Origin of the sequence: Arthrobacter caoxuetaonis (genome assembly GCF_023921125.1) — a bacterium.
GTDB lineage: Bacteria > Actinomycetota > Actinomycetes > Actinomycetales > Micrococcaceae > Arthrobacter_B > Arthrobacter_B caoxuetaonis.
On sequence record NZ_CP099466.1, the window covers coordinates 509,679 to 567,349 of the forward strand.

The following is a 57,671-nucleotide window of genomic DNA, read 5'->3' on the forward strand; positions in this document are numbered from 1 at the left end:
TTTGACATCCACGGCGGCGGCCTGGACCTGCGCTTCCCGCACCACGAAAACGAGATGGCCCAGTCCCAGGCGGCAGGCGACGGTTTCGCGAATTTCTGGATGCACAACGGCATGGTCACCTTCGAGGGTGAAAAGATGTCCAAGTCCATTGGAAACACGATCAGCCCGGCGCAGATGCTCGCCGAGGCCTCCCCGCGCGTCGTGCGCTATTACCTCGGCCAGGCCCATTACCGCTCCGTGCTGGACTACCGGCCCACTTCGCTCCAGGAAGCTGCGGCGGCCGTGGAACGGATCGACGGGTTTATCGCCAAGGCAGAAGCCAAGGTCGGGGAAGTGCGCGGCAGTGCAGCAGACCTGCCGGAAGCCTTCGGAACGGCAATGGATGATGACCTGAACGTCCCCCAGGCACTCGCCGTCCTGCATGACACTGTCCGTGCCGGCAACACGGCGCTGGCAGCGGCGGACCTCGAAACCGCCCGCACTTCCCTGGCACAGGTCCGTGCGATGACCGGTGTACTCGGCCTGGACGCCGTCCAGGCACCGGCCGCCGCATCCGGGCCTGAGCACTCGGCCCTGGACAGCCTGATCCAGGACCTCCTGCGTGAGCGCGGCGACGCGCGGGCAGCCAAGGACTGGGCACGCGCCGACGCGATCCGGGACTCCCTTGCGGCTGCCGGGATTGTGGTGGAAGACACCGCCGACGGCGCCCTTTGGTCACTGGAACAGGGGTAGGCGTTAGCTCTCGGCTAACACCCACGGGGTCCGGCACACGGGATTGGACGGCCTGCGTAGACTAGAAGTAGTGCTTTCTTCTACTTAAGGTGTATTACCCATGGCCAACCACGGACGACCCGGCGCGATTCGCAAAGCCAAAAAGGGCCCTTCCCAGGGCACCGGCGGCCTCGGACGCAAGGCCCTCGAAGGCAAGGGACCGACGCCCAAGGCTGAAGACCGCCCCTACCACAAGGCATACAAGAGCAAGCAGCTGGCTGAACGCTCCGCCGCCAAGCACGGCGGACAGCGCACCGGCGGCCGCAACGCGCCCGCGCGCGGAAAGGTCGCCGAGGAAGTGGTCACCGGGCGCAACTCGGTGGTTGAGGCGCTGCGTGCCGGCATCCCGGCCAAGGCCCTGCACGTGGCCGTGCGGATCGACATGGACGACCGCGTCCGCGAATCCCTGAAGATGGCATCCGAGCGCGGCCTGCCCGTCATGGAAACGCACAAGCCGGAACTGGACCGGATGACCAATGAGGCCGTGCACCAGGGCCTCGTCCTCCAGATCCCGCCGTACGAGTACGCGGACCCCACGGACCTTGCCGAAGAGACCATCCAGGCCTGGAAGAAGGGCCACATCAAAAACGCGCCGCTCTTCGTGGCGCTGGACGGCATCACCGATCCCCGGAACCTCGGAGCGATCATCCGTTCCGCATCGGCCTTCAGCGCCCACGGCGTGATCGTTCCCGAACGCCGTTCCGTCGGCGTCACGGCCTCTGCCTGGAAGACCAGCGCAGGAGCTGCCGTCCGTGTGCCGGTTGCCCGCGCCAGCAACCTGAACAACACACTCAAGACGTTCAAAAAGATGGGCATCTTTGTCCTGGGCCTGGACGGCGACGGCGACGTTTCCCTCCCCAACCTGGCGCTGGCCAAGGAGCCGGTCTGCATCGTGGTCGGCTCTGAGGGCAAGGGCCTGTCCCGGCTGGTCAGGGAGAACTGCGACCAGATCGTTTCCATCCCGATCGACTCCGCCATGGAATCCCTGAACGCCTCCATGGCAGTCGGGATCACCCTTTACGAAGTTTCACGGCAGCGCTCCGCCTAAGCCCTGCGGAGCGACGGAGAGGCAACATGGCACACGTCGTCACTGGGGGTAAACAGATTCCCTCGGAACGGGTTTCCAAGGCATTCCCCCTGGGAGTCCATGAAGGCGTTGCCGGCGTCCCGGACGTTCCGGGTGCCGTCAACGTCTCGGTGTACGCACCGGGCTTGGAGTCTGTGGACATCTGGTACGAGACGGTGCCGGGGGGATGGGTGTCCCGGCGGCTGGACAGCAAGTCTGCCGGGATCCACCACGGCCGGGCGGAAGGATTCACCCCCGGGATCCGCTACGGGTTCTGGGGCGGTGGAGAACCCCTCCCTGCCGCGCCCGGTGAGTTCCAGCTGCTGCTGGACCCGTACGGGCGGGGCATCGACACGAAGCAGGACGCCGAGGGCCGTCCGCTGTACTTTTCCGTAGCCACGAAGTCCGGCTTCGACTGGGACGGCGACGGACAGCTGCACACGCCGTGGCGGGACAGCGTGATCTATGAGGCGCACGTCCGCGGCCAGACGATGCTCAACCCGGCGTTGCCGGAGGAACTGCGCGGCACCTACGCGGGCATGGGGCATCCCGCCACGATCCAATACCTGCTGGACCTCGGAATCACAGCCGTCGAGCTGCTGCCCGTGCACTTCCACATCGACGAGCTGCACCTGCGGGAGCTGGGCCTGACGAATTACTGGGGCTACAACACCCTGGGCTACTTCGCCCCGCACACCGGCTATGCCACTGCGATCGCGCAGGCCGCCGGGCCGCAGGCTGTCCAAGACGAGTTCAAGGCCATGGTGAAGGCCCTGCACGCAGCGGGCCTGGAAGTCATCCTTGACGTCGTCTACAACCACACTGCAGAGGGCGGTCCGAACGAGCCCGCCCTCTGCTGGCGCGGACTCGGCGAGAAGGTCTATTACCGCCACGATGCCGAGGGCCGCTACCTGGATACCACCGGCTGCGGCAACACCCTGGATTTCAGTGAACCGCGGGTCGTCCAGATGACGCTCGACTCGCTGCGTCACTGGGTCCGCGAATACCACGTGGACGGATTCCGCTTCGACTTGGCGCCCACGATGGCCCGGGATGAGGAAAACAGGTTTGACCGCCGGCATCCCCTGCTGGTGGCACTCGCTGCCGATCCCGTGATGCAGGACATCAAGCTCATCGCCGAACCCTGGGACCTGGGTCCGGACGGCTGGCAAACCGGGAACTTCCCGCCCGGGTGGGCCGACTGGAACGACCATTTCCGCGACACCGTCCGGGATTTCTGGCTGGAGGACCAGGCGGCGCTGGCCGCCGGGAAACCCGCCGGATCGCTGGCACGCCTCGGTGGTGCCCTTTCCGGCTCCGCCGACCTCTTCGCCCGTTCGGACCGGACCCCGCTCTCCTCGGTCAACCTCGTCACGGCCCATGACGGTTTCACCATGGCCGACCTCACTGCCTACGACCACAAGCACAACTACGCCAACGGCGAGGATAACCGGGACGGATCGAACCACAACCGCAGCTGGAACCACGGCTGCGAAGGTCCGGTTGACGACCCGCAGATCCAGGAACACCGGGCGCAGACAGCCCGAAACCTCATGGCTACCCTGCTCTTTTCCCTCGGTGTTCCCATGATCACGGCCGGCGACGAGGTAGGCCGCTCCCAGCACGGGAACAACAACACCTATTGCCAGGACAACGAGACCGCGTGGTTCCCCTGGGACCACGGCAACGACGCCCGCCGAATGTTCGAGGCCACGGCGCGGCTGCTGCGGCTGCGCCGGGAATTCCTGGCCCGGCAGCCCTATGCCTTCCCCGACGACGCCCGGGCTGCGCAGCTGCTCTGGTTCAGCGCAGACGGGGAGCCGATGTCCGACGCCGGCTGGCACGACCCATCCTGCCGGGTGCTGCAGCTGCTGCTTGGATCGGAGCGGGGTGAACGCGTCGGACTCGTGGTCATCAACGGACAGACGGAACCCGTCGACGTCGTCCTGCCGGACATGGAAACGCTGCGTGCCAGCGGAGTTGCGGCTGCCAACCAGGGACAGTTCTACGACCTGCTGCTCGCCACTTCGGATCCGGAAGGGCGCCGCAGGGGCGCCCGCCTGTCCGGCGGCGAGAAGGACCGCGTCGCTGCCAATTCCATCAGCGTCTACCGTCTCTGAGGCTCCGCCAGTCCGGTCAGGCGTTCGCGACCAGGCCCAGCTCCGCCTTGGAGGCCAGGCCGGAGTGTTCCGGCAGGACGCGCACGGTGTAGCCGAACGAACCCGCCACCTCGATGTGCAGTGTTCCCGAATAGAGGTACCGGCCCGAGCCGAGATCCTCGGCGACCTGCAGGTCGAGGAATTGGTGATCGCTCAGTTTGTCCGTGCTGGAGACCTTGCCGTAGGCGGCCTCCACCACCACATCCGAGGGCTTGAGCGAGCCCAGGCTGACGTAGGCCTGAATGGTGAGGCTGTCACCGATCTGCGGTGCGTCGGAGATGCCGATCGAATCCACGTGCTCCACGGAAACGCCTGACCAGCCGTCCCGGACCTTCAGGATCCACGCCGCGAGTTCCTTTGCAGCCTGGTACTGGTTCGCTGCGGCTGTGCGGCCGGAGTCGCTGGCCGGCCGGTACAGCCGGTTCACGTAGTCCTTCAGCATCCTCGAGGCAGACACCTGCGGCCCGAGTTCAGCCAGCGTGTGCTTGACCATTTCCAGCCACTCGCGCGGCAGGGAGTCCGCCGGCGCGTCCGACGGCCCGGCAGCACCGGCGTCGCCCGGAGGCTCCTGCCCGTAGAACAGGGGAGCGACGGTGTTTTCCAAGAGGTCGTACAGGGCCGAAGCCTCGATGTCGTCCCTCTGGTCCGCGGTGTAGAGCTCGCGGGTGTGCGTCCCTTCCCGCGGGTTGGCCGAGGGGATCGCCCACCCGTTGTCGCCGTCGTACATCTCGTCCCACCAGCCGTCCATGATGGACACGTTCAGGCCGCCGTTAATGGCGGACTTCATGCCGGACGTCCCGGATGCTTCGAGCGGACGGATCGGATTGTTCAGCCAGACGTCGCAGCCAGGGAACAGTGTCCGCGCCATGGCGATGTCGTAGTTCGGCAGGAAGACGATCCTGTGGCGCAGCTCCGGGTCGTCGGTGAACTGCACCAGGTCCTGGATCATCCGCTTTCCCTGCTCGTCCGCCGGGTGCGATTTACCGGCAACGACAATTTGAACGGGATGGGTCGGGTGCAGGAGCAGGGCCTTGAGCCGGGCAGGATCGCGCAGCATCAGGGTGAGGCGCTTGTAGGTGGGGACCCGGCGTGCAAACCCGATGGTAAGGATGTCCGGATCGAGCACCTCGTCGGTCCAGCCCAGCTGGGCGTCGGCGGCGCCGCGCTTGAGCCACGCTGCGCGGACACGGCCGCGGACGTCCTCGATCAAATTGCTGCGCAACCGGCGCCGCAGGTCCCAGAGTTCCTGGTCGGGAACTTCATAGGCGCGTGCCCAGTCCCGGTCATGGACGGAAGCGATGCCAAACTGCTGCTTGGCCAGTTCGGTGAGCTGCGGATCAACCCAGGTGGGCACATGCACGCCGTTCGTCACCGAGGTGATGGGAACCTCCGAGACATCGAAGCCGGGCCACAGGCCGGAGAACATCTGGCGGGAGACTTCGCCGTGGAGTTTCGCTACGCCGTTGGCCCGCTGCGCCAGGCGCAGTCCCATAACGGCCATGTTGAACTTGCCGGAATCTCCGCCCTCGTAGTCCTCTGCCCCCAATGCGAGCACTTTGTCCGTAGGAACGGACTGGGCGAGGCCGGCGCTGAGGAAGTGCCGCACCTCCGCCTGGTCAAAGCGGTCAATGCCGGCGGGAACGGGGGTGTGGGTCGTGAAGACTGTCGATGCACGGGTGACAGTAAGGGCTTCTTCCCAGCCCATCCCGGTATCCATCAGCTCCCGGATGCGCTCGACGCCGAGGAAACCGGCATGGCCTTCATTGGTGTGGTAAACCTCCGGAGACGGCGCCCCCGTCAGACGTTCGAAGACCCGGAGCGCTTTGACCCCGCCCATGCCAAGCAGGAGCTCCTGCTGGAGGCGGTGGTCCCCGCCGCCTCCGTAGAGGCGGTCGGTGATCCCGCGGGCGGCGTCGTCGTTGCCGCGGACGTCCGCGTCCAGCAGCAGCAGGGGGACGCGTCCGACGTCGGCGCGCCAGATCTGCGCCATGAGGTGCCGGCCGTTGGGCAGCGGCAAGTTGATCCGGGAAGGTGTGCCGTCTTCTTCACGCAGAAGTGTCAGCGGCAGCCCGTTGGGGTCCAGGACCGGGTAGGTTTCCTGCTGCCATCCGTCCCGGGACAGGGACTGCTTGAAGTACCCGGCCTGATACAGCAGGCCGACGCCGACCAGAGGTACGCCAAGGTCTGAGGCAGCCTTGAGGTGGTCTCCCGCGAGGATGCCGAGACCGCCGGAGTACTGGGGAAGGACAGCGCTGATGCCGTACTCGGGCGAGAAGTAAGCGATAGACCGGGGAGCGTCTTCGCCCAGCGACTGGTACCAGCGCGGGGCGCTCAGATAGTGCTCGAGTCCCTCGTCCAGGGTCCGGATGCGTTCAACCAGTTCCGGATCGGCAGCGATGCGCTCCAGGGTCTGGCGGCTGGCCGCTCCCAGGGCACGGATCGGGTCGTGGCCGCTGGCTTCCCAGTTCTGCGGGTCCAGGTCATGGAAGAGCTCCAGCGTGGGTTGATGCCAGCTCCAGCGGAGGTTCTTGGCCAACCTTGCCAGCGGAGCAATGCTCTCGGGGAGGACAGTACGGACGGTAAACCTTCGGATTGCCTTCACCCACGTTACGCTAGCGCAGATCAGCTCAAACGTGCTCTGTGTCACGTAAAAGCAGTGCGGATTAACCCCGGATTTCCGCCTGCGCCCCTCACCTGCGGGGATTCACGTGACCCCGCTCTGACCTGTGCCGATGGGGGCAAAAGGTATGTGCCCTTAGCAATCTGTCCTGATTGTCGCTAACGTCTAGTCTGTGACCACTTCCAGCGCGTTGCCATCTGATGTCCAGCCCGCCAAGGAACTCCGGTTTGGCCGGATTCCGATCCTCAATGTGTCTCCCGTAGTCGGCTGCGGCCGATTTCCGGCGAAGGCGGTCCCGGGGGAGGACCTCGTGATCGGGGCGACTGTCTTCCGCGAAGGCCACGATCTGGTCGGGGCGACTGCCGTACTGTATGACGCTGCGGGCGTCGAGGTGCAGCGGCACCGGATGCACCCTGTGGGACAAGGGCTTGACCGGTGGGAAGGCCAGTTGCGCCCGGAGGCCGTGGGCAGTTTCTCCTTCGCCGTTGAAGGCTGGGCAGATCTCTACGGCACCTGGCACCACAATGCCGAGGTGAAAATCGATGCCGGTGTCGACGTCGAACTGATGCTGGCTGAAGGCGCCGCACTTTTCGATGCCGCAGCTGACGGGCGGCCCGAAGAGGATGCCCGGATACTGCGCGAAACCGCCGGGACCATGCGCGACACAGCCCAGAACCCGGGCGTCCGGCTGGAGGCTGCCGGCCGGAGCGAACTGACACAGGTGCTGGACCGCGAACCGATTCGTGACCTGGTGACCTCGTCAGACAGGTTCCCGATCAACGTTGAGCGGGAGCGTGCAGGCCGGGGCGCCTGGTACGAATTCTTCCCCCGTTCAGAAGGTGCTTCCTTCGACCCCGCGACCCAATCCTGGACATCCGGAACGTTCCGGACCGCTGCCCACAGCCTGGACCGCGTGGCAGCCATGGGATTCGATGTCATCTACCTGCCCCCGATCCATCCGATCGGCACGACGCACCGCAAGGGTCCGAACAACACCCTGGTAGCAGGAGAGCATGACCCCGGTTCGCCGTGGGCCATCGGCGCACCGGAAGGCGGCCATGATGCGATCCACCCTGACCTGGGCACTTTCGAGGACTTTGACTACTTCGTTGACGCTGCCGGGCGCCGGGGACTGGACGTAGCGATTGACCTGGCGCTGCAGGCCTCGCCGGACCATCCGTGGGTGAAGGAACACCCGGAGTGGTTCACCACCCGCATCGACGGGACGATCGCCTACGCGGAAAACCCGCCGAAGAAGTACCAGGACATCTATCCGCTGAACTTCGACAACGACTACGAAGGCCTGTCCCGTGAAATCCTGCGGATCGTGCGGATGTGGATCAGCCACGGCGTCAAGATCTTTCGGGTGGACAACCCGCACACCAAACCGCTGCGGTTCTGGGAATGGCTGATTGCCACCGTCAACGAGGAAGATCCGGACGTCGTCTTCCTGGCGGAGGCCTTCACCCGCCCGCCCATGATGCACGCACTGGGGATGGCCGGTTTCCAGCAGTCCTACACGTACTTCACCTGGCGGAATACAAGGGCCGAGATCGAGGAATACTTCCACGAAATCTCGCGGAAAACCGCCGCGTTCTTCCGTCCGAACTTCTTCGTGAACACCCCGGACATCCTGACGGAGTTCCTCCAGTACGGCGGCCCGCCCGCGTTCAAGATCCGTGCGGTGCTGGCCTCCACGGCCAGCCCGCTCTGGGGGATGTATGCAGGGTTTGAGCTGTACGAGCACGTTGCCCGGCCCGGTGCCGAGGAGTACCTGGACAACGAGAAATTCGAGTTCAAGCAGCGCGACTTCGCCCTGGCCGAGGCACAGGACCGCAGCCTTGCCCCGTACATCACCCGGCTCAACCAGATCCGCCGTGCGCACCCCTCGCTTGGCGACCTCCAGAACCTGACCGTGCACTCCAGCACGGACGAAGCCACGGTGGTCTACTCCAAGCACAAACAGGAACGGCTATCCGACCCGAGAAGTAAGGACACACTGATCATCGTTGTGAACACCGATCCGCACAGTGCACGGGAGTGCACCGTAACGCTGGATCTTGACGCCCTGCACCTGGACCCGGAGGACTTCAACGAGGACGGGACTTTCTGGGTTGACGACCTGATCAGCGGACAGAGCTGGCGCTGGGGACAGTACAACTATGTGCGGCTTGACGCGCATTACGAACCCGCGCACATCCTTTCGGTTCGGAGGGCAAAGTAGTGGTAAATCCATTCCAGCTGCATGCACCCGGCCTTACCAATGACCCGAACTGGTACCGCAAGGCGGTTTTCTACGAAGTCCTGGTACGCGGCTTCCGTGATTCGAACGGAGACGGCAACGGCGACTTCACCGGATTGATCTCCCAGCTGGACTACCTCCAGTGGCTCGGCGTCGATTGCCTCTGGCTGCCCCCGTTCTTCAAGTCTCCGCTGCGCGACGGCGGATACGACATCTCCGACTACTACGACGTGCTGAGCGAGTTCGGCACCATCAGCGACTTCAAGCGGCTGGTTGCCGAAGCCCATGCCCGCGGCCTGCGCGTCATCATCGACCTTCCGCTGAACCACACCTCGGACAAGCACCCCTGGTTCGAAGAATCCCGCAATGACCCGGAAGGCCCCTACGGCGACTTCTACGTGTGGTCCGACACCGATCAGAAATACGAAGATGCCCGCATCATTTTCGTGGACACAGAGGAATCGAACTGGGCCTTTGACCCGGTACGCCGCCAGTTCTACTGGCACCGGTTCTTCAGCCACCAGCCGGACCTGAACTTCGAGAACCCCAAAGTCGTGGAGGCGGTGTTCGACGTCGTCCGTTTCTGGCTGGACCAGGGAATCGACGGCTTCCGTGCGGACGCCATCCCCTATCTCTTTGAGGAGGACGGCACCAACTGCGAGAACCTGCCGGCAACGCACCGGTTCCTCAAGGATCTGCGCACCATGGTGGACGAAAACTATCCCGGCCGGGTCATCGTGGCTGAAGCCAACCAGATGCCGCATGAGGTCGTGGAGTACTTCGGCGACGAGACCGGCCCGGAATGCCACATGTGCTTCCATTTCCCGATCATGCCCCGCCTGTTCTACGCGCTGCGGGACCAGAAGGCCGCACCGATCGTGCAGACCATGGAAGAAACCCCGGAAATCCCCCAGGGCGGCCAGTGGGGAACATTCCTGCGCAACCACGACGAGCTGACGCTCGAAATGGTGACCAATGAGGAACGCCAGGCCATGCTGGGCTGGTACGCGCCGGACTCCCGGATGCGGGCCAACATTGGTATTCGACGCCGGCTGGCGCCGCTGCTGGACAACTCGCGCTCCGAGATCGAACTCATCCATGCGCTGCTGCTCTCGCTTCCGGGCAGCCCGTTCCTTTATTACGGGGACGAGATCGGGATGGGTGACAACATCTGGCTCGAGGACCGGGATTCTTCCCGTACCCCCATGCAGTGGAACCCCGACCGCAATGCGGGATTCTCCACAGCAGACCCTGGCAAGGTCTACCTGCCGGTGGTGCAGTCGCTGGTGTACCACTACAACCACGTGAACGTTGAAGCACAGCTCGCCAGCTCGTCGTCGCTGCTGCACTGGATGCGCCAGATGATCATGGTCCGGCGGGTGCATCCTTCGTTCGGCCTGGGGTCCTACCGGAACGTGCCGACCGACAGTGAAGCTGTCCTGGCGTTCCTCCGCGAACTGCCGGAGGACAATCCCGAGGGCGAAGCAGGGGAGACGATGTTCTGCATCTTCAACCTCTCCCAGCACCCGGTGGCGGCAACGGTCCAGCTCCCGGAGTTCGCAAACAGGGGCCTGCGGGATGCTTTCGGCGGCACCCCCTTCCCGGCGTTCGGTGAGGACGGTGTGCTCACCCTCACGCTCGGGAGCCATGACTTCTTCTGGCTCCGGCTGCGCTCTGCGAAGTCCAACACCAGCTCCCCGCAGACCGAAGCTCTTCCGCTCATCGTCGCCTCGGAGGCCGCACCTAAATGACAGAGACCATTCCGACCCTGCCCGAACTTCTCACTGCCTGGCTGCCCCGGCAGCGATGGTTCCCGGCCAAGGGGCGGGATGTGACCCTCAAACGCGTCGGCGGCATCGAATTGGAGGATCCAGAGGGACTCGTTGAACTCCACGTGCACTTCGTCGCCGTTGAATCCGGACGGCGGGTCGACGTCATCAGTGTTCCCATCACCATGAGGAGCGAGCCGGAACCCGAACTGGAAACTGCGCTGCTCGGCCCGGTTGAACAAGCCGGCGCCGGACGGCAGTGGCTCTATGACGGGACAGCGGACCCGGTTTTCGTGACGGCCTGGCTCGAGACGATGCGGTCGCAGGCAAGTTCCCTGGACGGGCGCACCCACGGCTACGCAATGGGCGGCTTCGCCGACTGGGACGCGTTCACCGAACCGCTGTCCATCCAGGTGCTCAAGGGGGAGCAGTCCAACACCTCGGTCATCGCCTCGACGCCGCAGGCTCCGGTCATCGTGAAGTTCTACCGGGTGCTGGCAGCCGGTGAGAGCCCCGACGTCCTCGTCAGCGCCAAACTCACCGAAGGCGGTTCGCACGATGTCCCGGCAACCCTGGGATGGCTCACCGGAAGCTGGCTGGACGTGTACGACGCCGAAACTGCTGCCTGGACCACCGGAGACGTGAGCGTACTGCGGGAATTCATCCCCAACAGCGAAGACGCGTGGCGGACGGCGTCCTCCGCGGCTGTGGCGGGACGGGATTTTACGGCCGAGGCTGAAGAACTTGGCGCCGTCACCGGCCGGATCCACTCACAGCTCGACGCCGCGTTCGGAGCAAGGAAGCCGACGCCGGCAGAACGGGCGGAGTTCCTTGCTTCCCTGATCCGCAGGATCCGCTGGGAATGGGAAGAAGCAGGAAGCTACGTCGGGCCCTACGGCGCCACCGTGGAGCGCCTGCTGGAGAGCCTGGAGCACTTGGAAACACTTCCCAATCTCCAGCGCATCCATGCCGATTACCACCTGGGCCAGGTGCTGTATTCGGCAGAGCGCGGCTGGACGGTGCTGGACTTTGAAGGCGAGCCGCTGCGCCCGGCCGCCGAGCGAAGCGTCCCGGACGTTGCCCTGCGCGACGTCGTCGGAATGCTCCGGTCCATTGACTACGCCGCCGCGGTGGCCGTGATCGGAAGCACCGGTTCCGGCCCCGAAGAAGCGAGCGGCAATTCCGGCCGCCGCGCCAAAGCCGGCCGGTGGGCGCAGGCGGCCTCCGAAGCTTTCCTCCGCGGCTACGAGAAAGAGACAGGAACAGCGGTCCACAAGTCGGATCCGCTTTTCCTCGCCCTGTGGTTGGACAAAGCCCTGTACGAAGTTGTCTACGAGATCCGCAACCGCCCGGCATGGATTGAGGTGCCGGCCACCGCAGCCCGCAACGTGCTGGAAGAACTCCAGCTGGAGCAGGATCCGACGAAAGGCCAGGAAGAGAGCCCCGTGAACACGACACACAACCCTGAACCCGAGAAGCCTGCTGCCGGGGAACCCGCTCTTCCAGCGGCTCCTGCGGAGCCGGCCCTTCCGGCGGCTCCTGTGGAGCCGGCCCTTCCGGCTGTGCCCGACAACGCAGCCGGCACGGCGCTCGCCCACGGACCGGGAGGTGCAGAAGCGGAACTTCCCGCCGTCCCTGATACCGCAGCAGCCGGGAACGATGCGGGTGCCAAAGCGCCGCTGCCCGTCTCGGAGGACGTGCTGGCGGCGGTCTCACACGGAAGCTATTACCAGCCCCATGCGGTGCTCGGTGCCCACCTTGACGACCGCGGCACGGTAACCATCCGCACGCTGCGGCCGCTGGCCCGGGAAGTCACGGCCGTGACGCCGGACCGCCGTGTGCCGCTGCACCACGAGTACAACGGGATCTGGGCGGGAACCCTGCCAGCACCCGCCCCCGGCCAGGTTCCCGATTACCGGGTGGAGGTCAGCTATGAAGGACTGCCCGCCACCACGGTGGATGATCCGTACCGTTTCCTGCCCAGCCTCGGCGAAATGGACCTGCACCTCATCGGCGAAGGCCGGCATGAGAAGCTCTGGACGGTCCTCGGAGCCAACCCGCATCATTACAGCTCGGTTCTGGGTGAAGTCCACGGCGTCAGTTTCGCTGTCTGGGCTCCGAATGCGCAGGCAGTCCGGGTGGAGGGTGACTTCAACGGCTGGGACGGGCGGATCCACGCGATGCGTTCACTGGGCAGCACGGGAGTCTGGGAGATCTTTATCCCGGACGTGGAACCGGGTTCGCGCTACAAGTACGAGATTCTGGGCAGGGACGGGGTCTGGCGCGAGAAGGCCGATCCCATGGCCAAGGGGACCGAAGCCCCTCCGCTGACCGGATCCCGGGTTGTTGAATCCACCTACCGTTTCGAAGACCAGGCCTGGATGGAGGCCCGCGCCCAGCGGGATCCGCATAATTCCCCCATGAGCGTCTACGAAGTCCACCTGGGCTCCTGGCGCCTGGGACTGGACTACCGTGAGCTGGCGACCCAGCTGGCGGAGTATGTGAGCTGGCAGGGATTCACCCATGTCGAGTTCATGCCGGTGGCCGAACACCCCTTCGGCGGTTCCTGGGGTTACCAGATCACCAGCTACTTCGCACCGACGTCCCGCTTCGGGCACCCGGACGATTTCCGCTACCTGGTCGATACGCTGCACCAGGCGGGCATCGGCGTCATCCTCGACTGGGTTCCGGGTCATTTCCCCAAGGATTCGTGGGCCCTGGCGAACTTTGACGGACAGCCGCTCTACGAACACCCTGACCCGATGCGCGGTGAACAGCCGGACTGGGGCACGCTCATCTTCGACTACGGCCGCAACGAAGTACGGAACTTCCTCGTGGCCAACGCGATTTACTGGCTTGAGGAATTCCACATCGACGGGCTGCGGGTCGACGCCGTCGCCTCCATGCTTTACCTCGACTACTCGCGTCCGGCAGACCAGTGGCGTCCCAATGCGTTTGGCGGCCGCGAAAACCTGGAAGCCATTTCGTTCCTTCAGGAAGTCAATGCCACCGCCTACCGCCGGGTGCCCGGAATCGTCATGGTCGCAGAAGAGTCGACGGCGTTCCCGGGTGTCACCGCACCGACAAGCACCGGCGGACTCGGCTTCGGCCTGAAATGGAACATGGGGTGGATGAACGACACCCTGGAGTACATGTCGGAAGACCCGATCAACCGCATGTACCACCACGCCAAGCTCACGTTCTCCCTGGTCTACGCCTTCACCGAGAATTTCCTGCTGCCCATCAGCCACGACGAAGTCGTGCATGGCAAGGGTTCGCTGCTTCGCAAGATGCCGGGGGACCGGTGGCAGCAGCTCGCCAACGTCCGCGCCTACCTGGCGTTCCAATGGGCCCACCCGGGCAAGCAGCTCATCTTCATGGGGACTGAGTTCGGCCAGGAAGCCGAATGGTCTGAACAGTACGGACTGGACTGGTACCTGACCGAAACGCCGCAGCACCGCGGGGTGCAGCTGCTGGTCAAGGAGCTGAACGGGATCTACCAGCGGACGCCTGCGCTGTACGACCGGGATAACGAGCCGGCCGGGTTCCAGTGGATCAACGAGAACGACGGCGCACGGAACGTCCTCTCCTTCATCCGTTGGGACCATCAGGGCAACCCGCTGGTCTGCATAGCGAACTTCTCCGGAAACCCGCATGAAGGCTTCCGTGTGGGCCTGCCCTGGGCAGGCGACTGGGTGGAGCGGCTCAATACGGATGCCTCCGACTTCGGCGGCTCGGGCGTCGGGAACATGGGGACGGTTACTGCAACTGAGGGTGCCTACGAAGGGCAGCCCGCTTCGGCGGAACTCCGGCTGCCGCCGCTGGGCGTCCTCTACCTGACGCCCCGCGCATAGCGGGTCTCGCAGGGGTCGAACAGCCCCAGCCGTTGGCGGGTTCGGGTGTAGATCCGAGCCCGCCAAAATCGTGCTATAGTTGATATCCGCGCAGAACGAGAGATCGGGAAGCGCGCCGCAGGGCCGAGAAGCCGGTTTGACACCGACAGGCCAGCGGTACTAAGATAGAAAAGTTGCTCCGGAGCGACGGAGAGCACAAGATTCCACGGAATATCAGCTCTCCCGGTGCCGGAAGTACCTGTTGTTTGAGAACTCAATAGTGTGCCAAGTTTATTGATACCAATTATTTTGATTGGTTGAACTGGCTGTTCGGCCCACCCCGTGGGCTGGAGCAGCTTTTTTAGCTGGTTTCGAATTTAGTGCATGACTGTGCAGCCAATTTTCCTTGGCTCCGGTTGTGTGTCTGTAACACATTTACGGAGAGTTTGATCCTGGCTCAGGATGAACGCTGGCGGCGTGCTTAACACATGCAAGTCGAACGATGACTTCTGTGCTTGCACAGAATGATTAGTGGCGAACGGGTGAGTAACACGTGAGTAACCTGCCCTTAACTTCGGGATAAGCCTGGGAAACCGGGTCTAATACCGGATACGACCATCTGGCGCATGCCATGGTGGTGGAAAGCTTTATGCGGTTTTGGATGGACTCGCGGCCTATCAGCTTGTTGGTTGGGGTAATGGCCCACCAAGGCGACGACGGGTAGCCGGCCTGAGAGGGTGACCGGCCACACTGGGACTGAGACACGGCCCAGACTCCTACGGGAGGCAGCAGTGGGGAATATTGCACAATGGGCGGAAGCCTGATGCAGCGACGCCGCGTGAGGGATGACGGCCTTCGGGTTGTAAACCTCTTTCAGCAGGGAAGAAGCGAAAGTGACGGTACCTGCAGAAGAAGCGCCGGCTAACTACGTGCCAGCAGCCGCGGTAATACGTAGGGCGCAAGCGTTATCCGGAATTATTGGGCGTAAAGAGCTCGTAGGCGGTTTGTCGCGTCTGCTGTGAAAGCCCGGGCTCAACCCCGGGTCTGCAGTGGGTACGGGCAGACTAGAGTGATGTAGGGGAGACTGGAATTCCTGGTGTAGCGGTGAAATGCGCAGATATCAGGAGGAACACCGATGGCGAAGGCAGGTCTCTGGGCATTAACTGACGCTGAGGAGCGAAAGCATGGGGAGCGAACAGGATTAGATACCCTGGTAGTCCATGCCGTAAACGTTGGGCACTAGGTGTGGGGGACATTCCACGTTTTCCGCGCCGTAGCTAACGCATTAAGTGCCCCGCCTGGGGAGTACGGCCGCAAGGCTAAAACTCAAAGGAATTGACGGGGGCCCGCACAAGCGGCGGAGCATGCGGATTAATTCGATGCAACGCGAAGAACCTTACCAAGGCTTGACATGAACCGGAAAGGCCTGGAAACAGGTCCCCCACTTGTGGTCGGTTTACAGGTGGTGCATGGTTGTCGTCAGCTCGTGTCGTGAGATGTTGGGTTAAGTCCCGCAACGAGCGCAACCCTCGTTCTATGTTGCCAGCGCGTTATGGCGGGGACTCATAGGAGACTGCCGGGGTCAACTCGGAGGAAGGTGGGGACGACGTCAAATCATCATGCCCCTTATGTCTTGGGCTTCACGCATGCTACAATGGCCGGTACAAAGGGTTGCGATACTGTGAGGTGGAGCTAATCCCAAAAAGCCGGTCTCAGTTCGGATTGAGGTCTGCAACTCGACCTCATGAAGTTGGAGTCGCTAGTAATCGCAGATCAGCAACGCTGCGGTGAATACGTTCCCGGGCCTTGTACACACCGCCCGTCAAGTCACGAAAGTTGGTAACACCCGAAGCCGGTGGCCTAACCCCTTGTGGGAGGGAGCCGTCGAAGGTGGGACCGGCGATTGGGACTAAGTCGTAACAAGGTAGCCGTACCGGAAGGTGCGGCTGGATCACCTCCTTTCTAAGGAGCACCTCAAAGTGGCAGGTCCTTCCACAGTGTTGGATGTGTGCTTTGCAGGAGATGCCCATGTCGGAGACATATGTTCTCCGGTGGGTGCTCAAGGGTGGAATATCAATAAATAGGTTCTTCCGGGTTCTGTCCGGCTGGTGAGTACGCCTCCTTCTGGGGGTTGGAAAGCATGGCCGGTCGGGTTGCCCGGTGGGTATCGTTTGGCACACTGTTGGGTCCTGAGGCAACAGGATCTGTTGTTTCTGGTTTTCCTGCGCATGCCGGATGCCGGGCTGTGGGTTTCCCCTTGCGGGGTGCCTGGTCTGGTGGATGGGTGTGACGGGGTTGTTGTTTGAGAACTACATAGTGGACGCGAGCATCTTAAAAATTATTAAGTGCAATTTCAGAAAAACCTGGTGACCGGTCTTGTACTGGTAACCGTGGTTTTCTCGATAGCGATATTAATTATTGATCTTTGTGGTCAAGTTTTTAAGGGCACACGGTGGATGCCTTGGCATCAGGAGCCGAAGAAGGACGTAGGAATCTGCGATAAGCCTGGGGAGTTGATAACCGAGCGTTGATCCCAGGATGTCCGAATGGGGAAACCCCGCCCGGCGCGCGAGTGACCGGGTGACCCGCATCTGAACACATAGGGTGCGTGGAGGGAACGCGGGGAAGTGAAACATCTCAGTACCCGCAGGAAGAGAAAACAACAGTGATTCCGTTAGTAGTGGCGAGCGAACGCGGAAGAGGCTAAACCAGTGGTGTGTGATAGCCGGCGGGCGTTGCATCACTGGGGTTGCGGGACTTTCCGTATCAGTTCTGCCGGACTGGTGAAGTGAGTGCAGGTGCATAGGTGAACTGGTTTGAAAGCCAGGCCGTAGAGGGTGTTAGCCCCGTAACCGGAATGTATGCTGCCGCTTGGAGAGGATCCCAAGTAGCACGGGGCCCGAGAAATCCCGTGCGAATCTGCCAGGACCACCTGGTAAGCCTAAATACTCCCTGATGACCGATAGCGGACAAGTACCGTGAGGGAAAGGTGAAAAGTACCCCGGGAGGGGAGTGAAATAGTACCTGAAACCGTGTGCCTACAAACCGTTGGAGCAGCCTTGTTGCTGTGACAGCGTGCCTTTTGAAGAATGAGCCTGCGAGTTAGTGTTACGTCGCGAGGTTAACCCGTGTGGGGAAGCCGTAGCGAAAGCGAGTCTGAATAGGGCGAGTGAGTGGCGTGATCTAGACCCGAAGCGGAGTGATCTACCCATGGCCAGGTTGAAGCGACGGTAAGACGTCGTGGAGGACCGAACCCACTTCAGTTGAAAATGGAGGGGATGAGCTGTGGGTAGGGGTGAAAGGCCAATCAAACTCCGTGATAGCTGGTTCTCCCCGAAATGCATTTAGGTGCAGCGTTGCGTGTTTCTTGCCGGAGGTAGAGCTACTGGATGGCCGATGGGCCCTACAAGGTTACTGACGTCAGCCAAACTCCGAATGCCGGTAAGTGAGAGCGCAGCAGTGAGACTGTGGGGGATAAGCTTCATAGTCGAGAGGGAAACAGCCCAGACCACCAACTAAGGCCCCTAAGCGTGTGCTAAGTGGGAAAGGATGTGGAGTTGCCCAGACAACCAGGAGGTTGGCTTAGAAGCAGCCACCCTTGAAAGAGTGCGTAATAGCTCACTGGTCAAGTGATTCCGCGCCGACAATGTAGCGGGGCTCAAGTACACCGCCGAAGTTGTGGATTTCAGATTATTGGTAAGCCTTCGTGGTTCAGCCGTCTGGAGTGGTAGGGGAGCGTCGTGTGGGCAGTGAAGCTGCGGTGTAAACCAGTGGTGGAGCCTACACGAGTGAGAATGCAGGCATGAGTAGCGAAAGACGGGTGAGAAACCCGTCCGCCGAATGATCAAGGGTTCCAGGGTCAAGCTAATCTGCCCTGGGTAAGTCGGGACCTAAGGCGAGGCCGACAGGCGTAGTCGATGGACAACGGGTTGATATTCCCGTACCGGCGAAAAACCGCCCATACCAAGCGGGGGATACTAACCGCCCGAAACCTGCCCGTGCACCCTTGTGGTGTTCCGGGTTTTGGTGGAGCGCGGGACCGTAACCTGGGAGGTAAGCGTATTAACAGGTGTGACGCAGGAAGGTAGCCGGGCCGGGCGATGGTTGTCCTGGTCTAAGGATGTAGGGTCAGTGATTGGCAAATCCGTCACTGTGTCTTTGATGACGCACCTGAGATCTGATGGGACCCCCGTATGGGGGAATCCGGTGATCCTATGCTGCCTAGAAAAGCATCGGCGCGAGGTTTTAGCCGCCCGTACCCCAAACCGACACAGGTGATCAGGTAGAGAATACTAAGGCGATCGAGAGAATTATGGTTAAGGAACTCGGCAAAATGCCCCCGTAACTTCGGGAGAAGGGGGGCCTGCCCCGTGATGGAAACTTGCTTTCCGGAGCGGGTGTGGGCCGCAGAGACCAGGGGGAAGCGACTGTTTACTAAAAACACAGGTCCGTGCGAAGTCGCAAGACGATGTATACGGACTGACTCCTGCCCGGTGCTGGAAGGTTAAGAGGACCGGTTAGCCCTTACGGGCGAAGCTGGGAATTTAAGCCCCAGTAAACGGCGGTGGTAACTATAACCATCCTAAGGTAGCGAAATTCCTTGTCGGGTAAGTTCCGACCTGCACGAATGGAGTAACGACTTCCCCGCTGTCTCAACCATAAACTCGGCGAAATTGCAGTACGAGTAAAGATGCTCGTTACGCGCAGCAGGACGGAAAGACCCCGAGACCTTTACTATAGTTTGGTATTGGTGTTCGGTGTGGCTTGTGTAGGATAGGTGGGAGACTGTGAGACCCGGACGCCAGTTCGGGTGGAGTCATCGTTGAAATACCACTCTGGTCATACTGGATATCTAACTTCGGCCCGTAATCCGGGTCAGGGACAGTGCCTGATGGGTAGTTTAACTGGGGCGGTTGCCTCCTAAAGAGTAACGGAGGCGCCCAAAGGTTCCCTCAGCCTGGTTGGCAATCAGGTGTCGAGTGTAAGTGCACAAGGGAGCTTGACTGTGAGAGAGACATCTCAAGCAGGGACGAAAGTCGGGACTAGTGATCCGGCGGTACATTGTGGAATGGCCGTCGCTCAACGGATAAAAGGTACCTCGGGGATAACAGGCTGATCTTGCCCAAGAGTCCATATCGACGGCATGGTTTGGCACCTCGATGTCGGCTCGTCGCATCCTGGGGCTGGAGTAGGTCCCAAGGGTTGGGCTGTTCGCCCATTAAAGCGGTACGCGAGCTGGGTTTAGAACGTCGTGAGACAGTTCGGTCCCTATCCGCTGCGCGCGCAGGAAATTTGAGAAGGGCTGTCCTTAGTACGAGAGGACCGGGACGGACGAACCTCTGGTGTGTCAGTTGTACTGCCAAGTGCATCGCTGATTAGCTACGTTCGGATGGGATAACCGCTGAAAGCATCTAAGCGGGAAGCCTGCTTCGAGATGAGATTTCCATACACCTTGTGTGTGAGAGGCCCCCAGCCAGACCACTGGGTTGATAGGCCGGATGTGGAAGCGGGGACTAAAGACCCGTGAAGCTGACCGGTACTAATAGGCCGATAACTTACACCACACCAACACCTGGGGAAACACGACTTCAAACGGTTTCCCAACGTACAGGGTGTTGTGATCATGCTGCTTGCGTCCACTATGTGGTTCCCAACCAACAACCCGCCAGGGTTGTTCTGGTTGCAGGAACTAATTGAATACACGGTTATCGTGTAATCCACTGATTTACCCGCCATACCACCGGACTCGGTCCGGGTGGGTGTGTGCCGGGTTGGTAGGGTTACGGCGGTCATTGCGCGGGGGAAACGCCCGGTCCCATTCCGAACCCGGAAGCTAAGACCCGCAGCGCCGATGGTACTGCACCTGGGAGGGTGTGGGAGAGTAGGTCACCGCCGGACAACCATTAGAACCCCTGTCGGGGGTTCCGGGCTACGGGCCCCGCACTAGGTGCGGGGCCCGACCTGTTTAACCCGACCGGATTGAACCCGCCGAAACCCGGGGTCGCCGGCTACCGAGCGTGCCGGCCTGGCCGGAGGGCCGGGTTCCGGGGTGCCGGAGCGCTGGCTGACGGCTGGAGGCTGGACCGCCGGATGAGCGGGGCGGTTGAACGGCTGTTCCGGGTTCCGGGTCAGCCGTACCGGGCGGGTGCCTTGGTTCTCTGTGGCTGCTTGTACCGGAAGGGGCTTCTTGTACCGGAAGGCCTGTACGCCGGGGTGCGCAAAATCATGCGGCATGGCGGGATCGGCCGCACAGCGTGCTGCACAGTTCCCCGTGTGCCCCGAGACCTCGCTTCACCGAAGACCCGCGTGAGCATGAGTGGCGGGGACCACGCTGCGTGCGACCGGGCGCGCCGCTTGCGGCCGGTGCACAAAATCACCCGGACGGGGTATGCCGGGCGTTGCCGCACGGCGTGCTGCACAGCTCTCAGCGCTAACGTCTCGCGGCTATGACCGGGCGTTGGTTGCACGGCGTGCTGCACAGAATCAACAGAGTCCACCCCTTTTGCAAAACCGGCAGGCAAGGCCAAGGTCCCCGGTGCTGCATAATTTCCCACTCCCCGTCGCTCCCGTGGCTGGAATGAACTCGTGGGTAACACCAGTAACTGCAGCTGGGAAACCCGGAGCCCGAACACCAGCGCGGCACCATTCCCGCCAGAAGCACCGCGGCATCGTGCCGTGTTGCCGCGGCGTGCGTGGCTCAGACTCTGAGCATCTTGCAGGGGCTGCCCCCAGGGTAAACGCTTCCTCCCGGGGTAAAGGCACTGCACTGTGGGTAAAATCGCTGCGTTCCGGGGCAAAATCACTGCGCACCGGGGCAAACGCTGCATCATGGGTAAACGCTGCACTCTGAGCACGGAAACACTGCGCTCGGGGATTTCACTGCGCCCTGTGGCACGGTCTCACTGCGTTTCGGGACAAACCGATCGTCTTGGGAAAAACCGGGTACGGCGCCGTGCAGCAGATTCCCACAACACACGAATTAGGCCCAAACGCAGCAAAACCGATCGACCCGGGGTCCGCAAACCGGCCAGACGCAGCCCGGCACCGTGAACGGCTCATGCGCCACAAACCTCAGACCCCTTCGCCTCGAAGACGGAGCTGCTAAGCCAACCGACTCGCTCGCGCCCCCTGGGGTCTACCCGCAGTGCAGGCTTGTCGCCGGGTGAATGGCTGAGAGCATCTGGGCTGGGACGCTGGCTGGTCGCCTGCACCTGGGCGGCTGGGACGCGCCTGCGCCTCCGGTTATGCGTCCCACGATTGGTTGCACGAGTCCTGCTGACGCCGTAGGCCCAGGGATCCGCTGCTGGCGGCACTAGATCCCGCGTACTCGAAGGTATCGCAGGCAATCCCCTGGTTCTGCAGGCAGTCAGTTTCGGAACCTAAAGAGTGCGATACGTAACCGGATTGTGGCTAAAACGCGTAGTTCTTCTCTGTCGCAAAGGGGTATCTGCCCGTAGTCTCGCGCTTCCGCAGGGAGCGGACCTTACCCGATAGAGCCGCAGGACTCTGTTGCGGCAGCAAACTTACAGAGGAGCCGATGTCCATGAAGCATTCTTCGTCACTCGCGCGTGTCAGGGGACATTCCAGACAGACCAAATACAGACGTGGCCTTCATAGGAAGGGGTCGCTGCTTGCAGTGTTGACTGCCGGAATGGTCCTGGCAGCACCGCTAAGCGCGGTGGCGCTTGAGCCGTTGCCGGCAGTTGTAGTCACCGGATTCGGCCCGGGGCAGGAGGTTCAGGGGCTCCACCCCGGCGAGGCCGCTGTTCCAAACCCCCTTGATGAGTACCCAGCCGAGAATCCCGCAGACTACGTCAACATGGACACCTATGCCGGCATCGTCCAGACCGCCAGCGTTGACGACCCGGAGCAGGTTGCTCTGATGTACTGCATCAACGTGTACCTGGACACGGAGGTTGGCCTCGACTACGTACTGGACACATGGGCGGAATCGAACGTTCCGAATATCGGGTACGTGACCTATGTCCTGAACAACTACTATCCCAATACCGGGCTGCCCGCCGGACTGGACGAGGACCAGCAGGCCGCAGCCGTGCAGGCAGCTATTTGGTACTTTACGGACGGCTTCGTGCTGGATACATCGGAGGAAGAAATCCGATCTGCTGCTGCAGCAATCGTGTTGGATGCACAAACCAATGGCCCAGCCGTAACGCCAGGCGTTCCGGGAATCGAGATTACGCCGGAGACGGCTTCGGCGTTCCTCGGCTCAAGGGCTGGTCCTTTCACGGTGAACGGACAGAACGTGGGCCCCATTACCGTAACCGCCCCGGAGGGAAGCTCCCTTCACACTGATGCTGTTGGCGGGCAGGAGATTGCAAGCGGCTCCGCCGTGGAACCGGGCACGGACCTTTGGGTCCAGAACAACACCGGGGTCGCTGCGGATGGCTCGTTGTCTGCGGCAGCCAGCGTGACACTGGAGACGGGCAGCGTGTATTTGGGAGCGGGGAACCCAGCCGACGCGCAACCGCTGATCCTGGCGTCCACGTCACAGGCAAACGCCACAGACTTTGCAACCTTCGTCCATACCGAGGTGGATCCTGGCACGCTGGTTGTCTCCAAGGCCATCACCGGCGCGGGCGCAGGCAACCAGAGCGACATCATCGTTAGCGTGGACTGTGGTGCCGAGCTGAACGAATCCTTCATCATCGCCGCTGGAACTCCGGCGGGTACGTATGTTCAGACCTTTGAAGAGATCGCCGACGGGACATCCTGCACGGTCAGCGAGGTGAGCTCGGGCTCCAACGAGATTGTCAATGTGGTTGCCGGTGAATCTGCGACGGTGGACATCGTGACGGGGCAAACCTCTGTGGCTGAACTAGTTAACGATGTGCAGTTCATCTATGGACAGCTTTCGGTAGTCAAGCACTTCGCAGGCGACGGCGCCGGGTTCCAGGACCAGGTTGTACTGTCCGTGGTCTGCGACGGCGAGGTGGCAGATTCCATCGTTATTCCCGCAGGCAACACCGATATAGTCACGAGGACTTACGACCAGATTCCTGCCGGCTCTACCTGCTTCATCCGCGAGGAAGAATCCGGGCAGAATACCGAGGTTCTTGTCAGCGTCGACCTTCCGGACCCCGTGCTGGTAACCGGCGGACAGAACACCACTCTCGAAGCGGTCAACACCTACACCGAGCGGGGACGGGCAACCCTCCCACGGACCGGGGCAAACGCCGTGAGCCAGGAGCTCGCCCTGATGGGCGGGGGAATCCTGCTGGTGGGCACGCTGATGGTCTTGGGATCCCGACGACGGCGCCACCCGCAGTAAGCGCACGTCACCTGCAGTAATCACCAGGAACAACCGCCCGCTGCACTTCGCCCTTGTCCCGGCACCATAAAAACGCCAGGACAGGGAAGAAACGCCCGTCTGGCCGGCGCACGACATCAATGTCGGGCGCCGGCCAGACGCGTAACGTAGATGGTCGCACTTTGTGTTCACCGGCGGGATTCGGAGCGGTTGCAACGGGCCAGACAGAGGTGTCGCAGGCCATGTCCCGCGGATTTGCGCAGGGGTGCAGAGGCATGTAAAGTTTTTCTAGTCGCCGCGGCCGGGACGCTCCGCTGAAAAGCTGGAAGCAACCGAAGCATGGCGGCCAACCCCAAACTTCCTTACCGGGAAATCTTGCGCGCTCTAGGGTGCGAAGGAAAATCCTGGGACTGAATGCTGGGTTCGGAGTGATGGTTTGACCGGTTCGAAACGATTTCCACGGAAATCCGCCGAATTGCTAAAACCGGATCGATGAAATAGAATTATGAAACACCGCAGCGGTGCGAAAAGAAAAAGAATCAGCCGGAAACGGAAATGGTTTTTCTGAGTAGGCCGGATGCGACTGTTGTTTGAGAACTCAATAGTGTGCCAAGTTTATTGATACCAATTATTTTGATTGGTTGAACTGGCTGTTCGGCCCACCCCGTGGGCTGGAGCAGCTTTTTTAGCTGGTTTCGAATTTAGTGCATGACTGTGCAGCCAATTTTCCTTGGCTCCGGTTGTGTGTCTGTAACACATTTACGGAGAGTTTGATCCTGGCTCAGGATGAACGCTGGCGGCGTGCTTAACACATGCAAGTCGAACGATGACTTCTGTGCTTGCACAGAATGATTAGTGGCGAACGGGTGAGTAACACGTGAGTAACCTGCCCTTAACTTCGGGATAAGCCTGGGAAACCGGGTCTAATACCGGATACGACCATCTGGCGCATGCCATGGTGGTGGAAAGCTTTATGCGGTTTTGGATGGACTCGCGGCCTATCAGCTTGTTGGTTGGGGTAATGGCCCACCAAGGCGACGACGGGTAGCCGGCCTGAGAGGGTGACCGGCCACACTGGGACTGAGACACGGCCCAGACTCCTACGGGAGGCAGCAGTGGGGAATATTGCACAATGGGCGGAAGCCTGATGCAGCGACGCCGCGTGAGGGATGACGGCCTTCGGGTTGTAAACCTCTTTCAGCAGGGAAGAAGCGAAAGTGACGGTACCTGCAGAAGAAGCGCCGGCTAACTACGTGCCAGCAGCCGCGGTAATACGTAGGGCGCAAGCGTTATCCGGAATTATTGGGCGTAAAGAGCTCGTAGGCGGTTTGTCGCGTCTGCTGTGAAAGCCCGGGGCTCAACCCCGGGTCTGCAGTGGGTACGGGCAGACTAGAGTGATGTAGGGGAGACTGGAATTCCTGGTGTAGCGGTGAAATGCGCAGATATCAGGAGGAACACCGATGGCGAAGGCAGGTCTCTGGGCATTAACTGACGCTGAGGAGCGAAAGCATGGGGAGCGAACAGGATTAGATACCCTGGTAGTCCATGCCGTAAACGTTGGGCACTAGGTGTGGGGGACATTCCACGTTTTCCGCGCCGTAGCTAACGCATTAAGTGCCCCGCCTGGGGAGTACGGCCGCAAGGCTAAAACTCAAAGGAATTGACGGGGGCCCGCACAAGCGGCGGAGCATGCGGATTAATTCGATGCAACGCGAAGAACCTTACCAAGGCTTGACATGAACCGGAAAGGCCTGGAAACAGGTCCCCCACTTGTGGTCGGTTTACAGGTGGTGCATGGTTGTCGTCAGCTCGTGTCGTGAGATGTTGGGTTAAGTCCCGCAACGAGCGCAACCCTCGTTCTATGTTGCCAGCGCGTTATGGCGGGGACTCATAGGAGACTGCCGGGGTCAACTCGGAGGAAGGTGGGGACGACGTCAAATCATCATGCCCCTTATGTCTTGGGCTTCACGCATGCTACAATGGCCGGTACAAAGGGTTGCGATACTGTGAGGTGGAGCTAATCCCAAAAAGCCGGTCTCAGTTCGGATTGAGGTCTGCAACTCGACCTCATGAAGTTGGAGTCGCTAGTAATCGCAGATCAGCAACGCTGCGGTGAATACGTTCCCGGGCCTTGTACACACCGCCCGTCAAGTCACGAAAGTTGGTAACACCCGAAGCCGGTGGCCTAACCCCTTGTGGGAGGGAGCCGTCGAAGGTGGGACCGGCGATTGGGACTAAGTCGTAACAAGGTAGCCGTACCGGAAGGTGCGGCTGGATCACCTCCTTTCTAAGGAGCACCTCAAAGTGGCAGGTCCTTCCACAGTGTTGGATGTGTGCTTTGCAGGAGATGCCCATGTCGGAGACATATGTTCTCCGGTGGGTGCTCAAGGGTGGAATATCAATAAATAGGTTCTTCCGGGTTCTGTCCGGCTGGTGAGTACGCCTCCTTCTGGGGGTTGGAAAGCATGGCCGGTCGGGTTGCCCGGTGGGTATCGTTTGGCACACTGTTGGGTCCTGAGGCAACAGGATCTGTTGTTTCTGGTTTTCCTGCGCATGCCGGATGCCGGGCTGTGGGTTTCCCCTTGCGGGGTGCCTGGTCTGGTGGATGGGTGTGACGGGGTTGTTGTTTGAGAACTACATAGTGGACGCGAGCATCTTAAAAATTATTAAGTGCAATTTCAGAAAAACCTGGTGACCGGTCTTGTACTGGTAACCGTGGTTTTCTCGATAGCGATATTAATTATTGATCTTTGTGGTCAAGTTTTTAAGGGCACACGGTGGATGCCTTGGCATCAGGAGCCGAAGAAGGACGTAGGAATCTGCGATAAGCCTGGGGGAGTTGATAACCGAGCGTTGATCCCAGGATGTCCGAATGGGGAAACCCCGCCCGGCGCGCGAGTGACCGGGTGACCCGCATCTGAACACATAGGGTGCGTGGAGGGAACGCGGGGAAGTGAAACATCTCAGTACCCGCAGGAAGAGAAAACAACAGTGATTCCGTTAGTAGTGGCGAGCGAACGCGGAAGAGGCTAAACCAGTGGTGTGTGATAGCCGGCGGGCGTTGCATCACTGGGGTTGCGGGACTTTCCGTATCAGTTCTGCCGGACTGGTGAAGTGAGTGCAGGTGCATAGGTGAACTGGTTTGAAAGCCAGGCCGTAGAGGGTGTTAGCCCCGTAACCGGAATGTATGCTGCCGCTTGGAGAGGATCCCAAGTAGCACGGGGCCCGAGAAATCCCGTGCGAATCTGCCAGGACCACCTGGTAAGCCTAAATACTCCCTGATGACCGATAGCGGACAAGTACCGTGAGGGAAAGGTGAAAAGTACCCCGGGAGGGGAGTGAAATAGTACCTGAAACCGTGTGCCTACAAACCGTTGGAGCAGCCTTGTTGCTGTGACAGCGTGCCTTTTGAAGAATGAGCCTGCGAGTTAGTGTTACGTCGCGAGGTTAACCCGTGTGGGGAAGCCGTAGCGAAAGCGAGTCTGAATAGGGCGAGTGAGTGGCGTGATCTAGACCCGAAGCGGAGTGATCTACCCATGGCCAGGTTGAAGCGACGGTAAGACGTCGTGGAGGACCGAACCCACTTCAGTTGAAAATGGAGGGGATGAGCTGTGGGTAGGGGTGAAAGGCCAATCAAACTCCGTGATAGCTGGTTCTCCCCGAAATGCATTTAGGTGCAGCGTTGCGTGTTTCTTGCCGGAGGTAGAGCTACTGGATGGCCGATGGGCCCTACAAGGTTACTGACGTCAGCCAAACTCCGAATGCCGGTAAGTGAGAGCGCAGCAGTGAGACTGTGGGGGATAAGCTTCATAGTCGAGAGGGAAACAGCCCAGACCACCAACTAAGGCCCCTAAGCGTGTGCTAAGTGGGAAAGGATGTGGAGTTGCCCAGACAACCAGGAGGTTGGCTTAGAAGCAGCCACCCTTGAAAGAGTGCGTAATAGCTCACTGGTCAAGTGATTCCGCGCCGACAATGTAGCGGGGCTCAAGTACACCGCCGAAGTTGTGGATTTCAGATTATTGGTAAGCCTTCGTGGTTCAGCCGTCTGGAGTGGTAGGGGAGCGTCGTGTGGGCAGTGAAGCTGCGGTGTAAACCAGTGGTGGAGCCTACACGAGTGAGAATGCAGGCATGAGTAGCGAAAGACGGGTGAGAAACCCGTCCGCCGAATGATCAAGGGTTCCAGGGTCAAGCTAATCTGCCCTGGGTAAGTCGGGACCTAAGGCGAGGCCGACAGGCGTAGTCGATGGACAACGGGTTGATATTCCCGTACCGGCGAAAAACCGCCCATACCAAGCGGGGGATACTAACCGCCCGAAACCTGCCCGTGCACCCTTGTGGTGTTCCGGGTTTTGGTGGAGCGCGGGACCGTAACCTGGGAGGTAAGCGTATTAACAGGTGTGACGCAGGAAGGTAGCCGGGCCGGGCGATGGTTGTCCTGGTCTAAGGATGTAGGGTCAGTGATTGGCAAATCCGTCACTGTGTCTTTGATGACGCACCTGAGATCTGATGGGACCCCCGTATGGGGGAATCCGGTGATCCTATGCTGCCTAGAAAAGCATCGGCGCGAGGTTTTAGCCGCCCGTACCCCAAACCGACACAGGTGATCAGGTAGAGAATACTAAGGCGATCGAGAGAATTATGGTTAAGGAACTCGGCAAAATGCCCCCGTAACTTCGGGAGAAGGGGGGCCTGCCCCGTGATGGAAACTTGCTTTCCGGAGCGGGTGTGGGCCGCAGAGACCAGGGGGAAGCGACTGTTTACTAAAAACACAGGTCCGTGCGAAGTCGCAAGACGATGTATACGGACTGACTCCTGCCCGGTGCTGGAAGGTTAAGAGGACCGGTTAGCCCTTACGGGCGAAGCTGGGAATTTAAGCCCCAGTAAACGGCGGTGGTAACTATAACCATCCTAAGGTAGCGAAATTCCTTGTCGGGTAAGTTCCGACCTGCACGAATGGAGTAACGACTTCCCCGCTGTCTCAACCATAAACTCGGCGAAATTGCAGTACGAGTAAAGATGCTCGTTACGCGCAGCAGGACGGAAAGACCCCGAGACCTTTACTATAGTTTGGTATTGGTGTTCGGTGTGGCTTGTGTAGGATAGGTGGGAGACTGTGAGACCCGGACGCCAGTTCGGGTGGAGTCATCGTTGAAATACCACTCTGGTCATACTGGATATCTAACTTCGGCCCGTAATCCGGGTCAGGGACAGTGCCTGATGGGTAGTTTAACTGGGGCGGTTGCCTCCTAAAGAGTAACGGAGGCGCCCAAAGGTTCCCTCAGCCTGGTTGGCAATCAGGTGTCGAGTGTAAGTGCACAAGGGAGCTTGACTGTGAGAGAGACATCTCAAGCAGGGACGAAAGTCGGGACTAGTGATCCGGCGGTACATTGTGGAATGGCCGTCGCTCAACGGATAAAAGGTACCTCGGGGATAACAGGCTGATCTTGCCCAAGAGTCCATATCGACGGCATGGTTTGGCACCTCGATGTCGGCTCGTCGCATCCTGGGGCTGGAGTAGGTCCCAAGGGTTGGGCTGTTCGCCCATTAAAGCGGTACGCGAGCTGGGTTTAGAACGTCGTGAGACAGTTCGGTCCCTATCCGCTGCGCGCGCAGGAAATTTGAGAAGGGCTGTCCTTAGTACGAGAGGACCGGGACGGACGAACCTCTGGTGTGTCAGTTGTACTGCCAAGTGCATCGCTGATTAGCTACGTTCGGATGGGATAACCGCTGAAAGCATCTAAGCGGGAAGCCTGCTTCGAGATGAGATTTCCATACACCTTGTGTGTGAGAGGCCCCCAGCCAGACCACTGGGTTGATAGGCCGGATGTGGAAGCGGGGACTAAAGACCCGTGAAGCTGACCGGTACTAATAGGCCGATAACTTACACCACACCAACACCTGGGGAAACACGACTTCAAACGGTTTCCCAACGTACAGGGTGTTGTGATCATGCTGCTTGCGTCCACTATGTGGTTCCCAACCAACAACCCGCCAGGGTTGTTCTGGTTGCAGGAACTAATTGAATACACGGTTATCGTGTAATCCACTGATTTACCCGCCATACCACCGGACTCGGTCCGGGTGGGTGTGTGCCGGGTTGGTAGGGTTACGGCGGTCATTGCGCGGGGGAAACGCCCGGTCCCATTCCGAACCCGGAAGCTAAGACCCGCAGCGCCGATGGTACTGCACCTGGGAGGGTGTGGGAGAGTAGGTCACCGCCGGACAACCATTAGAACCCCCTGGGGGTTCCGGGCTTCGGGCCCCGCACTAGGTGCGGGGCCCGACCTGTTTAACCCGACCGGCATGCGGGGCCGGCTCCGCCGTGCCGGCGGGCGCCGACGGGCGCCGGGCTGTGCGTGGCAACGGGTGCCGACGGTGCCGGGTTAACGGCCAGCTCCCGCCTCGCACACCTGCGGGATGGTGACGCAGATATTCCGTAGGCTGGAACCATGACTTCTTCCCTCTTCTCCCACGCGCCGGATCCTGAACCGGAACGGGCGCCGCTTCAGGTCCCCGATATCGAAGAGTCCTGTGTCGTTCCCCGTGAAACGGACGAAGCTTTCAGCGGTTTCCATGAGTATCCCCACCTCTGGTGGCCGGAGGACTTCAGTACCTTTCGGGAGGGCATGCATCCCGAGTTTGAGGGGGGCTCCCTGACGGAAACCAGCGTGGACGAGGAAAAGGCACTGTGGGCTACGGTTCGCGAAGTGCGTGCCGGCGAGCTGCTGGTCCTGGACTGGTTCCTGGGGCATGGTGCTTCCGTGCCCACCGACGTTGAGGTGCGGTTCGAACCAGCGGCGGCTGGCACCGGGACGTCGGTGACACTCGTCCACACCGGGTTCGGGCGGCTCCCCGACGGAGCGGACGTCCGCGAACGGATGGCCGGGCAGTGGCGTAACGCGCTGCAACGTTACTCCCGGTTCATGGGCGCCGGGTAGCCTTTGGCTATGACCACGGAAGTCCTGCATGACCTCGAGCACTCAATTCCAGGAGTGGCATTCGCCACTGAAAGTGCTGTCCTGAGCCAGTATTCCCGCGACCAGGGGCCGGTCCAGGAGCTGATAGAGCCACTGGCCGTCGTATGGCCGGAATCCGTGGCTGACGTGCAGGGAGTCCTCCGCTGGGCCTCGCGGAGCAACACCGCAGTCGTGCCCCGCGGTGCGGGCACCGGCGTGTCCGGCGGAGCCCACGCCACACGCAACTGCATCATCCTCAGCCTCGAGAAAATGAACCGGATCCTCGACATTCGGCCAGACGACGAACTCGCGGTCGTGGAGCCCGGCGTCATCAATGCAGACCTCAACGAAGCAGCAAAGCCCTTTGGGCTGATGTACGCGCCCGACCCGGCGAGTTACAGGTTTTCCACGCTCGGCGGCAATGTCGCTACCAACGCCGGTGGCCTGCGCTGCGCCAAGTACGGCGTGACGCGTGATTCCGTGCTGGCCCTGGACGTGGTCCTGGCGGACGGTACGTTGATCCACACCGGCCACCAGACCTTCAAGGGCGTAGCCGGTTATGACCTTACCGGCTTGTTCACCGGTTCCGAGGGGACCCTCGGCGTCGTCGTCGGAATCACCGTGCGGCTGCGCTACCTGCCGGCCGATGTTCGGACCGTCGCCGCGTTTTTTCCCGACTTTCGCACGGCCGCCGCGGGAGTCCTTGCTGTTGGGGCAGCCCGGGTGCAGCCCGCCATCATGGAGCTGCTCGACGGCGCGACGATGGAAGCGCTCGACGGCGCCCACGGCTCGGACCTGCGGACACGCGGCGGAGCGCTGCTGCTGATCCAGACGGACGGCTTTGGCGCTGAGGCAGAGGCCGCCGCCGTCCGCGCGGTCCTGTCCGAGCTTGGCGGGACCGTCAGCTCCGAAGGCTCAGCAGAAGCCGAACGCCTGGTGGAGCTGCGCCGGCACAGCCGGGGAGACGACGTCGAACATGAGATCCGTGTGGGCGAAGACATCGCCGTCCCCAGGTCCCAGCTAGTGCATTACGTTGCTGAACTGGAAAGGATGGCAGCCGACCACGATGTCCGGCTGAAGGTCGTTGCGCACGCCGGGGACGGCAACCTGCACCCGACGTTTTGGATCGACGCCGCCGAGGGTGCAGCAGGAACGGCGCGGCTCAATGCCGCCCTCGACGAATCGATCACCGTCGCTTTGCGGATGGGCGGAACCATCACTGGTGAGCACGGGGTTGGCCAGTTCAAGCTGCGCTGGCTGCCGCAGGAACAGCAGTCCGAGGTGCTGGAACTGCAGCGCCGGATCAAAGCGGTGTTTGACCCGGCAGGCATCCTGAACCCCGGGAAAGCCATTTAAGGATCCTAGTTGCCGCGGCCGGCCAAGGGGCCTAGGAACCGGTGGCCGGCCAGCGGCAAGCCGTTGCTAGGGAATGCGCATCCACACAGTCCGGTTGGGGTGCAGCCGTGTCCCTTCCACGGCGCCTGGGGAGCTCTCCTGCAGGATCTCAAACCCGGGAAGTTCTACCGGTTCGGTGCCCATGTTCATGACGGCGAGGATGCTGCCGTTGGCGAACGCCACTGCACCCTCGGCGTCGTGCTCGGGCCACCAGGCCAGCGAGCCGTGCCCCAAATCCATCTCGCGGCGCAGCCGCAACGCTGCGCGGTACATGTTGAGCGTCGAGTCGGGATTGTGTTCCTGGCTATCCCGGGAGTGGGCGCCCCAGATGTCAGGTTGCGGCAGCCAGGATTTCCCCGTGGAGCTGAACCCGAACGAAGGCGCGTCCGCTCGCCAGGGCAGGGGTACCCGGGAACCGTCCCGGCCAACCCGCACTCCGTCGGTTCGGTGGAACGTGGGGTCCTGCCGGAATTCCTGCGGAATCAGGGTGTGGTCCGGTAAACCGAGTTCCTCGCCCTGGTAAAGGTAGACGCCACCCGGAAGCGCCAGCATTAGCAGCGTCGCCGCGCGGGCGCGGGCCATTCCGAGTACATGGTCCGGCTGGGCATCTTCGGGACCGATGCCGTCCCCCAGCCGCAACTCATTTGCCTTGAGCCCTAAGCGGGAGACATGGCGGACGACATCGTGGTTGGAGAGGACCCAGGTGGTGGGAGCGCCGACCTGATCGAAGGTGGTGAGGCTGGTTTCGATGATGCGGCGCAGTTCGGGTGCGTTCCAGGGGTGGTGGAGGTAGGCGAAGTTGAAGGCCTGGTGCATTTCGTCGGGCCGGACCCAGTCGGTGAGCCGGTCCAGGGGATCCACATTCGCTTCGGCGCAGAGCACGCGGTCGCCGTCGTATTCGTCGAGGATTTTGCGCCAGGAGCGGTAGATGTCGTGGATGCCGGCCTGGCCGAACATGGGGGCCGCCTCTCCGGGGAAGCCTTCGGAGGAGGCGCCGTCGGCGCGGCCGCCCCAGTCGGGGAGCCCGGTTTTCTTGATCAGGGCGTGGGCGACGTCGACGCGGAAGCCGCCGACGCCGCGGTCGAGCCAGAAGCGCAGGATGCGTTCGAATTCGTCGTGGACGGCGGGGTTGTCCCAGTTGAAGTCGGGCTGGGTGGAGTCAAAGAGGTGCAGGTACCACTGGCCGGGGGTGCCGTCGGGGTTGGTGGTGCGGGTCCAGGCGGGGCCGCCGAAGTGGGACTGCCAGTTGTTCGGCGGGTTTTCGCCGTGTTCTCCGGTGCCGTCGCGGAAGATGAACATGTCGCGGGCGGGGGAGTTTTCGGGGGCGGCGAGGGCTGCCTGGAAGAGGGTGTGCGCATCGGAGCAGTGGTTGGGGACGAGGTCCACGATGACGCGGATGCCGTGTTTTTTGGCGGTGGCGACGAGGGTGTCGAAGTCGTCCAGGGTGCCGAAGAGGGGGTCGACGTCGCAGTAGTCGGCGACGTCGTAGCCGGCGTCTTTTTGGGGGGAGACGTAGAAGGGGGAGAGCCAGATTGCGTCGATGTCGAGTTCGGCGAGGGCGGGGAGTTCGGCGGTGATGCCGGGCAGGTCGCCGATGCCGTCCCCGCGCAGGTCGCGGAAGGAGCGGGGGTAGATCTGGTAGATGACCGAGGAGCGCCACCATTGGCGGTCGCGTTCGGCGGAGGCCTCATGGACAGGAACAAGCTGAAGCTTTTCGGTACCAGGGGAAGGATCGCGGAGAGCATTGTCCATAGACAGGATCATCCTTTACACACATTGCAGTCTGCTTACCTTAATTTTAACGGCGTGTGTTCCCTGGGGTGTGCCGAATAATGACTGGTGATTGCTCACACAGGGGTGTGGTGTGCGACTTCGGACCTGGCCCGGACGCGGCTCGGCGGCGGCTCGGCTCGGCGGCGGCTCGGTGAGGGCGGCACTGGCCGCGGACGCGCGGTCCGGAACGGCGGCAACGAAATTCCTCGCTCGCAGAGCTCGCTTGGAATATTAAAGCCGCCTAACCCGGACCGCGGGTCCGCTGGTTGCTCCGTGCGCCTAACCGGGACCGCGGGTCCGCTGGTTGGTCCGTGCGCCTAACCCGGACCGCGGGTCCGGTGGTTGGAGCGGAGTCCGGGCTGCGGGAGTGCAACGGGTTGGGGAGGTGGTCGGGGGCGCTGGCTTGGGGGTTGAGATGAATCTACGGGGGAGTGACAGCTGCGCAGGATAGACTGGGCGGCGATCGCGGACCTCGCCGCAGAGGCGGACCGCATGCCACTATCCCCTTACAAAGTTCCCGGGAGAACCATGTCAGAGAACCGAAACGACGCCGGCTCCGGCCAGCCCGAAACACAGCCCGCGAAGCCGGAAGAAGCCACACAGCGGGTTCCGGACAGCGGCGCGCCGACCCAGCCGCTCCACGGACAGTACAGCCCGCAGTCCGGCCAGGCCGCACCGGGCGGGCAGCCGTTTGCCAGCCCCGGGAACCTGCCGTACGGGCAGCAGGAGGAGCCAGCTGCACCCTATGGGCAGCAGCAGCCTGCCGGCCAGCAGGCGCCCTACGGCGGGGACAATTCCTACGGACAGCAGCAGGGGTACCCCGGTACCCAGCAGGGGTACCCGGGTTACGGCCAGCAGCCCTCGCCCTATGGCTACCCGAACTACCAGGCCCCGGCAACGAACCCCGGCAAGACCATGGGCATTGTGGGCCTGATCCTCTCCTGCCTGTTCTTTATCCCGTTCGCCTCAGTGGTGGGCGTGATCCTGAGCATCGTCGGATTCGTCCAGTCCCGTAAAGCCAAGCTAAGCAACGGTCCGGCACTGGCCGGCATCATCGTCGGCGCCGTGGTGTTTGTCCTCACGCTGCTTATGACCATCGCGGTGTTTGTCTTCGCTGCCGATGCTGCCATGACCATCGTTGAGGCATGCGAGGCCAACGGACCCGGAGAGGTCTATATCGACGGAGAATTCATCGAGTGCCCGTCTGACTTCGAGCAGTCCCTCTAACCTCTGACCGTCCAGGGCAGGCGAGCGGCACCGGAGGCCGGGCCCGGCAGACCATGCCGGTGCCCGGCCTCCGGTATGTGCGGGCTCAGCCCGGCCCCGGCGCCGCTCCGCCTTCGAGCATGCGCATGGTCTTGGTGTCCGGGTTGAGCAGGATCGCCGCTTCATCCCTGCGGTGGCGCAGCACCGTGTCCATATAGGACTGCACCGCTTCGGCCATCGGCACGTTGCGGTTCTCCTTTTCGGACATGTACCAGCGGTGCTCCAGGACCTCATGCACCACCTCCGCCTGCTCCAGCTTGCTGCCCAGCTCACGCGGCACGGACTTCACTATCGGTTCGAAGACCTGGGAGACCCAAAGGTGGGCGCTCAGTTCTTCGTCCATCTCGGGGTGGTTGTCTGCCCGGTAGGAGTTGAGGTCGTTGAGCAGCCGGCGGGCCTGGTTTTCCTGGGCATCCAGCCCGGTCAGGCTGAGCAGCCGCCGCTGGTGGTGGCCGGCGTCGACCACCTTGGGCTGAAGCTGCACGCGGGAGCCGTCGGGCGTGGTGCGTATGGTGAGCTCGTCGACGTCGAACCCCAGGTCATTGAGCCGCCGGATGCGTGCGTTGACGCGCCAGCGCTCACCCAAGTCGAAGGACTCCTGCTCCGTCAGCTCCGCCCAGAGGTTCCGGTAGCTGTCCATAATCCGCTCGCTGGTGGCAAGGGGGTCGATGTTCTCCTCAACCAGCCCGCCCTCGGCCAGATCCATCAACTCGCCGGCGATGTTCACCCGGGCGATCTCAAGATCGTACTCGCGCTGCCCGTTGGAAAGCTCGGGGTAGAGCTCACCTGTTTCGGCATCGACCAGGTACGCGGCAAACGAGCCGGCATCCCGCCGGAACAAGGTGTTGGACAGGGACACGTCGCCCCAGTAGAAGCCGGCCAGATGCAGCCGCACCAGCAGCAGCGCCTGGGCATCGATCAGTCGGGTCAGCGTGACTTCGCGCAGCGTCTGCGAAAAAACGGCGCGGTAGGGCAGTGAGAAGCGCAGGTGCCGGGTGACCAGCACCGGTGCCAGTTCCTCCCCGTCCTTGTCCATCCTGCCGGTGATGACGGCGACAGGGGCCACGCTCGGCACATTCAGCCGCCTGAGCTTGCGCAGCATGTGATACTCCTGCCGGGCTACATGCTCGCTGGTTTCCTTGATGGCGACCAGGGAGTCGCCCAGCCGGGCAAAGCGCACAACGTGCCGCGAAATGCCGCGGGGCAGGGCCGCCAGATTTTCTTTCGGCCAATCTTCCAGCGGAATCGACCAGGGCAGGTCCAGCAGCGCGGGGTCCATAGAAGCTGCAGTGATGTTGAGCGAACCAAGCGGTGACTGGGTTGCTTCCGCATGGCTGCGGGGAAGTTTTCCGGGCTGTCCCCAGTCCGTCGGTTCATCGCGCCAGTTGGCGCGGGGAGTTTCAGTCATGGGCAAAATGCCTTCTATGGACTCAGTTGCGGGGCTTAAACCAATGCGGTGGCCTTCCCCCAGAAGTCTAGTTCAGGGGAAAGGCCACCGCACGTGCAAGGAGTGGCTAAAGGCTACGCTTCGTCAGCAAGTCGCTCTCCGGTGCTGGTGTCGAAAAGGTGCACGTGTCCCGGCTTGGGGCGGACAAACAGGGTATCGCCCTTGGCCGGCGGCCTCCGCGCATCCACGCGTGCGGTGATGGCGTGCTCCTGGCCGTCCAGGAAGGTGTGCCCGTACACAAAAGCATCGGCACCGAGTTCCTCCACGACGTCGACCTCAACCTTCAGGCCCTCGCCGTCGGCGGCGACGTCCATGTCTTCGGGCCGGACGCCGAAGGTCACCGTGTTGCCTGCAGCTGCGTCCAGGATGGTGCGCGGCACGGGGTAGACGGTCCCGCCGAAGGTGACGCCGCCTTCGGTGACCGGCAGCTCGAGCAGGTTCATGGCGGGGGAGCCCATGAAGCCTGCCACGAAGACGTTCATCGGCTTGTCGTAGAGGTTTCGGGGAGTGTCTACCTGCTGCAGTACGCCGTCCTTGAGGACTGCAACGCGGTCGCCCATGGTCATGGCCTCGACCTGGTCGTGGGTGACGTAGACGGTGGTGACTCCCAGCCGGCGGGTCAGCGAAGCGATCTGGGTGCGGGTCTGGACGCGGAGCTTGGCGTCCAGGTTGGACAGCGGCTCATCCATGAGGAACACCTGCGGGTTGCGCACGATCGCGCGGCCCATCGCGACACGCTGGCGCTGGCCGCCGGAGAGCGCCTTGGGCTTGCGGTCAAGGTAGTCCTCGAGATCCAGCAGCTTTGCTGCTTCCCGGACCCGTTCTGCGCGTTCCTCCTTGGAAACGCCCGCAATCTTCAGGGCGAAGCCCATGTTGTCCGCGACCGACATGTGAGGGTAAAGCGCATAGTTCTGGAAAACCATGGCGATATCACGGTCTTTGGGCGGAACGTCGGTGACGTCGCGGTCACCGATCAGGATGCGTCCCGAATTGACGTCTTCCAGCCCGGCGAGCATACGCAGGGAGGTCGACTTGCCGCAGCCGGAGGGGCCCACGAGCACCAGGAACTCGCCGTCGGCGATCTCCAGGCTCAGGTTGTCGACTGCGGGGCGCTCTGTGCCCGGGTACAGCCGTGTTGCTTGGTCAAACGTTACCGTTGCCATGATGTTTCCCTTCACGGGCAGGTACGTGCCCGACGATCCGTTGTGAATGGGTGAATATGAATTTGTAAAATATCGTGATGGGCGCCACAAGAGCACTCACTGTCGCCAAGTATGCCATGCCTGTCCAGCCCCGGCATGAAAAGCGGGAGACCGGGAGCTAATTGCCGACGGCGGCCCGGCGCAGGTCCAGCAGGTGTTCCAGCACTTGTGCGAACTCCCCGGGATTCTGCACCCGGAATGCGGCAGCCGTCTCGCCTGCGCCAACCTTGATGCCGACGTCGCCGCGCTCCAGGACAGCGAACCCCTGCTCGTCGGTGACATCGTCGCCGGCGAAGAAAACTGCCGTCGCGCCGGTGAGTTCGCGGAGCGCGCGGATGCCCTCTCCCTTGTTGGCATGCACGACCGACGCCTCCAGCACCTGCTTTCCGTCGGTCACCTGGACGCCGTCGAGTTCCCCCAGCCGGACGCGGGCGGCATCAACGGCTGCGGAAGCGACATCGTGGGGCGCGCTGCGGGTATGCAGGACGACCCCGGCGGGTTTGCCTTCGATCCTGCACTCCGGGAAATCCATGACCACCTGTTCGAGGGCATTGCGGGCGCGGGCCAGCAAGGCAGCCTGTTCCGGGGTCAGCTGCAGCGGTTCGGCGTTGGGCCCGGTCCAGGTTTCGGCGCCGTGGCTGCCTACGAGCAGGGTTTCCGGTTCCGGAGAGGCAGCCCGGCGCAGGCTGTCCAGGGCCCTGCCGGAGATCATCGCCGTCGCCGTGTGCGGCACGCCGGCGAGGGCGCGCATTGCTGCCGCGGCTTCCGGGAGCGGACGGGCGTCCTCGGCGTGTTCCACCAGGGGCGCCAGGGTCCCGTCAAAGTCGACGGCCACCAGCAGCTCGTCGGCCGCAGCGAGTGTTGCCAGCGCCGTGCGCAGGTCCAGGGAAATCATTGGTGCTCTCCTTCTCCCTCCAGCCGCAGGGCATTGAGGAAGTTCTGCGACCAGCGTTCGACGTCGTTCTGCAGGACCTGGCGGCGCATCAGGCGCATGCGGCGCTGGGCTTCGCGCGGCTGCATGTTGATGGCGGAGACGATCGCGTCCTTGAGGCGGTCGATGTCGTGCGGGTTCACGAGCACTGCCTGGCGCAGCTGGTCTGCAGCCCCTGCGAATTCGCTGAGCACCAGGGCGCCGGAGTTCTCCGTCCGGGCGGCAACGTATTCCTTGGCCACCAGGTTCATGCCGTCGCGCAGGGCCGTGACCAGCATGACGTCGGAGGCCAGGTACAGGGCAACCATCTCCTCCACCGGATAGGAGTGGTGCAGATAGCGGATGGCGGTGTTGCCCATGGTGTCGTAGGTGCCGTTGATCCGGCCGACGGTTCCTTCAACCTCTTCGCGCAGCAGCCGGTACTGTTCCACGCGCTCGCGGCTGGGGCTGGCCACCTGGATCAGGGAGGCGTCCTCCACGGTGATACGGCCGTCTTCGAGGAGTTCGCCGTAAGCCTTGAGCCGGTGGCTGATGCCCTTGGTATAGTCCAGCCGGTCCACGCCGAGCAGGATCACCTTGGGGTTGCCGAGCTCCCGGCGGATCTGCTTGGAGCGTTCGATGATGTCTTCACGGTGGGCGAGCTCCGTGATTTGGTCGACGTCGATGGAAATCGGGAAGGCCTCGGCCCGCGAGACATAGGAATTGCCGTCCTCGTCCGTGACGTGCACCTGCTGCTGGCGGACTGAGTGGCCGGCGAAGCGGCGGACGCAGCGCAGGAAATTCGCCGTGTCGCTGGGACGCTGGAAGCCAATCAGGTCCGCTCCCAGCAACCCGGCGATGATGTCCCGGCGCCACGGCAGCTGTGCGAAGATTTCCAGCGGAGGGAAGGGAATGTGGTTGAAGAACCCGATCTTCAGGTCCGGGCGGGCCTTCCGGAGCAGCTGCGGCACCAGCTGGAGCTGGTAATCCTGGACCCACACCGTGGCCCCCTCGGCGGCGACTTCAGCCGCAGCTTCTGCGAAACGGCGGTTCACCGTGCGGTAGGAGTCCCACCAGGTCCGGTGGAACTCCGGCGGTGCAATGACGTCGTGATAGAGCGGCCAGAGGGTCGCGTTGGAGAAGCCTTCGTAATAGAGCTCAACCTCTGAGTCGCTCAGCGGCACCGGCCGCAGATGCATATTGTCGTGGTCGAAGGGGTCCAAGGTTTCGTCCGGGGCGCCGTGCCAGCCGACCCACGCGCCGTCGGCCTTTGCCATGACGGGCGCCAGCGCCGTCACGAGCCCGCCGGGGGAGCGGCGCCATGTGTCGCCGTCGTCAGATCCGTTGTCCGCCACCCGGTCTACGGGCAGGCGGTTTGAGACAACGATGAAGTCGTAATCGCCGTACCCGTCCGTTGAAATCTCAGTCTTCGATTCCGCGGCAACAGCGTTCACCTTCGCACTCCTAAGTTGACTTGTTTGTTTGCCACTCTATCCAACAGGGGAAACTTTGTACCCTCCCGGGGCGTTGTCCATGGGGTGCCGGGATATCGTTGTCCCGGAGACTGTGTACGTTGATGCCGCTACCAGCGCGGCCGTTAGAGAGACAGAAGGAAACATGAGCGACCGGAACCCCAAGGCCACCAAGGCTGATCGCCAGGCTGCGGCGCGTGAAAAAGCGCGGGCCCTGCGTGAAGCGCAGCTTAAGAAGGAACGCCGCAACAAGCTGCTGACGCGCTGGGGAATCGTGGCGGGAATCGTCGCCGTCATCGCCATCGTCGCTGTGATCGTGGTCAACAGTCTCCGCGGAGACATTCCCGACGCCGGACCGGCCCCGGCCAACGGCAACGCGGACGGCGGCTTCACCCTCACCTCCACCACCGCGCTGGAGCCTACCGAGCCGCTGGAAGTGGACGTCAACGCGCTGCCCGAGGCAACGACCACAAATGAAGCCGGCGACACCGTGCCTGCAGGCGTCGAAGCAGCCGGACCCGGGGAGCCGGTACAGATTGTCGAGTACGTCGACATCAACTGCGTGCACTGCGCGGACTTCACCGGAACGTACGGTGACCAGATCGGCTCCTGGCTCGACGCCGGCGAGGTCACCTACGAATACCGCACGGTGGCGTTCCTGGACCGTAACTCGCCCACGAACTACTCGTCCCGCGGCGCCAACGCTGCTGCCTGCGTGGCGGACACCAACCCGGAATCCTACTGGGACTTCATGAAGGCCATCTTCGCGCAGCATGCTTCCGGCGAGATCAACAACGCTGCCCTGGCCGATATGGCAGACTCCGTCGGCGCCTCGGATGCCAAGGACTGCATCACCAGCGACGGCTTCCGCACCTACGTGAAGTACGCCGACTCGCTGGCACGCGAAGCCGAAGTCAGCGGCACCCCGACGGTTTACGTCAACGGAGCCGAGGCCGACCTGAACGCTTTCGTCGACACCGTCCAGGCCGCCATCGACGCCAACAAGGCCGAGGCTTCTTCCTAGCAGCTCCTCCAGCCGGCGCCCCGCCGGAGCGGACCAGTCCTGGTTTCGTTCCGGCGGGTGTGCTGGGCTAATCTTGTCTAGCGCTGTTTTGTTGTCGGAGGACGACGACGGCGCGGGGCCGGTTTCCCGGTCCACGCCTCCTTAGCTCAGTTGGCCAGAGCACCTGTCTTGTAAACAGGGGGTCGCCGGTTCGAATCCGGCAGGGGGCTCCACGAAACCCCTTCTGATCAGGCATAACGCCCGGTCAGGAGGGGTTTTTCCATGAATGGACTCGGAGTTTCCGCTTTCGTTCAGGTGACATCTTCAGGCACCTGGACCATCACTCCCCAGTAGCGTCTTCAGCACACAGAAAAACAGGGGCGCGTAACAGCGGCTGGGATTTCAGTCCCAGGACCTGCCGTCCCTGAGCAGATCAGAGACGTTAGCTGCCGCGGGGGTGGTCTGCATCCGCCGTGTCATCGGGGCGGGGCTGCGACTGGGCCTCGGTCGAACGCTTGCCGACCAGCCACACGAGCAGGACAGCAGCGGCCAGGGTGAGGGTCGCCCCGCCGTAAACGTTCGACGCCGCATAGATGCCGGGCTGCGACGCGGAGAACATCCGGCTCACGAGGCCCGGAATCTGCGGCCCGGCGAGCAGGAACACGGTAAGGAGCGGGCCTGACCCGGTGAACCGGCCCAGGGGGCCGGGGTGTTTGGCCTTTCCATTCTGCTGCTCGCTCATGATCCCAGTGTCCCAGAAAATCCTGAGCGCCGTTGAAGGCCGTCCCGCTCCGGAAGCGGAACCAAACAGCCCCCTAGAACCGGAAGATGGAGTCGATCTCTTGCCTGGCGCCGTCGACGTAGGTCTCGACCCGTTCGTCAAAGAACGAGACCCGGTCTTTCAACTGCCCCGAGTCCGGCAGCACCGACTCGTAGGACCAAGCGAGGTCAGTGCCGGCCGGGTCGTCAGTGACTGACCAGTAGGACGCCGTTCCCTTATAGGGGCAAACCGTCTGCGTGTCCGAGGGGCTGAGGAGGTCCCAATCGACGTCGCTCCTTGGAAAATAGGTACGCGGCGGCAGCATGGTCTCGTAGACAAAGAGGGGCTGCCGGGTCTCAGCCAGGAGCTCGCCGTTGAGATGCATGCGGACCGCGCGGGAGGAATCCCTGGCATCGACACGGTGGAACGGGTCGCGCGGGTGTCCCTTGATCTCATTGTCTTCCTCAAACCAGCTGTCGAAGGCAAAGAAATCCAGCACGACATGGTTCGCCAGGTCAGCGTCGGACGGCCTGAATCCCGCCCCGGCCAGCACCTGGGAGCCCGCCACAATGTCCAGGGCCTGCCCATCGGCGGTGTGGGCGCTGAACGGATACCGCGGATCCATCAAGGCGCCCGGCGGGACCATGGCCAGTGGGTCAACCTCCGTTTCCGCAGGGACCAGGCCGGCAGAGATGTCCTCCGGCGGTACGGCAAATACGGGCGTCACGCGCCGCGGTTCATACACCAGGAAGGCGTTGGTGGAGTCGACGACGGCGTCCGACCCCACCAGGGCGCGGATCCGCCGCGGGGTGGGCTCAAAGCGCAGCATCGGAAGCATCTTCGCGAACTCCGGGGTGATGTGCAGTGCCATGCATCCAGTGTCTTGCCGGCGGACCGGCCAAACAAGGCGTTGCGGAATTCGGCGCAGGCACCAAAACGCTTGACCAATCTATCGTTTATCGATATTAATAGAAGATCATTCGATATCGAGCCAAGAGGCCGCCATGGGAAACTTCACCATCCTCATCCTGCGCGTGCTGATGTCAGGAGTCCTGGCAGGGACGCTGCTCATCCAAGTGGTGCTGGTACCCCTGCTGGGCACCGACCTGGACCAAGGCGATCCGGCGATCGCTGCCCTGCGGATTCCGTTCCTGGTCATCGTGTGTCTCGGGGTGCTCGCGTTCCAGGTCACCCTGGTCTGCGTCTGGCGCCTGCTCACCATGGTCCGCAGGGGGACGGTCTTTTCCGCCGCGGCGTTCCGCTGGGTGGACATCATCATCGGCGCCGTAGGATCCGCGGCCCTGCTGCTGGTTGCCCTGGGGTTCCTGCTCGCGCCCGGAGAAGCGGTTGCCCCGGGAATCGTGCTCCTGGTCGGAGGAGCGGCGGTGACCGCCGCGGGAGTGGCGCTCGTCGTCGTCGTGATGCGGGCCCTGCTCGCCCAGGCTGTCGTGAGGGAAGCGGAAGCGCTGGACCTCCGAACGCAGCTCAGCGAGGTGATCTGATGCCAATCGTCGTCGACATTGACGTGATGCTGGCCCGGCGCAAGATGCCCGTTGGTGTCCTGGCTGAGCGGATCGGCATTACTCCGGCGAACTTGGCGGTGCTGAAGAACGGGCGAGCCAAGGCGGTTCGGTTCACCACGCTCGAGTCGCTCTGCGAGGTCCTGGAGTGCCAGCCCGGAGACCTGCTGCGGTGGGTGCCGGAGAGTGCTGACAGCGCGGACCGCGTACACCAGGCCCAAGCCTGACGCCGGGTAAAACGGGCGCCGGCGCCGTGCCTGGCCGTGTCCGGTTTCCGCACCTGTTCGACCTGCCGCGGTTGATATGAAGTTGTGTCCTAGACCGACGCTGGCACGGAAGAAACTTAGGTAGTCTCAGTACTGGATCACTGCAGGGCAGGGATCCACAGGTTTGAAGGTCCCGTACAGGGGTCAGGCGCCGGGCCGAAGCCGGTGATTTCCATGGGGGTGGAATCACCGGCTCCGGACCGGCGTCTGTGGTTTAAGGGCCGCGTTCCCATGACACCGCGCAAAACGGCGGTACCGTGTCCCGATGGGGAATGAACAACATGGGGGACAGCAGCACGGCCCGGCGGAACTTCTCAGCACAGTCCGGGCCATGGAAGGCCAGGGCATTCCACAGCCCAAGCCGTACATCATGACCGTGCTTTCCGCGGCCAAAGCGTACGCCGGCTGCGGCGAAACCGGGGAGGGCAGGGCACTGTGCGAAAGGGCGTGGGACTTCGCTGAATCAGTCCCGGCCCTGAACCACGACCGCGAGGTGGCAATCCACCTCTACGACGCGGCATGGGACCACCGCCGGCCCCGTGACCCTCTGTACCTGACCGGCGCGTTCTTCCTCGCCGTCGAGGAGCACGGTCCGGGCAGCCCCTGGGTGCCTTACCTCATGCGGGAACTGTACTGGCATCTCCAGGACCGCCCGGGCTGGGACGTTTTCGGCTCCCTCCGGGAACGGGAGGAGGACGAGGAACTGGCGGAAGCGCTGCACCAGATGGCCATCGCGGCGCTCGCAGGGTTTCCTGCCGGAACGAACCACGCCGAACGCTGCCGACGCAGCGACGTCGTCGGGTTCGCAGCGCAGTTCCTGTTCCTGGCAGGTGACGACTTGTGCCGCAGGGCATTGGAGGAATGGCTCTCCGGACCCGTCAGCGGGTACGAATCCGGCACCGCCCTGGTCAGCTTCCTGCTCAGGCTGCCCGCCTATGGACCGGCGCGGGCAGCGGCCGAGCGCACCTTGCAGGCAGTGGAAGCCGATCCCGACTCGACCGGAGCGGAGAAGGCAAGCGTCCTGTTGGATGTCGTGTTCGGCATCGCGATGGCGCCGGATCCTTCCGGACTGGCGCGGCTGCCTGAGCTCGAGCAGCGGATCGGTGGACTGGCGCACGGACCCTTCAGCGAGGGCGAAGCGCACGTGCTGCAGGAAAAGCTGTACCGCTACGTCATCCAGCGCCTGGATGAGGGCAAGGAAGCGCAGCCGGCCCAGCGGGAAATGTTCGGCCGGCTGCTCTTCGACCCTTTCAGCGCCGGCAGTACGTGGTCCTCGGAGAGCCAAGCCCGCCGCTAGACGGCGGCAGTCCGCGCCCCGGCGGCGTTCCGTGCGGCCAGGATGTGGGTGCGCATCACAGCTTCTGCCCACTCGCCGTCGCGGGCCCGCGCCGCAGCCACCAGTTCCGCGTGATGGAGCATGCTGCGGCGCAGGGCTTCGGGACTGTAGGTCCCGAAGGTGTGGGCGACTACTGCCGGCCGCATCAGGGTCTGCAGGGCCACGGCAAAGTGCCGGTTGCCGCAGCGGTCCACGAAAAGCCCGTGGAACTCGTTGTTCAGTGCTCCCAGTGTCCGCAGGTCCCCGTCCGCTGCCGCGGCTTCCATGGCGGTGTTCAGTTCGGCCAGCCGCTCGACGTCGCTGTCCGTTAGCCGGGGAACGGCCAGCAGTGCCGCATGCGGCTCGAAGCCGGCCCGCACGTCGTACAGCCCTGCCACGTCCTCGGGCGAGAAGGAGACCACCTGGGCACCCTTGTTCCGGCTGATCTCCACAATTCCTTCGGCGGCCAGCCGGTTCAGTGCCTCCCGGACCGGGGTCCGTGAAACGCCCAGCCGTTCGGCAAGGGCGGCCTCCCGCAGCCAGGCGCCCGGAGCGACCTCACCGGAGGCTATGAGGGCACGCAGGCGGGCGTAAGGGCTCTCCTCGACGGGATCCGAGGCGGCGGGGGAATGGTCCATGTGAACTACGTTATCCCTTGCCGGAGGCGGGTTCGTCCGCCGGCCAGCGGGCTTCGGCAAGCTGGGTGCGGGTGCCGCCGCGGGCAACGAAAGACGCCGATGCCCGCCCGGTCAGCTCCACGATCCGGTTGGCTGCCAGCAGGTAACTCTCCAGGTCCACTCCGGTGTGAATTCCGAGGCCGTCACACAGGTGCACCAGATCCTCGAACGGCGCATTGCCCAGCACGGAGGGATCTCCGGGAAACCAGAGGTCTCCGCCCAGCCCGGCAAAGGAGCCCTCAATCCAGTCCGTGCCGGCCTGCAGTGCAGCCAGGGCATTCGCCGGGGCGAAGCCGTTGCGGTTATGCAGGTGGACACCAACTTCCAGCCCGGGATACAGCTCGCGGACCTCACGGATTCCGTCATAGATTTCGCCGGGCTCTTCCTGCCCGGAGGTCCCGGCAAGGTAGACACCGGCCGACCCTGCGGCCACAGCTGCATCCACCACCCGCAGCCGCTCTTCGCGGGCTACCGGGCCCCGGGCGGGGGCGAAGAAGGAGCAGGCGACGGCGGTGACCAGCCGCAGGCCCGCGGAGCGGGCCAGCTCGCCGATCCGCTCCAGTCCGGCCAGTGCTTCATCGACGGAGAGCCGCTGGTTGCGCCGGCTGACCTCTTGGTCTGCGGAGACCACCACCACCAGTTCATCCAGGCCGCAGTCCGCGGCCCGTTCGGCACCCCGGTAATTCGGTGCCAGACCGCGGTAGCGCACGCCGGGGACCCGGGGAACGGCGGCCATCACCTCGGCGGCATCAGCCAGCTGCGGCAGGACCCTGGGGTGGGCGAAGGACACCGCCTCGATTTCGCGGACTCCCGCATCGATCAGCAGTTGGACCAGTTCCACCTTGTGGGCGGTGCTCAGCGGTTCCGGAACAGACTGCAGCCCGTCCCGCAGGCCCACCTCCACCAGGCGGACCGAGGACGGAAGCCCCGGCAGGCTCATGCCACGCCCCGGGCGCGCAGCTCCTGGAGCGCTGCCTCGTCGACACCGATCCCGGCAAGGACTTCCGCGGTATGGGCTCCGAGCTCCGGGCCGGGCCAGCGGATGCTGCCGCCCGTCCGGCTGAGGCGGGGGAACACGTTCTGCATGGACACCGGACCCAGGGTGGGGTGGTCCACTTCGGTGATGGATTTCCGTGCGGCAAACTGCGGGTCCGTGAACATATCCGCCGGACGGAAAATCTTGCCTGAGGGGACTCCGTGTTCCTGGAGGAGTTTCTCGAGTTCGTCAGCGTCCAGCCCGGAGGTGAAGCCGGCAATCAGGTCGTCGAGCTCCTGCTGCCGCTCCCCGCGGGCGCCGTGGGTGGCGTAGCGCGGGTCGTCCGCCAGTCCAGGGGAGTCCATGGCCTTGGCCAGGCGGGCGAAGACAGTGTCCTGATTGGCGGCGATCAGCAGCCACTGGCCGTCCTGGGTTGGGTAGACGTTGCTGGGTGCAACGTTGGGCAGCACGGCTCCGGTGCGCTCGCGCTGGTAGCCGGTGACCTGCCATTCCGGCACCAGGGATTCCATGACTCCCAGGACCGCCTCATAGATGGCGGAATCAACAACCTGCCCCTGCCCGCTGGACTGCCGCTCCTGCAGGGCGGCGAGGGCCCCGATGGCCGCGAACATTGCGGCGAGGGTGTCGCCTATGGAGATCCCCACCCGGGAGGGCGGCGTGGACGGATCGCCGACGACGTAGCGCAGGCCTCCCATCGCTTCGCCGATCGCTCCATACCCGGCGCGCTGCGCATACGGGCCGTCCTGGCCAAAGCCGGAAACCCGCACCATCACCAGCCGGGGATTCTCCCGGCGAAGCTCCTCGAACCCCAGGCCCCAGCGTTCCATGGTCCCGGGGCGGAAGTTCTCAATGACGACGTCGGCCTGTGCAATCAGGCGTTTAGCCAGCTCCTGGCCTTCGGGGTCCCGAAGATTCAGGGTCACGGACCGCTTGTTCCGTCCGACCACCGACCACCAGAGGGAGACGCCTTCGGGCAGTTGCCGGCCCCACTGGCGCAGCGGATCCCCGCGTGCCGGGTCTTCGATTTTGACGACGTCGGCGCCCAGGTCCCCGAGGAGTTGTCCGCAGAACGGCCCTGCGAGCAGCTGGCCCATTTCCACCACCCGCACGCCCGCCAGCGGGCCCTGTTGTGCAGGTGGCATGGTTGCTCCTTCTGTGGGCCGGGTACGGGCAGTGTGCATACAACCTGACAGTTGGATATCCCAGTGTCAAGGACGCTGGCGGAAGCTTTGCGAAGGGTTGTATGCAATCTATTGACAGTGCAACATCGCACCCCTAGCCTGATGCCACTCATGTGACGCTGGCAACGGGGCCGGCGCATGAAGCGGCATAAATGCACTTCCGGCACGGATCCTTCCGCTGCCCTGGCCACGCGTGGACCGGCAGCACCACCCCCAAGGAGAACTGATGGCGTTTCGGTTAGGCGTGGATGTCGGCGGCACATTCACGGACATTCTGCTTGTTAATGAGGACACCGGCGAAACGCACCGGTACAAGACATCCTCCACTCCCGAGGACCAGTCAGTCGGCGTGCTGCACGGCATCAGCCAGGTATGCGCCGCCGCGGGGATCGACACCTCCGCGGTGAAGGACGTGCTGCACGGCACTACCGTTGCGACCAACGCCATCCTGGAACAGAAGGGCTCCCGCGTTGGGCTGGTAACCACCCGGGGCTTCCGCCAGGTGCTGCAGATTGCGCGCTCCTTCGTTCCCGGAGGGCTCGCCGGCTGGATCATCTGGCCCAAGCCGGAGCCGCTTGCGGATCTCGAGGACACCGTCGAAGTAACAGAGCGCGTCTCCACGGCCGGCGCCGTACTGACGCCCCTGGACGAAGACGACGTCCGCCGGCAGCTGGCCAAACTGGGGCGCAACGGCGTCGAGGCGCTGAGTATCTGCCTGATCAACGCGTACGCGAACGGCAGCCACGAGGCGCGGATCGCCGAGATCGCCGGCGAAGTGCTCCCCGGCGTTCCGGTGTCCCGCTCCTCCGTTGTCCTTCCCGAGCTGCGTGAATACGAACGCGCCATCACCACCGTTGCCAATGCCTACGTCCAGGGCCAGGTCTCCGGCTACGTGCGGAACCTTGACGCGCAGCTTGCCAACGCAGGGATGGATACCCAGCTCTCGATCCTGCGCAGTGACGGAGGACTTGTCTCCGGAACCGTCGCTGCCGACAACCCCGTCTCGCTCCTGCTTTCGGGCCCGGCCGGAGGCGTAACCGGCGCGGCTTGGGCGGCTGAGCAGGCCGGCTACACCGACTTCCTGACCTTCGACATGGGCGGCACGTCCACCGACGTCGCCCTGGTCCAGAACCTGCAACCGCGCATCGGCCGCGAGACCACGGTGGGGGACCTCACCGTCCGGGCCACCTCGGTGGATGTGCGGACCGTTGGTGCCGGCGGCGGATCGATCGCCCACGTTCCGCCGCTGACCCAGGCGCTGCGCGTCGGGCCGCAGTCCGCAGGGGCGGCGCCGGGGCCGGCGTCGTACGGACGCGGCGGCGCCGATCCGACGGTCACGGACGCAAACGTTGTGCTCGGCTATCTTCCGGCCGAACTGGCAGGCGGGGAAATCGGCCTCGACGCGGAAGCAGCAGCGGCAGCCGTGAAGACCATTGCCGATGCGACCGGGCTGAACGATGTTGAACGGGCCGCTGAGGGGATCGTCAACATCGTCAACGAGAACATGTTCGGCGCGCTGAAACTGGTGTCCACCCAGCAGGGATTCGACCCGCGGGACTTCGCCCTCGTGGCATTCGGGGGAGCAGGGCCGCTGCACGCCAACGCGCTGGGCAAGCTCACCGGAGCGTGGCCGGTGATCATCCCGCCGTCGCCCGGCGTGCTGTCGGCCTACGGCGATGCCACCACGAGCCTGCGGAATGAAGCAGCCCGGACGCTGGTCCGTCCCTTCGGCGATTTCACCGACGCGGAACTGTCCGGCCTGCTGGACGAGCTCAGCGCCACCGCCCGGGAAACCATGCTCGCGGCGGGGCTGGGGGACTCCGACCTCACCGTCAGCTACTCCGCCGACGTCCGCTACCACGGGCAGGGTTTCGAGATCCCGGTTCCGCTGGATTACGCGGCGTTTGCAGCCGGCGACGGCGGCGGGTTCGCGGGGCTGAGACAGGCATTCGACAAAGAGCACGAGCGGCTCTTTTCCTTCCTGCTGGACAACGAGCACGAACTCGTGACCGTCCGGTCCACCGTGAACGGTCCGCGTCCGGAGGTCGCCTCCATCAGCCTGGACACCGGCGGCACGGATCCGTCGGCAGCGGAACGGACCTCCACCACCATCTTCGTGGAAGGCAGCTCGGTCGAGGCCATGGTGTACGACCGGGACCGCCTCCTGGCGGGAAATGTGGTTCCCGGCCCCGCGGTCATCGCGGAGATGGATTCCACCACCCTGGTCCTCCCCGGACACACCGCTGCCGTGCACCCGCACGGCAGCCTGCTCATCCGCCCCGTCCAAGACCCGAAGGAGTAGGCCCATGGCCCAGTTAGTGGAGACCGCCACCGAGCCGCTGCAGGCCGTGGACGTCGACGTCGTAACGCTTGACCTCATTGAAAACGCGCTCCGCAGCGCGAGATATGAGATGGACGAAACACTCTTCCGCACTGCCCTCAGTCCCGGGATCCGGGAGCAGCACGACGAATTTCCCCTGATCGCCGACCCGAGCGGCAAGATGATCGTGGGGCAGTTCGGCCTCTCGATTCCCGACTTCCTGGAGAACTTCCACGGAACCATCGAGGAGGGCGACGTGCTGATGACCTCCGACCCATATTCCTGCGGGGCAGCGATCAGCCATGCCAACGACTGGCTGGTGGTGATGCCCATCTTCTTCGAGGGACGGATCGTCGGATGGGCTTCGCAGTTCGGGCACATGACCGACGTCGGCGGGAAGACTCCGGCGTCCATGCCCACCGATGCCCGGACCATCTTCGAGGAAGGTGTGGTGATTCCGCCGTTCAAGCTCTACCGGCGCGGAGAGAGGGACGACACGGCACTGGGCATCATCCTGAACCAGGTCCGCAAGCCGGACTGGAACCGGGCGGACCTGAACGGACTGGTCGCAGCCTGCAGCACCGCCTCCCGGCGGGTGCAGGAAATGTGCGCCCGCTTCGGCGTGGACACCTACACCTCCGCACTGAACGCCCTGCTGGACCGGAACTACCGCGCCATGAAGACGCTGCTGTCCATGGTGTTCGAAGAGGGCAAACCGCTCTCCTTCACCGACTACATCGATGACGACGGCCGCGGCTTCGGCCCGTACGAGCTGAAGATGACCATCACCCGCACCGGGGACAAGGTGCTGATCGATCTGACCGGCAGCAGCCCGCAGGCGCAGGGTCCGATCAACTACTACATCAACGAGAACCTGATCCGGATGTTCTTCGGCATCTACATGATCACCGTGGCCGATCCGCAGATCCTGTGGAACGACGGGTTCTATCCGCTGGTGGACGTGGAAATCCCCGATGACACGTTCTGGAAACCGCGCTATCCGGCCGCGCTGAACGGCCGCAACCACGGCATTGGCCGGCTGTTCGACCTCTTCGGCGGGCTGCTCGGCCAGGCCAACCCGGACCTGCTCAACGGCGCCGGTTTCTCATCCTCCCCGCACTTCATGTACTCCGGGAACTACAGCTCCGGGGACCGGCGGGGTGAATGGTTCCAGCTGTACTCGATCGGCTTCGGCGGGATCCCCGGACGGCCGGTGGGCGACGGCCCTGACGGGCACTCGCTCTGGCCGTCCTTCACGAACATTCCCTGTGAGTACCTGGAGTCCTATTACCCGCTGGTCATTGACCGCTGGGAGACCATCGCGGACACCGGAGGCGCCGGCCTGCACCGGGGAGGCAACGGCGTCGACGTCGCGTACCGCTTCCTGGAACCCGGGACCATCGCCATTCACGACGACCGCTGGCTCACCTATCCGTGGGGTGTCCGCGGCGGTGAGCCGGGCGCCCGCGGACGGAAATGGATCGATAAGGCCGACGGGACCACGCTTATCCTTCCGTCCAAGGTCCACGACGTTCAGGTCGCACCGGGTGACGTCCTGCATTTTGTCACCTGGGGCGGCGGCGGCTGGGGTGATCCGCTGGAGCGTGATCCGGAGCTGGTCTGCAAAGAGGTCCGGCGCGGATTGGTGACGGCGCAGGGCGCGCTCGCCTACGGAGTGGTGTGCTCGGAGGAGGGAACGCCCGACGCCGAGGCCACTCAGGCGCTCCGTGAACGGCTGCGCGGGGACCGGGAGGGGCCCCTGCCCCTTTTCAACCGCGGCGGAGAGATGGCGGACCTGCTGGCCAACAGCCTGGCTGAGACGGGCCTGGCTGCACCGCTGCCGCCGGTGGCGCTGGCGTGACCGGTTTCGCCCACGGATTCGACGGCACCCTGGCACCGGGCACAGCGCCCGCCGTCGTGGCCGTTGACCTGATGCGTGCCTACTTCGACCCGCAGAGCCCGCTCTGCCTGCCGGACAAGGAATTCCTCGACAGCGCGGCGCAGGTGCTTGTCGCTGCCCGTGCCTGCGGCGTCCCGGTGCTGCATACGCGGGTCAGCTTCGGGCCGGACGGCGCGGACGGCGGAGTGTTTATCCGCAAGGTCCCGGCACTCCGCCTGCTGATCGGGGAGACGGAACTGGGCCAGCTCATGCCGGAGGTCGCCCCCGAGGAGGGGGAAACCGTGCTGGTGAAACAGTACGCCAGCGCCTTCTTCGGCACGGACCTGGCCCAGCTCCTCCACACCCGTGCAATCGACACCCTGGTCATCGTGGGCACCAGCACCAGCGGCTGCATCCGCGCAACGGCAGTCGATGCGATGCAGCACGGATTCGTGCCGATCGTCGTCGGAAACGCTGTTGGGGACCGCGACGCCGCGGTCCACGACGGATCGCTGTACGACCTCCAGGCAAAGTATGCGGAGATCTGGAACAGCTCCGCCGTGGAAGAGTACTTCCGGGAGGGCTAGCTCAGGCGCCTACCCCCACCAGGGCTCCTTCGCGGCGTCGTACGTGCCGTCGTTCTCCGCGAGGTTCAGCCACTGGTTGACGTACTCCTGGAACACCGTGTCGCCGAGCGGAAGCAGGTACGCCTTCTGCGAGAAGTTGAACGGGTTGTCCGGGTCCACGGCGCACAGCTCCGGGTACTCGTTGTCGACCCATTTCACCTCAGCGGCGTCGGTGGTCATCACGTCGGCGCGGCCGGCGACGATCTCATCGAAAATCGTGTTGTTGTCCTCGAATCGGATGATCTCGCCGTTGGGGTAGTTTTCGTCGGCGAAGATTTCATTTGTGCCGCCGATCGGGGTGATCGAACGGACGCCGGGTGAGTTGATTTCCTCCACGGTGTCGTAGAGCTCCTCCTCACCGCACCGCGTAATCGGGGTTTTACCGTCGTCCAGCACGGTGCTGCTGTAGAACGCCTGCTCGGCCCGGGCCAGGGAGACTGAGACTCCGCCGGCACCGATGTCGCAGCCGGCGAGGAAGTCCGGCATCAGGTCCTTCCACGTGGTCTGCACATACTCGATGTCTACGTCCAGGCGTGAGGCAAGGTCCTGGACCATGGCAATGTCGATGCCGCTGAATTCGCCGGTCTCCGGGTCCTTGTAGGTGAACGGCCGGTAATCCCCGGTGGTGCAGACAATGAGCGAACCCCGGGACTTGATGAGGTCCAGCCGCGACTCGTGCGCAGCGTCCTGGCCCCCGGGTGCGGTGGAGGCCCCGGGTTCGGCGGCGCCCGGACTGGTACATCCGGCAACAAGCAGGGTTGAGAGCGCAAGAACGGGCAGCAGACGGAATGACGGCACTGGTACTCCTTGAGGTTGGGGGAAGCGGAAGGTTCTCCGTTCCCTCAAGACCTAGCAGGAAGCTGCAGCGGGTGTCTGCCCACGTCAAAGCCATAATCATTGCCGATGCGGAAACGTTATCCGGTGCTGTGGGACCGTTCCGCGGCGTCAAGTTCCGGCAGAACCCTGCCGAAGTGGGCAGCCAGGACAAACGCCATGCACAGCCCGGATCCCGCCATGATCCACCGGTCCGCCGCTGAGGATCCGGCCCGCCGCAGCAGGAGCATGCCCCCGGCGGCATTGGCTGCACTCCACACGATGTTCGCGGAAGGCGGGGACAGGGCGCCCCCGGGCGGACTGGAAAACGGGGAGGGAAAACGGCGGCCCTGGAGTCCGCTGACGCCGTGGGGAACAGCGTTGACCAGCAGGACGGCGGATGCGGCACCGGCAAGGAACCGAGCTGCTGGCATGGTTCCGCCTTTCATGGGGTGACCTGTCCCGGCCCGGAGACAGGCGGTGTGCCGTGGGTGTGGAAGGTGGAGATCGTCTTCATGCCCCATGCCTGGCCCTTGGCCCGCTCGGTCTCGGTCCATTCGATGGTTTTCCAGTCCGGCGACAGAATCAGGCGTGCCCCGGCGTTGCAGAACTCGATCCGGTTTCCGCCGGGTTCGTACACGTAGAGGAAGAAGGTCTGCTGGATAGCGTGTTTGTGCGGCCCGGTTTCAATGTGGATGCCGTTTTCGAGGAAGATGTCTGCTGCCTTGAGGATGTCTTCCCGGGTGTCGGTGGCAAAGGCCACGTGGTGCAGTCGTCCGCTGCTGCCGGTCCAGTCCCCGCTGTAGACCAGGTCATAAGACTTGTTGGAGAACGTAAACCACTGTGCGGACAGGGATCCGTTGTCCAGCCGGATCTGCTCGGTCGGCTTGCCGCCCAGGATGTCCTCAACGAACCGCCCGTTGGCTTCGACGTCGGCGCCCAGGAAGTTGACGTGGTCCAGCCGGCGGGCGTTGACTCCGCGGCCGGGGAAGCGGTCGGCCTGGTTCTTGAGAGCCGGCCGGGACTCTTCCGTGGGAACATGCCAGGCACTCTCGTAGTAGAGGTCCATGGGGTGGCCATCAGGGTCCGTGAAGGCGTAGGTCTTTCCCATGCCGGGTCCGCCGTCGTGCCAGCCCGTGCCGCGGCCGGCCGCCTCGATGGCCGCAACCCTCCGCTCCAGCGCCTCCTGGCTGGAGGCCCGGAGGCCCAGCCTGCCGACGCCGGAGGTGGCGTGCCGGGTCAGCTTGATGGTGTGGTGTTCGTAGTCGTCCCAGGCGTGCAGGTAGGCGGAATCGCCCTCGCGTGCGACCTCCCGCATGGCGAGCAGTTCCGTGAAGAACCAGAGGCTCCCCTCAAAGTCGGGGGTGTAGAGCTCCACGAAACCAACGTGGGCAATGTCCCGGAATCCAGGCGCCATGGGATTTTCCTTCCGCATTTCTCACGCTCAACTGCAGGGCAACGCAGGGAGTCCATCACCCGTCCGGAGAATTGTCAACAATATTGACGGCAAAGTGGCCGGCGGGTACGTTGCTGACTAGCGTCCGACGGGGAGGGGAGCATGGAACAGGTTCAGGGGGCAGCCGGGCCGGCACCGGGACAGCCGGCCGGCAACCAGGTCGGCATTCCCTGCAGGTTCATGCGCGGAGGCACATCGCGCGGTCCGTTTTTCGCAGCAGGCGACCTCCCGCAGGACACCGCCCGGCGAGACGCCGTCCTCCGTGCCGTGATGGGATCGCCGCACCCGCTGCAGATAGACGGCATGGGCGGAGGGAATCCGCTGACCAGCAAGGCCGGCATCGTCTCCGTCAGCCGGCGCCCGGGCATCGATCTTGAGTTCCTGTTCGCGCAGCTGCGCCCTGACACCGGCACCGTCGACACCACCCCCAACTGCGGGAACATGCTGGCAGCCGTGCTGCCGTTCGCCGTCGAACGCGGTCTCCTGGAACCGCACTCCGACACGACGACCGCAGCAGTGCTCACGCTGAATACCGGGATGGTGGCAGAGATCAGCATCCGCACTCCGCTGGGGGACGGGGCCAGGTACGTGGATTACGACGGCGATACCCGGATCGACGGGGTCCCGGGAACATCGTCTCCGGTCACCATCAATTTTCTCGACACCGCAGGTTCGGTCTGCGACCAGCTCCTGCCCACGGGCCGGGCCAGGAACACCGTGCATCTTGACGGATCGGGCGAAGTCGCGGTCACCTGCATCGACAACGGACAGCCCCTGGTCATCGTGGAGGCCGCCGCCCTGGGACGTTCGGGCTACGAAGATCCCGCCGCGCTCAACGCCGACGGTGATCTCAAGGATCGGCTCGAGCAGCTGCGCCTCGCCTGCGGGCACCTGATGGGTTTGGGAGACGTAAGCGCAAAGAACTACCCCAAGATGACCTTGGTCTCCGCGGCCCGCAGCGGCGGAACCCTCAACACCCGCAGCTTCATCCCGCACGTATGCCACGAGTCCATTGGCGTGCTGGCGGCGGTCACCGCAGCCACCGCCTGCGTGATTGAGGGAACGGTCGCCCAGGCCGTTGCCGGCGGGGCGCCGCCGCCCGGTCAGCCGGTTTCCGTGGAGCACCCGGCGGGAGAGTTCACCGTGGAACTCGGACTGGATCCGCAGGATCCGCAGCGGGTGACCCGCTCTGCCCTGCTGCGCACGGCACGGCTCATCATGGCAGGCACCGCCTATGTCCCGCGCGCCGTATGGCAGGGACCCTCCGGAGAGGAACACCGATGATCATCGATATCCACGGCCACTACACCACGGCGCCGCCGGCCCTGGCCGCATGGCGCCAGCAGCAGACGGCGTCGCTGGAGGACCCCTCCGTGCCGGCGCCGCACCCAGCCGACCTTCGCATCAGCGACGATGACCTGCGGAAGAGCATCACCGCCAACCAGCTGCGCCAGATGGACGAGCGTGGCATCGACCTCACCGTTTTCTCGCCCCGGGCCTCTTTCATGGCCCACCACATTGGCAGCTTTGAGACCTCCGCCCAGTGGGCCGCCATCTGCAACGAGCTCTGCTACCGGGTCAGCACGCTGTTCCCGGACCGGTTCGCCACCGCCGCAATGCTCCCGCAGTCCCCGGGCGCTGATCCGGCGACCAGCGTTCCGGAGCTGGTGCGCTGCGTGGAGGAATACGGCGCCGTGGCCGTCAACCTGAATCCGGATCCTTCCGGCGGTCTCTGGAACGCCCCGCCGCTGACGGACCGGTCCTGGTACCCCATCTATGAAAAGCTCACCGAGTATGACGTTCCGGCCATGATCCATGTGAGCACCAGCGTGAATCCGGCTTTCCACACCACCGGTTCGCACTACCTGAATGCAGACACCACAGCGGTGATGCAGCTGATCCAGGGCGACCTGTTCGCCGACTTCCCGACCCTGCGCTTTGTCATTCCGCACGGCGGGGGAGCTGCTCCCTACCATTGGGGCCGCCTCCGCGGGCTGGCCATGGCGATGGGCAAGCCTCCGCTGGAGGAACACCTGCTCAGCAACGTCTTCTTTGACACGTGCGTCTACCACCAGCCAGGCATCGACCTGCTGCTGGAGGTGATACCGACAAAGAACATCCTTTTTGCCTCCGAAATGATCGGCGCGGTCCGGGATATTGACCCGTGCACGGGCTTCCACTTTGACGACACGCTGCGCTATCTCGCAGCCGCGGGCCTGACCATCGAAGAGCTCGACGACATCCAAGAGCACAACGCCCGGGCCGTGTATCCCCGGCTGGATGCCCGCCTGGGCAGCCGCGGCGGGGAACGGAGCAGTACCCATGCATGAACTCGGCATAGTCCACCGCACCATTACCCGGCCGTCGGCCTCCGACGCCGCGGCGCTGCAGCCGTTCGGGACAAGCACAGTGCACGAAGCTATGGGCAGGCTGGGGCTCATGCGGCCCTATATCCGGCCCGTTTACCCCGGCGCGAAACTCTGTGGCCCCGCCGTGACAGTACTGCTGCAGCCGGGGGACAACTGGATGCTCCACGTCGCCGTCGAACAGCTGCAGCCGGGGGATGTGCTCGTGGCCGCCTGCACCACGGAGTGCGAGGACGGGTTTTTCGGTGAATTGCTGGCGACATCGGTCCGTGCCCGGGGAGGGGTTGGCCTCGTGATCGACGGCGGCTGCCGTGACGCCGCTGCGCTGGAAGAGATGGACTTT

At 63.3% G+C, this 57,671-nt stretch carries 34 protein-coding genes, 1 tRNA gene and 6 rRNA genes (2 of these 41 cut by a window edge); 27 read left to right on the forward strand and 14 right to left on the reverse strand.

All coding sequences use genetic code 11. The features are described 5' to 3' along the window. The 3 genes from cysS to glgX all read left to right on the forward strand — a co-directional run. Positions 1–732, forward strand: the 3' portion of a protein-coding gene (gene cysS / locus NF551_RS02430) for a cysteine--tRNA ligase (protein ID WP_227896117.1). 708 nt of this gene lie to the left of the window's left edge; the window shows 732 of its 1,440 coding nt (coding positions 709–1,440); its start codon lies beyond the left edge, outside the window; it ends in the stop codon at positions 730–732. A gap of 100 nt (positions 733–832) precedes the next feature. Then, the gene (rlmB, locus tag NF551_RS02435) at positions 833–1,819 is read left to right on the forward strand and encodes a 23S rRNA (guanosine(2251)-2'-O)-methyltransferase RlmB (RefSeq protein WP_227896116.1); all 987 of its coding nucleotides are present in this window, start codon (positions 833–835) and stop codon (positions 1,817–1,819) included. A gap of 26 nt (positions 1,820–1,845) precedes the next feature. Further along, complete coding sequence (gene glgX / locus NF551_RS02440) at positions 1,846–3,957, forward strand: glycogen debranching protein GlgX (protein WP_227896115.1); 2,112 nt, start codon at positions 1,846–1,848, stop codon at positions 3,955–3,957. A 16-nt stretch (positions 3,958–3,973) separates the two neighbouring features. Here glgX and glgP read toward each other — a convergent pair whose 3' ends face one another. Then, on the reverse strand, positions 3,974–6,598 hold the full coding sequence (gene glgP / locus NF551_RS02445; protein WP_227896114.1) for an alpha-glucan family phosphorylase: 2,625 nt from the start codon (positions 6,596–6,598) through the stop codon (positions 3,974–3,976). A gap of 190 nt (positions 6,599–6,788) precedes the next feature. Here glgP and NF551_RS02450 point away from each other — a divergent pair, with 190 nt between their 5' ends. From NF551_RS02450 to NF551_RS02505, 12 genes are all read left to right on the forward strand, one after another. Then, the gene (locus NF551_RS02450) at positions 6,789–8,840 is read left to right on the forward strand and encodes an alpha-1,4-glucan--maltose-1-phosphate maltosyltransferase (RefSeq protein ID WP_227896113.1); all 2,052 of its coding nucleotides are present in this window, start codon (positions 6,789–6,791) and stop codon (positions 8,838–8,840) included. Beyond that, entirely contained in the window at positions 8,840–10,609 is a 1,770-nt protein-coding gene (treS, locus tag NF551_RS02455; protein ID WP_227896112.1) for a maltose alpha-D-glucosyltransferase, read from the forward strand. The genes NF551_RS02450 and treS overlap by 1 nt, the downstream gene beginning before the upstream one ends. Beyond that, positions 10,606–14,481, forward strand: a complete 3,876-nt coding sequence (gene glgB / locus NF551_RS02460) for a 1,4-alpha-glucan branching protein GlgB (RefSeq protein WP_227896111.1) — start codon at positions 10,606–10,608, stop codon at positions 14,479–14,481. The genes treS and glgB overlap by 4 nt, the downstream gene beginning before the upstream one ends. 413 nt (positions 14,482–14,894) lie before the next feature. Beyond that, positions 14,895–16,422 (forward strand): 16S ribosomal RNA (locus tag NF551_RS02465). A gap of 467 nt (positions 16,423–16,889) precedes the next feature. Then, positions 16,890–20,024 (forward strand): 23S ribosomal RNA (locus NF551_RS02470). Positions 20,025–20,241: 217 nt separating this feature from the next. Beyond that, a 5S ribosomal RNA gene (rrf, locus tag NF551_RS02475) occupies positions 20,242–20,358 on the forward strand. The 16S, 23S and 5S rRNA genes sit together here, the layout of an rRNA operon. Before the next feature lie 1,753 nt (positions 20,359–22,111). After that, positions 22,112–23,749 carry a DUF5979 domain-containing protein gene (locus NF551_RS02480; RefSeq protein WP_252604977.1) on the forward strand — a complete coding sequence of 546 codons (1,638 nt, stop codon included), beginning with the start codon at positions 22,112–22,114 and terminating at the stop codon, positions 23,747–23,749. A 737-nt stretch (positions 23,750–24,486) separates the two neighbouring features. Continuing rightward, positions 24,487–26,015, forward strand: a 16S ribosomal RNA gene (locus tag NF551_RS02485). Positions 26,016–26,482: 467 nt separating this feature from the next. Beyond that, positions 26,483–29,618 (forward strand): 23S ribosomal RNA (locus tag NF551_RS02490). Between the two features lie 217 nt (positions 29,619–29,835). Continuing rightward, positions 29,836–29,952: ribosomal RNA gene (rrf, locus tag NF551_RS02495) — 5S ribosomal RNA — on the forward strand. Between the two features lie 225 nt (positions 29,953–30,177). Next, complete coding sequence (locus NF551_RS02500; protein ID WP_227897856.1) at positions 30,178–30,666, forward strand: SRPBCC domain-containing protein; 489 nt, start codon at positions 30,178–30,180, stop codon at positions 30,664–30,666. Positions 30,667–30,675: 9 nt separating this feature from the next. After that, positions 30,676–32,040, forward strand: a complete 1,365-nt coding sequence (locus NF551_RS02505; protein ID WP_227897857.1) for an FAD-binding oxidoreductase — start codon at positions 30,676–30,678, stop codon at positions 32,038–32,040. A gap of 66 nt (positions 32,041–32,106) precedes the next feature. Here the strand turns inward: NF551_RS02505 and NF551_RS02510 are convergent, their stop codons facing one another. Next, complete coding sequence (locus NF551_RS02510) at positions 32,107–33,831, reverse strand: glycoside hydrolase family 13 protein (RefSeq protein WP_252604978.1); 1,725 nt, start codon at positions 33,829–33,831, stop codon at positions 32,107–32,109. A gap of 549 nt (positions 33,832–34,380) precedes the next feature. Here NF551_RS02510 and NF551_RS02515 point away from each other — a divergent pair. Beyond that, positions 34,381–35,079, forward strand: a complete 699-nt coding sequence (locus NF551_RS02515; RefSeq protein ID WP_227897487.1) for a DUF4190 domain-containing protein — start codon at positions 34,381–34,383, stop codon at positions 35,077–35,079. A gap of 85 nt (positions 35,080–35,164) precedes the next feature. Here the strand turns inward: NF551_RS02515 and NF551_RS02520 are convergent, their stop codons facing one another. The 4 genes from NF551_RS02520 to NF551_RS02535 form a co-directional block, all read right to left on the reverse strand. Continuing rightward, entirely contained in the window at positions 35,165–36,526 is a 1,362-nt protein-coding gene (locus NF551_RS02520) for a DUF4032 domain-containing protein (RefSeq protein WP_227897488.1), read from the reverse strand. 113 nt (positions 36,527–36,639) lie between these two features. Further along, on the reverse strand, positions 36,640–37,728 hold the full coding sequence (locus tag NF551_RS02525) for an ABC transporter ATP-binding protein (protein ID WP_227897489.1): 1,089 nt from the start codon (positions 37,726–37,728) through the stop codon (positions 36,640–36,642). Between the two features lie 157 nt (positions 37,729–37,885). Further along, positions 37,886–38,662, reverse strand: coding sequence for a trehalose-phosphatase (otsB, locus tag NF551_RS02530; protein ID WP_227897490.1), 777 nt, complete (start codon positions 38,660–38,662; stop codon positions 37,886–37,888). Further along, positions 38,659–40,131: an alpha,alpha-trehalose-phosphate synthase (UDP-forming) gene (locus NF551_RS02535; protein ID WP_227897491.1), complete on the reverse strand. Its 1,473-nt coding sequence runs from the start codon at positions 40,129–40,131 to the stop codon at positions 38,659–38,661. The genes otsB and NF551_RS02535 overlap by 4 nt, the downstream gene beginning before the upstream one ends. 163 nt (positions 40,132–40,294) lie before the next feature. Between NF551_RS02535 and NF551_RS02540 the strand changes: the two genes are divergently transcribed. Together NF551_RS02540 and NF551_RS02545 are read left to right on the forward strand one after the other, a co-directional pair. After that, positions 40,295–41,173: a DsbA family protein gene (locus tag NF551_RS02540; RefSeq protein ID WP_227897492.1), complete on the forward strand. Its 879-nt coding sequence runs from the start codon at positions 40,295–40,297 to the stop codon at positions 41,171–41,173. A 135-nt stretch (positions 41,174–41,308) separates the two neighbouring features. Continuing rightward, positions 41,309–41,385, forward strand: a tRNA-Thr gene (locus tag NF551_RS02545). A 209-nt stretch (positions 41,386–41,594) separates the two neighbouring features. On the opposite strand, the gene NF551_RS02550 is transcribed toward NF551_RS02545, so the two are convergent. Further along, complete coding sequence (locus tag NF551_RS02550) at positions 41,595–41,894, reverse strand: hypothetical protein (protein ID WP_227897493.1); 300 nt, start codon at positions 41,892–41,894, stop codon at positions 41,595–41,597. Between the two features lie 73 nt (positions 41,895–41,967). Beyond that, complete coding sequence (locus tag NF551_RS02555) at positions 41,968–42,783, reverse strand: DUF427 domain-containing protein (RefSeq protein ID WP_227897494.1); 816 nt, start codon at positions 42,781–42,783, stop codon at positions 41,968–41,970. A gap of 133 nt (positions 42,784–42,916) precedes the next feature. On the opposite strand from NF551_RS02555, the gene NF551_RS02560 reads away from it, so the two are divergent. The 3 genes from NF551_RS02560 (at position 42,917) to NF551_RS02570 (ending at position 44,995) form a co-directional block, all read left to right on the forward strand. After that, a complete protein-coding gene (locus tag NF551_RS02560; RefSeq protein WP_227897495.1) occupies positions 42,917–43,414 on the forward strand; it encodes a DUF2975 domain-containing protein in 498 nt (165 codons plus the stop codon). Then, positions 43,414–43,659 (forward strand): helix-turn-helix domain-containing protein, encoded by a 246-nt coding sequence (locus NF551_RS02565; protein ID WP_227897496.1) that lies wholly within the window; start codon positions 43,414–43,416, stop codon positions 43,657–43,659. Before NF551_RS02560 ends, NF551_RS02565 begins: the two co-directional genes overlap by 1 nt. A 304-nt stretch (positions 43,660–43,963) precedes the next feature. Next, entirely contained in the window at positions 43,964–44,995 is a 1,032-nt protein-coding gene (locus NF551_RS02570) for a hypothetical protein (RefSeq protein WP_227897497.1), read from the forward strand. Here the strand turns inward: NF551_RS02570 and NF551_RS02575 are convergent. Genes NF551_RS02575 through NF551_RS02585 form a run of 3 tightly spaced genes read right to left on the reverse strand, consistent with a single transcriptional unit; the run spans position 44,992 to position 47,829 of the window. After that, positions 44,992–45,651, reverse strand: a complete 660-nt coding sequence (locus NF551_RS02575) for a GntR family transcriptional regulator (protein WP_227897498.1) — start codon at positions 45,649–45,651, stop codon at positions 44,992–44,994. The two genes, NF551_RS02570 and NF551_RS02575, sit on opposite strands and share 4 nt — an antisense overlap. 10 nt (positions 45,652–45,661) lie before the next feature. Beyond that, positions 45,662–46,630 (reverse strand): beta/alpha barrel domain-containing protein, encoded by a 969-nt coding sequence (locus tag NF551_RS02580; RefSeq protein ID WP_227897499.1) that lies wholly within the window; start codon positions 46,628–46,630, stop codon positions 45,662–45,664. Continuing rightward, complete coding sequence (locus tag NF551_RS02585) at positions 46,627–47,829, reverse strand: CaiB/BaiF CoA transferase family protein (protein ID WP_227897500.1); 1,203 nt, start codon at positions 47,827–47,829, stop codon at positions 46,627–46,629. Before NF551_RS02585 ends, NF551_RS02580 begins: the two co-directional genes overlap by 4 nt. A 265-nt stretch (positions 47,830–48,094) precedes the next feature. On the opposite strand from NF551_RS02585, the gene NF551_RS02590 reads away from it, so the two are divergent. From NF551_RS02590 to NF551_RS02600, 3 genes are read left to right on the forward strand one after another with little or no spacing between them, the layout of a single operon-like run. After that, complete coding sequence (locus NF551_RS02590; RefSeq protein ID WP_227897501.1) at positions 48,095–50,170, forward strand: hydantoinase/oxoprolinase family protein; 2,076 nt, start codon at positions 48,095–48,097, stop codon at positions 50,168–50,170. Between the two features lie 4 nt (positions 50,171–50,174). Continuing rightward, positions 50,175–52,049, forward strand: coding sequence for a hydantoinase B/oxoprolinase family protein (locus NF551_RS02595; RefSeq protein ID WP_227897502.1), 1,875 nt, complete (start codon positions 50,175–50,177; stop codon positions 52,047–52,049). Next, on the forward strand, positions 52,046–52,654 hold the full coding sequence (locus NF551_RS02600; protein ID WP_227897503.1) for an isochorismatase family protein: 609 nt from the start codon (positions 52,046–52,048) through the stop codon (positions 52,652–52,654). The genes NF551_RS02595 and NF551_RS02600 overlap by 4 nt, the downstream gene beginning before the upstream one ends. Positions 52,655–52,663: 9 nt before the next feature. Here the strand turns inward: NF551_RS02600 and NF551_RS02605 are convergent, their stop codons facing one another. From NF551_RS02605 to NF551_RS02615, 3 genes are all read right to left on the reverse strand, one after another. Beyond that, complete coding sequence (locus NF551_RS02605) at positions 52,664–53,491, reverse strand: transporter substrate-binding domain-containing protein (RefSeq protein ID WP_227897504.1); 828 nt, start codon at positions 53,489–53,491, stop codon at positions 52,664–52,666. Between the two features lie 116 nt (positions 53,492–53,607). Continuing rightward, positions 53,608–53,940 (reverse strand): hypothetical protein, encoded by a 333-nt coding sequence (locus NF551_RS02610; RefSeq protein WP_227897505.1) that lies wholly within the window; start codon positions 53,938–53,940, stop codon positions 53,608–53,610. A gap of 11 nt (positions 53,941–53,951) precedes the next feature. Further along, positions 53,952–54,923 carry a VOC family protein gene (locus NF551_RS02615; RefSeq protein WP_227897506.1) on the reverse strand — a complete coding sequence of 324 codons (972 nt, stop codon included), beginning with the start codon at positions 54,921–54,923 and terminating at the stop codon, positions 53,952–53,954. Positions 54,924–55,064: 141 nt separating this feature from the next. Here NF551_RS02615 and NF551_RS02620 point away from each other — a divergent pair, with 141 nt between their 5' ends. The 3 genes in view from NF551_RS02620 to ligK are tightly spaced (each overlapping or abutting the next) and all read left to right on the forward strand, a layout consistent with a single transcriptional unit that may run on beyond the window. Continuing rightward, positions 55,065–56,246: a 4-oxalomesaconate tautomerase gene (locus NF551_RS02620; protein ID WP_227897507.1), complete on the forward strand. Its 1,182-nt coding sequence runs from the start codon at positions 55,065–55,067 to the stop codon at positions 56,244–56,246. Further along, positions 56,243–57,292 (forward strand): amidohydrolase family protein, encoded by a 1,050-nt coding sequence (locus tag NF551_RS02625; protein ID WP_227897508.1) that lies wholly within the window; start codon positions 56,243–56,245, stop codon positions 57,290–57,292. Before NF551_RS02620 ends, NF551_RS02625 begins: the two co-directional genes overlap by 4 nt. Beyond that, a protein-coding gene (gene ligK, locus NF551_RS02630; RefSeq protein ID WP_227897509.1) for a 4-carboxy-4-hydroxy-2-oxoadipate aldolase/oxaloacetate decarboxylase crosses the window boundary here: on the forward strand, positions 57,285–57,671 show its 5' portion. The gene runs 297 nt beyond the window's last position; 387 of the gene's 684 nt are visible here — the first part of the coding sequence; it begins with the start codon at positions 57,285–57,287; its stop codon lies off the right edge, out of view. The genes NF551_RS02625 and ligK overlap by 8 nt, the downstream gene beginning before the upstream one ends.

What these genes read in the sequence shown, in the direction of transcription:
- NF551_RS02570 (WP_227897497.1), top strand. Translation starts at nt 43,964, where the DNA reads ATGGGGAATGAACAACATGGGGGACAGCAGCACGGCCCGGCGGAACTT.
- NF551_RS02505 (WP_227897857.1), top strand. Translation starts at nt 30,676, where the DNA reads ATGACCACGGAAGTCCTGCATGACCTCGAGCACTCAATTCCAGGAGTG.
- NF551_RS02625 (WP_227897508.1), top strand. Translation starts at nt 56,243, where the DNA reads ATGATCATCGATATCCACGGCCACTACACCACGGCGCCGCCGGCCCTG.
- glgB (WP_227896111.1), top strand. Translation starts at nt 10,606, where the DNA reads ATGACAGAGACCATTCCGACCCTGCCCGAACTTCTCACTGCCTGGCTG.
- NF551_RS02610 (WP_227897505.1), bottom strand. Translation starts at nt 53,940, where the DNA reads ATGCCAGCAGCTCGGTTCCTTGCCGGTGCCGCATCCGCCGTCCTGCTG.
- NF551_RS02575 (WP_227897498.1), bottom strand. Translation starts at nt 45,651, where the DNA reads ATGGACCATTCCCCCGCCGCCTCGGATCCCGTCGAGGAGAGCCCTTAC.
- NF551_RS02620 (WP_227897507.1), top strand. Translation starts at nt 55,065, where the DNA reads ATGGAACAGGTTCAGGGGGCAGCCGGGCCGGCACCGGGACAGCCGGCC.
- NF551_RS02565 (WP_227897496.1), top strand. Translation starts at nt 43,414, where the DNA reads ATGCCAATCGTCGTCGACATTGACGTGATGCTGGCCCGGCGCAAGATG.
- glgX (WP_227896115.1), top strand. Translation starts at nt 1,846, where the DNA reads ATGGCACACGTCGTCACTGGGGGTAAACAGATTCCCTCGGAACGGGTT.
- NF551_RS02540 (WP_227897492.1), top strand. Translation starts at nt 40,295, where the DNA reads ATGAGCGACCGGAACCCCAAGGCCACCAAGGCTGATCGCCAGGCTGCG.
- NF551_RS02515 (WP_227897487.1), top strand. Translation starts at nt 34,381, where the DNA reads ATGTCAGAGAACCGAAACGACGCCGGCTCCGGCCAGCCCGAAACACAG.
- NF551_RS02510 (WP_252604978.1), bottom strand. Translation starts at nt 33,831, where the DNA reads ATGGACAATGCTCTCCGCGATCCTTCCCCTGGTACCGAAAAGCTTCAG.
- NF551_RS02525 (WP_227897489.1), bottom strand. Translation starts at nt 37,728, where the DNA reads ATGGCAACGGTAACGTTTGACCAAGCAACACGGCTGTACCCGGGCACA.
- NF551_RS02615 (WP_227897506.1), bottom strand. Translation starts at nt 54,923, where the DNA reads ATGGCGCCTGGATTCCGGGACATTGCCCACGTTGGTTTCGTGGAGCTC.
- otsB (WP_227897490.1), bottom strand. Translation starts at nt 38,662, where the DNA reads ATGATTTCCCTGGACCTGCGCACGGCGCTGGCAACACTCGCTGCGGCC.
- NF551_RS02590 (WP_227897501.1), top strand. Translation starts at nt 48,095, where the DNA reads ATGGCGTTTCGGTTAGGCGTGGATGTCGGCGGCACATTCACGGACATT.
- NF551_RS02585 (WP_227897500.1), bottom strand. Translation starts at nt 47,829, where the DNA reads ATGCCACCTGCACAACAGGGCCCGCTGGCGGGCGTGCGGGTGGTGGAA.
- NF551_RS02520 (WP_227897488.1), bottom strand. Translation starts at nt 36,526, where the DNA reads ATGACTGAAACTCCCCGCGCCAACTGGCGCGATGAACCGACGGACTGG.
- NF551_RS02550 (WP_227897493.1), bottom strand. Translation starts at nt 41,894, where the DNA reads ATGAGCGAGCAGCAGAATGGAAAGGCCAAACACCCCGGCCCCCTGGGC.
- NF551_RS02480 (WP_252604977.1), top strand. Translation starts at nt 22,112, where the DNA reads ATGGTCCTGGCAGCACCGCTAAGCGCGGTGGCGCTTGAGCCGTTGCCG.
- rlmB (WP_227896116.1), top strand. Translation starts at nt 833, where the DNA reads ATGGCCAACCACGGACGACCCGGCGCGATTCGCAAAGCCAAAAAGGGC.
- NF551_RS02580 (WP_227897499.1), bottom strand. Translation starts at nt 46,630, where the DNA reads ATGAGCCTGCCGGGGCTTCCGTCCTCGGTCCGCCTGGTGGAGGTGGGC.
- NF551_RS02500 (WP_227897856.1), top strand. Translation starts at nt 30,178, where the DNA reads ATGACTTCTTCCCTCTTCTCCCACGCGCCGGATCCTGAACCGGAACGG.
- NF551_RS02595 (WP_227897502.1), top strand. Translation starts at nt 50,175, where the DNA reads ATGGCCCAGTTAGTGGAGACCGCCACCGAGCCGCTGCAGGCCGTGGAC.
- NF551_RS02560 (WP_227897495.1), top strand. Translation starts at nt 42,917, where the DNA reads ATGGGAAACTTCACCATCCTCATCCTGCGCGTGCTGATGTCAGGAGTC.
- NF551_RS02555 (WP_227897494.1), bottom strand. Translation starts at nt 42,783, where the DNA reads ATGGCACTGCACATCACCCCGGAGTTCGCGAAGATGCTTCCGATGCTG.